Annotated in this window: 46 protein-coding genes and 3 pseudogenes (1 of these 49 running past the window's edge); 35 read left to right on the forward strand and 14 right to left on the reverse strand. The window is 60.1% G+C overall.

Annotated elements, in window-relative coordinates:
* Positions 1–219 precede the first annotated feature (219 nt).
* The 6 genes from JQ558_RS32905 (at position 220) to JQ558_RS32930 (ending at position 7,788) form a co-directional block, all read left to right on the forward strand.
* Positions 220–1,188, forward strand: a complete 969-nt coding sequence (locus tag JQ558_RS32905; RefSeq protein WP_212296351.1) for an ABC transporter substrate-binding protein — start codon at positions 220–222, stop codon at positions 1,186–1,188.
* Between the two features lie 219 nt (positions 1,189–1,407).
* Entirely contained in the window at positions 1,408–2,394 is a 987-nt protein-coding gene (locus tag JQ558_RS32910) for an ABC transporter substrate-binding protein (RefSeq protein ID WP_212275555.1), read from the forward strand.
* 246 nt (positions 2,395–2,640) lie between these two features.
* Positions 2,641–3,624 (forward strand): ABC transporter substrate-binding protein, encoded by a 984-nt coding sequence (locus tag JQ558_RS32915; RefSeq protein WP_212296352.1) that lies wholly within the window; start codon positions 2,641–2,643, stop codon positions 3,622–3,624.
* Positions 3,625–4,499: 875 nt separating this feature from the next.
* Positions 4,500–5,831 (forward strand): adenylate/guanylate cyclase domain-containing protein, encoded by a 1,332-nt coding sequence (locus tag JQ558_RS38215; protein ID WP_212275559.1) that lies wholly within the window; start codon positions 4,500–4,502, stop codon positions 5,829–5,831.
* A 202-nt stretch (positions 5,832–6,033) separates the two neighbouring features.
* The gene (locus tag JQ558_RS32925; RefSeq protein ID WP_212275562.1) at positions 6,034–6,654 is read left to right on the forward strand and encodes a hypothetical protein; all 621 of its coding nucleotides are present in this window, start codon (positions 6,034–6,036) and stop codon (positions 6,652–6,654) included.
* 276 nt (positions 6,655–6,930) lie between these two features.
* On the forward strand, positions 6,931–7,788 hold the full coding sequence (locus tag JQ558_RS32930; RefSeq protein ID WP_212275564.1) for a GNAT family N-acetyltransferase: 858 nt from the start codon (positions 6,931–6,933) through the stop codon (positions 7,786–7,788).
* 233 nt (positions 7,789–8,021) lie between these two features.
* On the opposite strand, the gene nbaC is transcribed toward JQ558_RS32930, so the two are convergent.
* Positions 8,022–8,639, reverse strand: a complete 618-nt coding sequence (gene nbaC, locus JQ558_RS32935) for a 3-hydroxyanthranilate 3,4-dioxygenase (protein ID WP_212275567.1) — start codon at positions 8,637–8,639, stop codon at positions 8,022–8,024.
* A 441-nt stretch (positions 8,640–9,080) separates the two neighbouring features.
* On the opposite strand from nbaC, the gene JQ558_RS32940 reads away from it, so the two are divergent.
* Complete coding sequence (locus JQ558_RS32940) at positions 9,081–10,367, forward strand: (Fe-S)-binding protein (RefSeq protein WP_249142745.1); 1,287 nt, start codon at positions 9,081–9,083, stop codon at positions 10,365–10,367.
* 240 nt (positions 10,368–10,607) lie between these two features.
* On the opposite strand, the gene JQ558_RS32945 is transcribed toward JQ558_RS32940, so the two are convergent.
* Entirely contained in the window at positions 10,608–11,051 is a 444-nt protein-coding gene (locus JQ558_RS32945; RefSeq protein ID WP_212275571.1) for a cupin domain-containing protein, read from the reverse strand.
* Here JQ558_RS32945 and JQ558_RS32950 point away from each other — a divergent pair.
* From JQ558_RS32950 to JQ558_RS32960, 3 genes and pseudogenes are all read left to right on the forward strand, one after another.
* A complete protein-coding gene (locus tag JQ558_RS32950) occupies positions 11,044–12,693 on the forward strand; it encodes a winged helix-turn-helix domain-containing tetratricopeptide repeat protein (RefSeq protein ID WP_212275573.1) in 1,650 nt (549 codons plus the stop codon). The two genes, JQ558_RS32945 and JQ558_RS32950, sit on opposite strands and share 8 nt — an antisense overlap.
* 78 nt (positions 12,694–12,771) lie before the next feature.
* Positions 12,772–13,915: pseudogene (locus JQ558_RS32955) on the forward strand (IS30 family transposase).
* A 1,917-nt stretch (positions 13,916–15,832) separates the two neighbouring features.
* Entirely contained in the window at positions 15,833–18,937 is a 3,105-nt protein-coding gene (locus JQ558_RS32960; protein WP_212296377.1) for a helicase-related protein, read from the forward strand.
* Positions 18,938–18,975: 38 nt separating this feature from the next.
* Here JQ558_RS32960 and JQ558_RS32965 read toward each other — a convergent pair whose 3' ends face one another.
* Both JQ558_RS32965 and JQ558_RS32970 read right to left on the reverse strand, forming a co-directional pair.
* Positions 18,976–19,488 carry a hypothetical protein gene (locus tag JQ558_RS32965; RefSeq protein ID WP_212296354.1) on the reverse strand — a complete coding sequence of 171 codons (513 nt, stop codon included), beginning with the start codon at positions 19,486–19,488 and terminating at the stop codon, positions 18,976–18,978.
* 221 nt (positions 19,489–19,709) lie between these two features.
* A complete protein-coding gene (locus tag JQ558_RS32970; protein ID WP_212296355.1) occupies positions 19,710–20,306 on the reverse strand; it encodes a TetR/AcrR family transcriptional regulator in 597 nt (198 codons plus the stop codon).
* A 169-nt stretch (positions 20,307–20,475) separates the two neighbouring features.
* On the opposite strand from JQ558_RS32970, the gene JQ558_RS32975 reads away from it, so the two are divergent.
* The 3 genes from JQ558_RS32975 to JQ558_RS32985 all read left to right on the forward strand — a co-directional run bounded on the left by JQ558_RS32975 (position 20,476) and on the right by JQ558_RS32985 (position 22,519).
* Positions 20,476–21,309, forward strand: a complete 834-nt coding sequence (locus JQ558_RS32975; RefSeq protein ID WP_212296378.1) for an oxidoreductase — start codon at positions 20,476–20,478, stop codon at positions 21,307–21,309.
* 60 nt (positions 21,310–21,369) lie between these two features.
* On the forward strand, positions 21,370–21,666 hold the full coding sequence (locus JQ558_RS32980) for a YciI family protein (protein WP_212209027.1): 297 nt from the start codon (positions 21,370–21,372) through the stop codon (positions 21,664–21,666).
* 79 nt (positions 21,667–21,745) lie between these two features.
* Positions 21,746–22,519 (forward strand): SDR family oxidoreductase, encoded by a 774-nt coding sequence (locus tag JQ558_RS32985; protein ID WP_212296356.1) that lies wholly within the window; start codon positions 21,746–21,748, stop codon positions 22,517–22,519.
* A 186-nt stretch (positions 22,520–22,705) separates the two neighbouring features.
* Here the strand turns inward: JQ558_RS32985 and fabF are convergent, their stop codons facing one another.
* Genes fabF through JQ558_RS33000 form a run of 3 tightly spaced genes read right to left on the reverse strand, consistent with a single transcriptional unit; the run spans position 22,706 to position 25,789 of the window.
* A complete protein-coding gene (gene fabF / locus JQ558_RS32990; protein WP_212296357.1) occupies positions 22,706–23,968 on the reverse strand; it encodes a beta-ketoacyl-ACP synthase II in 1,263 nt (420 codons plus the stop codon).
* 43 nt (positions 23,969–24,011) lie between these two features.
* Positions 24,012–25,172 carry an iron-containing alcohol dehydrogenase gene (locus JQ558_RS32995; RefSeq protein WP_212296358.1) on the reverse strand — a complete coding sequence of 387 codons (1,161 nt, stop codon included), beginning with the start codon at positions 25,170–25,172 and terminating at the stop codon, positions 24,012–24,014.
* 38 nt (positions 25,173–25,210) lie between these two features.
* Positions 25,211–25,789, reverse strand: coding sequence for a TetR/AcrR family transcriptional regulator (locus tag JQ558_RS33000; protein ID WP_192735085.1), 579 nt, complete (start codon positions 25,787–25,789; stop codon positions 25,211–25,213).
* Positions 25,790–25,873: 84 nt separating this feature from the next.
* Between JQ558_RS33000 and JQ558_RS33005 the strand changes: the two genes are divergently transcribed.
* The 5 genes from JQ558_RS33005 to JQ558_RS33025 all read left to right on the forward strand — a co-directional run bounded on the left by JQ558_RS33005 (position 25,874) and on the right by JQ558_RS33025 (position 34,287).
* Positions 25,874–26,971, forward strand: a complete 1,098-nt coding sequence (locus JQ558_RS33005; protein ID WP_212296359.1) for an efflux RND transporter periplasmic adaptor subunit — start codon at positions 25,874–25,876, stop codon at positions 26,969–26,971.
* Positions 26,972–27,011: 40 nt separating this feature from the next.
* On the forward strand, positions 27,012–27,470 hold the full coding sequence (locus JQ558_RS33010; protein ID WP_212209033.1) for a nuclear transport factor 2 family protein: 459 nt from the start codon (positions 27,012–27,014) through the stop codon (positions 27,468–27,470).
* Between the two features lie 111 nt (positions 27,471–27,581).
* Complete coding sequence (locus tag JQ558_RS33015) at positions 27,582–30,692, forward strand: efflux RND transporter permease subunit (protein WP_212296379.1); 3,111 nt, start codon at positions 27,582–27,584, stop codon at positions 30,690–30,692.
* A gap of 409 nt (positions 30,693–31,101) precedes the next feature.
* Positions 31,102–32,301 (forward strand): ABC transporter substrate-binding protein, encoded by a 1,200-nt coding sequence (locus JQ558_RS33020; protein ID WP_212209034.1) that lies wholly within the window; start codon positions 31,102–31,104, stop codon positions 32,299–32,301.
* A 153-nt stretch (positions 32,302–32,454) separates the two neighbouring features.
* A complete protein-coding gene (locus tag JQ558_RS33025; RefSeq protein ID WP_283814202.1) occupies positions 32,455–34,287 on the forward strand; it encodes an AMP-binding protein in 1,833 nt (610 codons plus the stop codon).
* 22 nt (positions 34,288–34,309) lie between these two features.
* On the opposite strand, the gene JQ558_RS33030 is transcribed toward JQ558_RS33025, so the two are convergent.
* On the reverse strand, positions 34,310–34,825 hold the full coding sequence (locus JQ558_RS33030) for a helix-turn-helix domain-containing protein (RefSeq protein ID WP_212296361.1): 516 nt from the start codon (positions 34,823–34,825) through the stop codon (positions 34,310–34,312).
* 238 nt (positions 34,826–35,063) lie between these two features.
* On the opposite strand from JQ558_RS33030, the gene JQ558_RS33035 reads away from it, so the two are divergent.
* Entirely contained in the window at positions 35,064–35,696 is a 633-nt protein-coding gene (locus tag JQ558_RS33035) for a 2-hydroxychromene-2-carboxylate isomerase (protein ID WP_212209037.1), read from the forward strand.
* Between the two features lie 99 nt (positions 35,697–35,795).
* Positions 35,796–36,995, forward strand: coding sequence for a CaiB/BaiF CoA-transferase family protein (locus JQ558_RS33040; protein WP_212296362.1), 1,200 nt, complete (start codon positions 35,796–35,798; stop codon positions 36,993–36,995).
* A gap of 33 nt (positions 36,996–37,028) precedes the next feature.
* Here the strand turns inward: JQ558_RS33040 and JQ558_RS33045 are convergent, their stop codons facing one another.
* Together JQ558_RS33045 and JQ558_RS33050 are read right to left on the reverse strand one after the other, a co-directional pair.
* Positions 37,029–37,706, reverse strand: a complete 678-nt coding sequence (locus JQ558_RS33045) for a glutathione S-transferase family protein (protein ID WP_212263153.1) — start codon at positions 37,704–37,706, stop codon at positions 37,029–37,031.
* 1 nt (position 37,707) lies between these two features.
* Positions 37,708–38,451, reverse strand: a complete 744-nt coding sequence (locus JQ558_RS33050; RefSeq protein WP_212296363.1) for an SDR family NAD(P)-dependent oxidoreductase — start codon at positions 38,449–38,451, stop codon at positions 37,708–37,710.
* A 236-nt stretch (positions 38,452–38,687) separates the two neighbouring features.
* On the opposite strand from JQ558_RS33050, the gene JQ558_RS33055 reads away from it, so the two are divergent.
* The 7 genes and pseudogenes from JQ558_RS33055 (at position 38,688) to JQ558_RS33085 (ending at position 46,377) form a co-directional block, all read left to right on the forward strand.
* Positions 38,688–40,295, forward strand: a complete 1,608-nt coding sequence (locus tag JQ558_RS33055) for an AMP-binding protein (protein ID WP_312015057.1) — start codon at positions 38,688–38,690, stop codon at positions 40,293–40,295.
* A gap of 19 nt (positions 40,296–40,314) precedes the next feature.
* Complete coding sequence (locus JQ558_RS33060; RefSeq protein ID WP_192735242.1) at positions 40,315–41,052, forward strand: SDR family oxidoreductase; 738 nt, start codon at positions 40,315–40,317, stop codon at positions 41,050–41,052.
* A gap of 15 nt (positions 41,053–41,067) precedes the next feature.
* A complete protein-coding gene (locus JQ558_RS33065) occupies positions 41,068–42,249 on the forward strand; it encodes an acyl-CoA dehydrogenase family protein (protein WP_212296365.1) in 1,182 nt (393 codons plus the stop codon).
* 21 nt (positions 42,250–42,270) lie between these two features.
* Positions 42,271–43,401: an acyl-CoA dehydrogenase family protein gene (locus JQ558_RS33070; RefSeq protein ID WP_212209043.1), complete on the forward strand. Its 1,131-nt coding sequence runs from the start codon at positions 42,271–42,273 to the stop codon at positions 43,399–43,401.
* Between the two features lie 53 nt (positions 43,402–43,454).
* A pseudogene (locus tag JQ558_RS33075) lies at positions 43,455–44,641 on the forward strand (acetyl-CoA C-acyltransferase).
* 33 nt (positions 44,642–44,674) lie between these two features.
* Positions 44,675–45,688 carry a nitronate monooxygenase family protein gene (locus JQ558_RS33080; protein WP_212209045.1) on the forward strand — a complete coding sequence of 338 codons (1,014 nt, stop codon included), beginning with the start codon at positions 44,675–44,677 and terminating at the stop codon, positions 45,686–45,688.
* 36 nt (positions 45,689–45,724) lie between these two features.
* Positions 45,725–46,377: pseudogene (locus JQ558_RS33085) on the forward strand (flavin reductase family protein).
* Here the strand turns inward: JQ558_RS33085 and JQ558_RS33090 are convergent.
* Together JQ558_RS33090 and JQ558_RS33095 are read right to left on the reverse strand one after the other, a co-directional pair.
* On the reverse strand, positions 46,374–47,597 hold the full coding sequence (locus JQ558_RS33090; protein ID WP_212296366.1) for a multidrug effflux MFS transporter: 1,224 nt from the start codon (positions 47,595–47,597) through the stop codon (positions 46,374–46,376). The pseudogene JQ558_RS33085 and the gene JQ558_RS33090 sit on opposite strands and share 4 nt — an antisense overlap.
* Before the next feature lie 96 nt (positions 47,598–47,693).
* Positions 47,694–48,893 (reverse strand): acetyl-CoA C-acyltransferase, encoded by a 1,200-nt coding sequence (locus JQ558_RS33095; RefSeq protein WP_212296367.1) that lies wholly within the window; start codon positions 48,891–48,893, stop codon positions 47,694–47,696.
* A 78-nt stretch (positions 48,894–48,971) separates the two neighbouring features.
* On the opposite strand from JQ558_RS33095, the gene JQ558_RS33100 reads away from it, so the two are divergent.
* The 4 genes from JQ558_RS33100 (at position 48,972) to JQ558_RS33115 (ending at position 53,646) form a co-directional block, all read left to right on the forward strand.
* Positions 48,972–49,688: a TetR/AcrR family transcriptional regulator gene (locus tag JQ558_RS33100; RefSeq protein WP_312014893.1), complete on the forward strand. Its 717-nt coding sequence runs from the start codon at positions 48,972–48,974 to the stop codon at positions 49,686–49,688.
* Between the two features lie 14 nt (positions 49,689–49,702).
* A complete protein-coding gene (locus JQ558_RS33105; protein ID WP_212209049.1) occupies positions 49,703–52,024 on the forward strand; it encodes a molybdopterin-dependent oxidoreductase in 2,322 nt (773 codons plus the stop codon).
* Positions 52,025–52,042: 18 nt separating this feature from the next.
* Complete coding sequence (locus tag JQ558_RS33110) at positions 52,043–52,747, forward strand: SDR family NAD(P)-dependent oxidoreductase (protein WP_212296368.1); 705 nt, start codon at positions 52,043–52,045, stop codon at positions 52,745–52,747.
* Between the two features lie 77 nt (positions 52,748–52,824).
* Positions 52,825–53,646, forward strand: coding sequence for an enoyl-CoA hydratase-related protein (locus tag JQ558_RS33115; RefSeq protein WP_212209051.1), 822 nt, complete (start codon positions 52,825–52,827; stop codon positions 53,644–53,646).
* Between the two features lie 15 nt (positions 53,647–53,661).
* Here the strand turns inward: JQ558_RS33115 and JQ558_RS33120 are convergent, their stop codons facing one another.
* The gene (locus JQ558_RS33120; protein WP_212296369.1) at positions 53,662–54,261 is read right to left on the reverse strand and encodes a TetR/AcrR family transcriptional regulator; all 600 of its coding nucleotides are present in this window, start codon (positions 54,259–54,261) and stop codon (positions 53,662–53,664) included.
* A 182-nt stretch (positions 54,262–54,443) separates the two neighbouring features.
* Here JQ558_RS33120 and JQ558_RS33125 point away from each other — a divergent pair, with 182 nt between their 5' ends.
* The 4 genes from JQ558_RS33125 (at position 54,444) to JQ558_RS33140 (ending at position 57,446) form a co-directional block, all read left to right on the forward strand.
* Positions 54,444–54,590, forward strand: a complete 147-nt coding sequence (locus JQ558_RS33125) for a hypothetical protein (RefSeq protein WP_212209053.1) — start codon at positions 54,444–54,446, stop codon at positions 54,588–54,590.
* 101 nt (positions 54,591–54,691) lie between these two features.
* Complete coding sequence (locus tag JQ558_RS33130) at positions 54,692–55,555, forward strand: alpha/beta fold hydrolase (RefSeq protein ID WP_212296380.1); 864 nt, start codon at positions 54,692–54,694, stop codon at positions 55,553–55,555.
* 33 nt (positions 55,556–55,588) lie between these two features.
* Entirely contained in the window at positions 55,589–56,593 is a 1,005-nt protein-coding gene (locus tag JQ558_RS33135) for an NADP-dependent oxidoreductase (protein WP_212296370.1), read from the forward strand.
* 73 nt (positions 56,594–56,666) lie between these two features.
* On the forward strand, positions 56,667–57,446 hold the full coding sequence (locus tag JQ558_RS33140; RefSeq protein WP_212209055.1) for an SDR family oxidoreductase: 780 nt from the start codon (positions 56,667–56,669) through the stop codon (positions 57,444–57,446).
* A 175-nt stretch (positions 57,447–57,621) separates the two neighbouring features.
* Here the strand turns inward: JQ558_RS33140 and JQ558_RS33145 are convergent, their stop codons facing one another.
* Positions 57,622–57,671, reverse strand: the end of a protein-coding gene (locus JQ558_RS33145) for an MDR family oxidoreductase (RefSeq protein WP_212296371.1). It continues 937 nt past the right edge of the window; the window shows 50 of its 987 coding nt (coding positions 938–987); the start codon falls outside the window, past its right edge — the gene reads right to left on this strand; its stop codon occupies positions 57,622–57,624.

The raw sequence follows: 57,671 nt of genomic DNA on the forward strand, positions 1-57,671 counted from the left end.
CCGCCGAGATGGCACTCTCGGTCCTCGCCTATAACCTGACACGGGTCATGAACATCGTCGGGACCAAGCCGCTGATGACTGCGATCGCGGCCTGAGACCGAACCGGTCCTGGCTTCTCACCGACTTCCTTAGAAGGGCGTTTTTACACGACCAAGACCCTTAGCGGACGTTACGTTTCCTTCCCAGTCTGCTACGTTGGCCCGCAACTTGGGGTTCGGCATGAAGCGACGTGTGCTTATTGCAGCAATTTGCGGCGCAGTACTCTGGTGTTTAGGCGCACGAGCGCAGCCAGCTAAAGTTTGGCGTATTGGGTTTCTACGTGCCGCCCGGCCTCCTCAACGCGAGCTTGATGCTTTCCTGCAGGCGCTCTCCGACAAGGGTTTCATCCAAGCTCGCAACTTCGTTCTCGTCGAGCAGTGGGGCGACGGAAATGTTAGCCGGCTGCCAGAACTCGCCGCCGAGTTGGTGAACAAGAAAGTTGATATCGTCGTTACGGAGGGCACAATTCTTGTGCGGGCTGTTGCCGCCGCCAGCAGCACAGTTCCTATCGTAACAGCTTCGGCGGCGGACCCATTCATGGGGGGCCTCATCAAGAACCTGTCGCGTCCGGGTGGAAACGTAACTGGCTTTGCGAGCATGGAGCGAGATATTTCCGGTAAAGTCTTCGAAATAATCAAAGAGATGGTGCCGGGCCTTCAACGAATTGCCGTCCTTTCGGCCCGCTCGATCTGGGGCCTCTTTGCTCCCGGGCAGGATCAGGCCGCGAAGTCGCTTGGCGTCGAGTATAGCTTTGTTGAGATGCAACGACCGGAGGAAGTGGGTTCTGCAATGCGCGAGGCGCTTGCCCGTGGTGCCCAAGGTATTGTGATCCGTGGCAGTCCATTTTTTTCATCAACCCAGCGGCGCCTCATAATCGATAGTGCGGCGGAACACAGGCTCCCGACGATCTATGAGCGCCGTGATGACGCTGAGCAGGGTGGGTTGGTCAGCTACGCTCCCGATATCCAAGACCAGTATCGTGCCACCGCCGAGTATGTCGTCAGAATATTGGGGGGTGCTAGTCCGGGAGAACTTCCAATCCAACAGCCGACAAAATTCGACCTGATCATCAACCTCAAGACCGCAAGGGCGCTTGGCCTGAATGTATCTCCTGCGCTCCTCGCGAGCGCATCAGAGGTTATTGAATGATGTCGCTTTCTGGCACCTTTGAGACATGCCGATGGACGCTGAAAATGTCTGCTTATCGGGGTAGACCGGAAGTGGTCGGCGCATGGTCAAAACGACGCGATTGACCCAACAGCGACATTGGCTGTGCAATGCGGCAATCGTTTTGATGCCGGTTTCAGCCCCTATCAAAGTACTCGTTTGAACCGATAAGATGCCGTCTCCTGAGCTTAAGGGTCGGACATGCAGCGGCGCGAGTTCATCACGCTCCTAGGCGGTGCGGCGGCGGGTTGGCCGCTTGCTGCGCGTGCGCAGCAGCCGGCGATACCGGTGATCGGATTCCTCAGCGGCAGATCGCCGGACGATTCCGTGGCCAATGTGGCCGCGTTCCGTCGCGGGCTAGGCGAGGTCGGATTTTTCGACGGGCAAAACGTAGAGATCGATTTCCGCTGGGCGCTGGGTCATTACGATCAACTGCCGGCTCTGGCGGCCGACTTGATTCGCCGCAAGGTGACGGTGATCGTTGCGACCGGGGGCGGCATCACGTCGGCTCAAGCGGCTAAGGCCGCGACCGCGGCCATTCCAATTGTCTTCGTGGCCGGTACGGACCCGGTCGCGTCTGGCCTTGTCGCCAGCTTCAACAAGCCTGACGGCAACCTAACGGGCGTGAGCTTCATGATAAGCGCGCTGGCGGCAAAGAAGTTTGAACTGCTGCACGAACTGGTGACCAAGGCAACGGTGATCGGCATGCTCGTGAATCCGAATTTTCCGGATGCCAATATACAGCTGCGAGAGGCGCAGGCGGCGGCGCAGGCGCTCGGGCGGAAACTGGTTGTCGTCAATGCCGGCACAGACGACGAACTAAAGACGGCTTTTGCAACGCTCCTGCAACAGCGAGTCGAAGCGCTCGTTGTTGCCGCTGATCCGTTCCTTATCGCCCACGCGGAACAACTGGCCGCGCTTGCGGCGCACCATGCGATGCCCGCAATGTACGCTGTGCGCGAGCATGCAGTGGCCGGGGGTCTCATGAGCTACGGCACTAGCATCACCGACGCGCATCGTCAGGGCGGCATCTACGCGGGGCGAATTCTCAAAGGTGCCAAGCCCGCCGACCTGCCGGTCTTGCAATCGACCAAGTTTGAGTTCGTTATCAACCTCAAGACCGCCAAGGCGCTCGGCCTCGAAATTCCGCCAAAGGTGCTCGCCATCGCCGACGAGGTGATCGAATAGAGAGGCAATTTGCTGCGGTGCATGAGTCTCCTTGTGGCACTTTTCGGACCTGACGCTCCTGATCGGCGATGTCCGCTGATCGGGGAAGAGCGGAAGTTCGCGGCGCGCTGTCAAAGTGACGCGTTTGACCCAACTCGGACATTGGCCGCACCGTCGACAGTTGATCGGTGCGCCTTTGCACTTGCCGCTTAGTCGAAGAATGTTAGGTTTGCGTATTGCGCAAAGTGCAGCCCCGATGGAGGGCGAATGCAGCGGCGCGAGTTCATCTCACTTCTCGGCGGCGCGGCAGCTGTATGGCCGCTGACCGTATTCGCGCAGCAGCCGGCGTTACCAGTAATCGGCTTTCTCAACGGTGCTTCGCCCAAAGAGTTGGAGTCTCGCGTAGTTGCGTTCCGCGACGGCCTTGCGGAAAAAGGCTATGTCGAAGGCCGCAGCGTCGCCATCGAATACCGATGGGGATTGGGTCAATACGAACGGCTGCCAGAAATGGCGGTTGATTTGGTTCGCCGTCGCGTGGCGGTGATTGCCGCGACGGGTGGGGTGCCATCTGCGCGAGCTGCAAGAGCAGCGACTTCCGAAATTCCGATCATCTTTACGATGGGCGCCGATCCCGTTGCATTCGGGCTCGTCGCCAGTTTGAATAGTCCCGGCAACAACCTTACTGGAATCACACTTCTTTCAGGTGAGATCGTGTCGAAGCGGATTGCTCTGCTGCACGATTTGCTTCCAGGAGCCAAGCTGTTGGGTGTTCTTGTGAACTCAACCACGCCTGCTAGTGAGGCCGAAGGAGCGGCCGCAGAAAGCGCCGCGCGGACGCTTGGATGGGAAGTGAAAGTACTAAGAGTCGGTGAAAGGTGGGATTTCGACGCCGCTTTTCAGCCAGCAGTACAAGAACCCCTGGAGGCCCTTCTTGTAACCACCGATCCAATTTTCGAAAGCCAGCGCGAGCGAATTGTTGCACTGGCGGCGCGCCTCGCAGTACCGACAATCTATGCTTTGCGGGAGTACACCGTGGCTGGTGGTCTTATGAGCTATGGTGCGAGCATCAACGAAATGTACCGACAGGCCGGCGTGTACGCAGGCAGAATCCTCAAAGGTGAAAAGGCCGCTGACCTTCCGGTGATGCAAGCATCCAAGTTTGAGTTGTTCATCAATTTGAAGACGGCAAGGACGTTGGGAATCCGGGTTCCGTCACCGCTGCTCGCGCTTGCCGACGGGGTGATCGAATAAACTGGCCGATGTCCGAGTCTGGCACTTTTCGGACCTGACGGGCTTGGCTGACAATGTCCGTTATTGAGGTGCCGGCTCAACCGGTCGCCGCAACACAGGCGTTAAATCTCTCTGCTCAGACCCGGCAGGGAGCGGCATGAAAGCTCGGGGCCATTCGCAAGTTAACGCTTCTGCGGATATCGTCCTTCATCTAACCAGGCCGGCGCGGCTACTATCGGCAGTATAGGCGCACGAACAGGAACCATCAATGTCGACGGCGCGGGATCGCTCCTCGACGTCGGCGGTTCCCTCTCATTGCTGTCTGCAGGAGCTTGGCAACATGAAGTGTGAGCAATTTAGCACAGTCGGTTAGTTCCCCTGTGCGGCATAGCTGGTGCGGACGACATTGTTTCACATCGGTTTGCGCGGGCCGGCAAGGTTGGAATTTCCGGAACTGCCAAGCGCTGAATCACTGGATCAAACGGACCCATCTCGAAGCTGCGAAAAATGTTCTTCGAGCATGACGCACTTGGGAGACCTTCCATGCTTGCTTGGCGCAGCCGCAATGAGAATTTTCCGTTGCTACGTGTGCGACCATGTCGTCTCGGATGAATGGTAAGATCTGACGAACAGCCTCAGCGCGGCTAGCGCACTGAGACTGTCAAGGTTGGGCATCGAGGTCGGATTGGCACCTCGAGACGTGTCGGCCTATCTGAGAAATTCCGTTTACCGGGGTAGACCGGAAGTCGCCGTGGTCCGGCCAAACCGACGCGAATGACCCACAAGGGACATGATGTTAAGGGTTGACCCGCTCGTCTGATCAGTTTGAGATCGCGCGCGCTCATCTGATCGGCTATGGTGGCGATATGGGTCCTCTAGGATGATGAGGCCATTCAGTGGCACCTGAAATTCGCTACGCGAAGAGCGGCGATGTTCATATCGCCTATCAGGCCTTTGGAACTGGCCCGGTCGACCTCGTCATAATCCCGGGCTTTATTTCCAACATCGAGCACTATTGGGATTGGCCAGAAGCAGCTCACTGGCTGAACCATTTAGCAGGCCGGGCGCGAGTTATCCTGTTCGACAAGCGAGGCACGGGTCTTTCCGATCGCCTGGGCCAGTTGCCTGGTCTCGAACAGCGAAAGGACGATGCTCGGGCTGTGATGGATGCCGCCGGGGTTGAAAGGGCGGCTGTCATGGGCGTTTCGGAGGGTGGATCACTTGCAGTGCTCTTTGCTGCCGCCCATCCTGAACGCTGTTCGGCGCTTGTGTTGTACGGTGCTTTCGCGCGGTTTTCAGACTGGTTTCCGACAAAGCAGAAGCTTGACTCGTTTCTTGACTATGTCGACACAAAATGGGGTACCGGTGAGAGCCTTGCGGCGTTTGCCCCGTCGAAGAAGGGCGATATGGAATTTCAACGTTGGTGGGGCCGGTGGGAAAGACTCGGCGGCAGCCCATCAGCAGTAAAGAGCTTGATGCGATTGAATAGCGGCATCAACATTGATGGTATCCTGCCGTCGGTTCGCGTCCCCACTCTCATATTACACCGAACAGAAGATCCGACAGTCAGCATTCAGGCCGGGCGTTTTCTGGCAAGCCACATTCCGCACGCGAAGCTGATTGAATTAGAAGGGCCCGACCATATGTGCTGGTTTGGTGACAACGCAACACTCATTGCCGATACGATTTTGGATTTTGTTGTGGAGCCAGGCGCCGAAACACGAACCACAACGGCGTCACGGCGAGTGCTGACGACGATCCTATTTACCGACATCGTCGCTTCTACGGAACGAGCTCGGGAACTGGGGGACAAGGGCTGGCGCGAGTTACTGCAAGCACATGATGCGACTGTTCGTCGGGAAATCATGCGCTTTCGTGGGAACGAGATAAAGTCGACGGGAGATGGGTTTCTGGTCGACTTTGATGGCCCAGCACGGGCAATCCGGTGTGCAATGGCGATTATGGAGGCGATGGCACCGATTGGCATTCAAGTTCGCGCGGGGCTGCATACCGGAGAAGTGGAGCGGAGCGACGGGGATGTGCTCGGGATTGCCGTTCATCTTGCGGCACGTATCATGGATACCGCGACAGCAGGTGAAGTAGTCGTTTCAAGGACGGTTAAGGACCTTGTCGCTGGCTCAGGCATCGAACTCGATGACGCGGGTGAGCATTTTTTGAGGGGCCTTGAAGAGAAGTGGCAGCTATTCAGGGTCAGGACGGCGGCGTAACTTTTGACGGATATTCGAAGCCGTGCCTTCAAGGGAGATGGCAATGTGGCAGCCGGATGGATGGGGGTGGCGAGCGCGAATAGGATTGCTAACTCCCCACGCAGACATCGGGCCAGAGGCGGAATTCGGAGCCATGGCCCCGGACGGGGTTTCGATCCACGCAACCCGCGTCCCTCTTGGCGTCTATGCTCCAGGTGGGAAGATGGATCAGAAAATTGCTGACGATCCCGTGCGCGCCTTTGCCGAGCCGCCGCTCGTGGACGATGCCGCCGATCTGTTGGCAGCAGCCCCGCTCCATGCGATCGTATATGGCTTCACCAGTAGCAGCTATGTGCGAGGTGCAGCCGACGATGCGGCGCTCAAGAAGCGCCTGGAAGCGCGCACCCGAGGTATCCCTGTGGTCATTCCGTGCGCGGCGGCCGTCCTCGCCTTCGCCTCACTCGGCGTAACAAAGCTCGCACTGATCAACCCTCCTTGGTTCTCTGCCGAGCTCAGTCAACAGGGTGCCGGATACTTTCAAGGAGAGGGACTCGAAGTGGTCCACAACGGCTCGGCCGGCCTGCCCTCAGACCAGCGCGCCATACATCCCGGCCAGCTTTATGAGTGGGTCCGCGCCAACACACCCAGGAGCGCCGAAGCGGTCTTCATTGGCGGCAATGGCTTTCGGGCCGTCGGAACCATCAAGGCTCTGGAAGAGGACCTCGCACGGCCGGTGTTGACAGCGAACCAGGTTGCGTTTTGGCATGCCCTGCGCATCTCAGGCACGCGCGCATCGATTGTTGATTACGGTCAGATATTCGACCGCGAACTGCCAGCTTCATAGGGTCTGCACGCGCGACCTGTCTACTTCCGTTCATGGCACTTTTCGGACCTGACGCTCCTGATCGGCGAGCTGATCGGGGAAGAGCGGAAGTTCGCGGCGCGCTGTCAAAGTGACGCGTTTGACCCAACCCGGACCTCGACGAGCAGACCACAATTGGCGGGAACTCCTGCTTCCGTACTCTGAAAAAGGCCGAGGCGCATAGCAGTGAAGCTCTGGATTATTTATGATGAGAGCAGTAAGCTGCAGCTTGAAACCCCTGGATCAGGGGAAAGACGAATGAGCATCGTGCTGCGACCCGGCGCGCCGTCGGATGCCACCATTTGCGGCAAAATCTGCTTCGAGGCGTTCAGGGCGATTGACGACGAGCACAATTTCCCATGGGATTTTCCATCGGCAGAGGTGGCGACGCAGGTCTTGATGATGCTGCTGTCAAACCCGGGGTTCTACTCGGTGGTCGCCGAAAAGGACGGAAATGTTGTCGGCAGCAACTTTCTCGACGAACGCGGCTCGATTGCTGGCCTCGGGCCGATCACAGTTGATCCGACGTCACAGAACGCGACGATCGGGCGCCGGTTGATGCAGGCTGCGCTCGACCGCGCGAGCGAGCGGCGTGCGGCCGGGGTGAGGCTGCTGCAATCCACATTTCACAATCGTTCTTTGTGTTTGTACGCCAAGCTCGGCTTTGACACCCGCGAGACGATCTCGAAAATGAACGGCGCGCCGTTGGGCGTCAGATTGCCGGGGTACGACGTGCGTCCGGCCCGTGCTGCCGATCTCGCGGCCTGCAACTTGTTATGCCAGCGGGTTCACGGTCACGATCGTTGCGGCGAACTCGACGACGCGATTAATGCAGGGACAGCGCGGGTCGTCGAGTATCTTGGCCAGATCACCGCCTACGCGACGGATGTCGGGTTCTTTGCCCATGCCGTCGCCGAGACTAACGAAGGTCTGAAGGCCCTGATCGGATCTGCTCCGGGCTTTCCCGGCGGCGGCTTTTTGGTCCCGACCCGCAATAGTGAACTATTCCGCTGGTGCCTGCAAAATCGTCTCCGACTCGTGCACCAGATGACCCTAATGACGATCGGCCTCTACAACGAGCCCAAGGGCGCTTATCTGCCGTCGGTACTCTATTGAGCAAGGAGCCTCGGCGCAGCGCCGTCAGCGGCCAGATCTCTGCCATGGCCGCAGTCCGACAAGCGAGACGTCGCTGTAAACGTCTGCTCGCGAGCTTGTGTCTGCTTGGAATTTCACATCATAAGCCAAAGCCAACCAGGGCATTGGGCGATGTTGGCATTTCAGTCCTCAGCGACGATCTTGCACGAGCCATCTCCGATCCGCATAGGATCGGATGTCGATCTTCATCAGCATTACGGCTCGCGCTCGATCCTCACGACCGGCTCGAACGTGATCCGCTTGATCGGCTTGGGTTTCGTCACCCGCGTCCCACAACTCTTACACATGCTGCGATCCGGGTCGGCCCAGAAGTCTTCCATCGCCCGCCTGAAATGGACAACGATGTCCTTGCAGTCGAACTCTATATCCTCGACTAGCGCATGGCAGTTGTCGCAGTAGAACTGAAGGTGCTCGGTTTCGCCCGGCGGACGCCTTCGTTCCACCACGAGGCCCAGCGTGTTCGGCGGGCGCGTCGGGCTGTGCGGGACGTTGCTCGGGATGAAGAACGTCTCGCCCTCGCGCACGGGAGTGTCCTTGATCCGCCCGTCCTCGACGATGCGCACGATAATGTCGCCCTGGAGCTGATGGAAGAATTCCTCGCTGTTGCTCTGGTGAAAGTCATTGCGCGCGTTGGGACCGTTGATGAGCATCACGAAGAAGTCCTCGCCGTCGTAGAGATATTTGTTGCTGACGGGCGGGACCATCTCGTGGCGGTGCTGCTCGACCCATTTCTTCAAATTGATCGACGGCAGCGTACGCGCTGGGGCGGATGTGGTGGTCTTGTCGTCTTTCGGAGAATAGGCGATCGCCATGTTCAGTTCTCCTCAGTTCTAACCGATGCTATCACGAGACCGGATGGGAATCGAACCCACCTGGGGCCCGCTGACGACGGCTCTCAACTAAGTCAAAGGCGCTGTCTCATTGCAGGCCATCTAGCTCCACTAACCGAAGCTGGTTGAAATTGCCTCGCGACGGCAAAAGCAGCGCCCGTTAGTTCACAGACACTAGGCATGCTATGCACTTCTGCTTCTGGCACTTTTCGGACCTGACGGGCTTGGCTGACAATGTCCGTTATTGAGGGCACAGCGGACCTCCCGATTGAGCATCCGGACTTCTCGGCTTGACCCAGGCCGGACAATTACGGTTTGAACGCCAAGTGTCGGCCCGCGTTGCTACTGGGCGCCATGTGAGGTATGTATTCGGACATGCAGAGCACCAGTTTCGAGGACGCGCTGTCCGCGCGCGTCGACGATATGCTCGACGCCTGCACCAGGTGCGGCGCTTGCTTTGCTGCGTGCCCGATCACTGAACCGGCAGGCCTCGCGGCGTCGGACCCGTCCGCAACGGTGACGGGCGTGCTCGACATTCTGAGGCTCGGTGCGGGAACGGCCGAGGCCGAGAAATGGGCCAAGGCCTGCACGCTGAGTGGCGAGTGCATCAAGGTGTGCGATTATGGTGTCAACCCGCGCTTCCTTCTCGCGATGGCGCGGCTCGCGCTCACGCGCAAGGGCAGCGAGCCGCCCGCGCGGCGCAAGCGCGGCGTCGACGCCTTCAGGAAGATGAGCCAGGACGTGAGCGTGCTTTCGCAGCTTCAGCTCTCGGAGGAGGCCTTGATCCGGCTCGGTCAACGACCGTCCAGGCAGCCGCCGCGCGTCGAATTGCCGGACCTCGTATTCTATACTGGCTGCAACGTGCTGAGGACCCCGCACCTGGCGCTGCTTTGCCTCGATATCATGGATGTTCTTGGCATCGACTATCAGGTCATGGGTGGACCGTCCCACTGCTGTGGCATCCTGCAGCTACGCGCCGGCGATACCGACACCTCGTCACGTTTTGCCTGCAACACCATTTCCAAACTTGCACAGTCGAAGACCGGCGAAGTGCTGTCGTGGTGCCCAAGCTGCTTCGTGCAATTCTCCGAGAACATGCTGCCGACCTTCGAACGTACAACCGGAGAAAAGCCATTTGACATGACGCCGTTCATGCGATTTCTGCATCGCAATCTCGATACGTTGCGGCCGTTTCTGAAGAACCGGGTCGAGCTTGACGTCGCGCTGCATCGGCATCCAGGGGTGGCTGGCGTTGCCGAGGCGGCAGAAGAGTTGTTACGGGCAGTCCCCGGCGTCACTATCGTCAAGCTCGACGTTCCGGCGGTCGGTCTGCAAAGCAACAGCCTTGCATCGTTGCCCACGTACCAGAGAGAGCTGCACCTGAAAGAGCTGGAGCTGGCCGCGAAAGCCGGCGTCGACGCCCTGATATCGGTTTACCATACCGACCATCGCGAGCTGTGCGCGCATGAACGCGATTGGCCGTTCAGGATTCTCAATGTCCTCGACATTGTCGGTACCTGCATGGGGCTGCACCAAGACGACCACTACAAAACGATGAAGATCAAGCAGGACGTCGACGCGATCATTGGTGACGCCTCGGATCTCATCAAGCGGCACGGCGTCAATCTCGACACCGCACGCGCTGTGATTGTTAATGGCATGCTTGGAGATCAGCCGCTGCCCCTGCGCGATACCCGACAGCGACCTTGAGCTACTTCGTGGTTGGTGCGCAGATTAACCGAGCAATCCAAGAGTAACGCAGTAAACGAAGCCTGCATGACGTGCTCACTGCGCGTTGGGCAGATGTCGGCTAATGGGGCACCTTTGAGACATACTCACCTATCCAGCGAATGTCCGTTCACCGGGGTAGATCGGAAGATGCGGTGGTCCGGCCGAACCGACGCGATTGACTCTTAGCTGACCTAGTGGGCCACGAGGTCGCTTGCGGAATTATGGCACCCGTGCGTCCATCTCAGGGTGCAACACCATGCTCTCGCGCGCGGTCGCTTCATTCCGCGAACCGACGAAGATAGCAGGCGTTGCGCCGCGATTGATCGCGACGTGCAGCACGTTCGCCGGAATGTAGACGAAGTCCCCCGGCTGGACCGTATCGCAGTGCTCAAGCTCATCTCCGGTCCAAAGCTCCAGAATGTCTCCGCTCATCATGTACAGCGCGGTTTCGTGGTGCTCGTGCACATGCGCTCTCGTGCGGCCGCCGGACGGCAGCGCCATCAGGCCGAGCCAGACTACCTCTGATCCGGTGGTTTCGGCGCTGACGCCAGCCCGGTAATCCGAACCCTGCGGGACACGGTGCTCCGGCCCGGCCTTCACAACAATCCCGCGACGGCTGGTTGTGGCGGCTGATTTCACCTTAGTTGCGCTCGAATTGCTCATCGTTCTCTCCAAGGGTGTGTCGATGACGGGAGAATGTGGTCCGGCTGCGCAAATGTCTCAAAATGCGCTCCGAAAAGTTCCGAATTTTTGCGAATGGTGGCTACTCAGCGTACTTTCGTGGGGCTACGCTCGTCTGATGCAGCGGCTTGCCTTCGGCCCGTTTGTCTTCGATCCCGCGCGCGGCGTACTGCTGCGTGACGGACGACCGATGGCGGTCAACCAGAAGGGCGTTCGCCTGCTTGCCGCGCTGCTGCGAGCGCCCGGCGAGGCCGTCTCAAAGGCCGCTTTGATGGATACGGCGTGGCCCGGGACCACCGTCGAGGAAAGCAACTTGTCAGTTCAGATCGCTGCGCTGCGCAAGCTTCTCGGCGCGGCCCACGATGGCGGCGAATGGATCGCGACGGTCCCGCGAGTTGGTTACCGCTTCGCTGGCGCGATGTTGGGCGCGGAAATGCCGACTGAGAGCGCCGATGTCTTAGATGTGCGGCCGCTGATCGCGGTGCTGCCGTTCGGCATCGTCAGCGAGGAACCAGGCAAAGAATACCTCGCCGACGGCATCACTGATGACATAATCACCGCGCTCGCGCGTTATCGCTGGTTTCGCGTTGTTGTCCGCAGCTCGGCCTTCGCTCTCCGAGACAAGGCCGTAGATCAGCTCGGCGCGCGCTATGCTTTGCACGGCAACGTGCGCTATTCCGGCGAGCGACTGCGGATCTCGGCGCAACTGATCGATACGAGCGATGGCGCGCATCTGTGGGCCGAACGCTATAATCTCGTGATGGCCGATGTGTTCGCCATTCAAGACGAAATTGCCGAGCGCGTGGTCGCGGCAATCGAGCCTGAGCTTCTCAAGAGCGAGTCGCGGCTGGCGATCGTGCGTCATACCGGCAATATGACGGCGTGGGACTTGGTAAGACAGGGTATGTGGCATTTTCACAAGGTGACCTGTGAAGGGCATCGCGCCGCGCGCGACCTGTTCCGTCGCGCCTGTACAGCCGATCCGGACCTCTCGGAGGCGCATTCCTGGCTCGGCCGGGTCAGCGCCGGCATCATCGCGTACGGGTGGAGCGATGATGTTGCCGCCGACGGGCGGGAGGGGATGCAGGCCGCTACCCGCGCGGTCGCGCTCGACCCGCGCGATCCTTATGCGCACTACTCTTTCGCCATCGTTAGCTGCTACGCCGGCTCCGCCAACACCGGCGCGCTCGCGGCGCAGAGCGCGATTGAACTCAATCCGAGCTTCGCGCTCGGCCATCTCGTGCTTGGAATGGCACGGCTATTCGATGGCGATGCAGGTCGCGCGATGGCTTCTTTTCGGCACGGGCTCACGCTCAATCCTAATGACCCGCAGAACGTGGCGTGGCACATCTTGCTGGCCTACGCCGAACTTCTCAGCGATATGCCGGATAAGGCGCTGGAAAGCGCGAACCGGGCGCTGGCCTTGCGTCCCGTGTTTGGTCCGACATTCGAATTGCTGTGCTGCTGCACAATGGCGCTTGGGCGGCGCGATGACGCCCGCCGATGGGCCGAACGCGCGGAAGAGGTTCATGGCCCAGAAGGTCGCTTCGTTGCGCCAATTAGAGCCAGTCAACTTGGGTACGACAAACGCATCGCTGATCTACTACGGATTGCAACCGCGTGAACCAATATGCCCGACTTTGGCAGCGAGTTCAATTGGTCAGCGCAACACTCTAATCTTTATCAAAGATGGAGTGTGGACATGAACCAGCGACGTCGCATTTATTACTCGGCCGCTCAGCGGTCCGAGATCTGGGATCGCTGGCAAGCCGGCGAGCCCATGAGTTCGATCGGGCGCGGGTTGACCAGGAGTCCTCGCCAGTCTTCTCTGTGATCTCGCCAACGGGTGGTATCCGCCCTCCAGATCGGTGCCGAGCCAAAGATAAGCTCAGCCTTTCTGAACGAGAGGAGATATCTCGATGGCTCAGCATGCGCTGCTCGTTGCGGTCGATCGCGCGCCATTTGGGACGATCTGCGTCAACCATCAGCCGTGAAGTCCAGCGCAATGGCGGAACGGATCGCTATCGGGCTGCCGGGTCCGATCAGGCCGCCTGGGATCGGGCGCGGCGTCCAAAGCTTTGTAAGCTGGCTTGCCGTCCGTTCCTGAGGCGGACAGTATCGACCCTGCTGCGGCGGCAATGGTCACCGGAGCAGATTGCCGGCTGGCTAAAACGCATATATCCGGTGGAGCCTCAAAAGCAGGTGTCGCACGAGACGATCTATCGCAGCCTGTTCATCAGGCGCGCGGCGTGCTGAAGAAGGAGATTCTTGAGCACCTGAGGGCGAGGCGCACGGTCCGCCGATCCAGGCACGCAAGCATCAAAGCGGAACGGGCTCGGCCAGATTAAGAACGCCGTATCCATCAGCGAACGACCGCCGTCGGTCGAAGATCGTGCGGTCCCCGGTCATTGGGAAGGCGATCTGATCGGTGGGTCGAGGAATAGCTATATTGCAACGCTTGTCGAGCGCCATTCGCGCTACGTGATGCTGGTCAAAGTTGCCAAAGCGTCGTCTCGGCACTGATCAAGCAATCGCAGCGATTGCCCGGCGAGCTTTACCGGTCGCTGACCTGGGACAGGGGCAGGGAGCTTGCCGACCATCGCCTGACATTGGCCACCGAGGTAGAGGTCTATTTTTGTGACCCTCGGTCTCCCTGGCAGCGCGGCTCAAACGAAAATACCAACAGATTGTTGCGCCAGTATCTTCCGAGGGGCACCGATCTGTCCTTGCACAGCCAGGCCCAGCTCAGTGCCATCGCGAGGCAGCTCAACGAAAGGCCGAGAAAGACCTTGCTCTGTCAGACGCCGGCTGAGAAGTTCGCAGAATGTGTTGCAGCGATCGGTTGAACTCGCCGCACTTAGCGGACGTCGCGTCGGCGCTGGTCGATGTCCGCTATCGGGGGGCAAAGGGGACATCTGCGTCCTCCAGCCAAGCATAGGAACGCCGCCCATGCGATATGCCACTAAGGGCTTCTCTCGCCGGTCTGGCCGGTGCAGGCGGTTCAGATGGTCACTAGATACAGGTTAGCGGCAGCCAGTTCATTCGAGCCCGCAATGTTCGGTCGCCGCGCGGGCGTCCTACGGTTTCCCTGTTATGTTCGCGACGATACCTGTTCGCCAAATAAAATTCCCTGTTAGTTGCGCAGGGAATTGGCCCGAAAGACGCTGTGCTGCAGCGTTTTCTGGCCAGCGGCTGGGTCTCCGAGCCGCCAGAATCGCCAAATTCCCTGTAAAATTCCCTGTTTGCAGGGAATTTGCCCGGAGACGGGTGCGATCAACACTGCGTCGCCAGCCACGCATTCCGGCCCCTTAAGAGACTTCCCTAAAGACCCGAGAATGGGCCGGAAATCCCGACTTTTCCGGCATTCGACTTTGTCTCCGGACTCCGGATATCTGAGTTTCGGGGGCGGAGTCGCGAAAGTCTCCGGCCTCTCCCGCGAAAATTCCCGTCTTACGGAGACTATCGGCAGAGACGGGTTCGATCAGGACTGCCGCCCGACCTTGGCAGTCCGTGTCGGCTCGATCTCCGATCGCGGCGCGACGGAATCGGCAATCCTTCACCCAGACTGCTGCGCGATCCTGATACTTTGTTTCGGCCAGATCATCGGCTTAAACTATTCACAATCAGGAATCTCTGGCTCTCGGACTGCCGCGCGACGATCTGGAGGATTCGATCCCTCTCGTTCCGCCTGCCGACCAAAGTCAGCCTACTTACGGCCGCCGTCCTACATTTTTCTCCCCAGAGAGGTCTCATCGCGTCGACAAGCCTCAGAGATCAAACTATGGGACTGACAGGTCACCTACCTTAGCTTACGGCAGTGGCACTCGGGCCGAGGAGTCGAGATATGCGTCACCTGTAAGTATTAGCGATGAGATTACGGGCAAGCATGTTCTGACCTGAAGCCTCGTACCTCTTTGGCTCAGCGTAGGGGATTGCTACACTAGACCGATGCTGCGCGGATTCGACCTTCATCTCAAAGCAAGCGATGGGACTTAATCACTCCTCGTGAAAGCACGTCGATGGAGTGCTTGCTTCGCGCAATCGTACTAGTCTCCAATCCGGCTTGCTTGAAAGCGTCAACTATTACGAACCACATACTTTCAGTGTTCACGCCAGCCTCAAATCGGATGCTGATTTGGGAGGGTGGAGTCGCCTTTATTACCGCGATAGGTACGCCGTATGATTGAAGATTGGTAATTATTCTTTTTGCGTGAATTAGGAACTCACTTAACCGCGCGGTTTGCGGAGGCAGTTCGCCGAGCTTGCCAATCCATCCGCCGTTGTAAAGTCCAAGTCGAATCTTCGGCCAATGTGATTGGTCGGAGACTTTTGTCAGATGATCAGCCATCGAACCGCCTCGGCCGGAGGCTACGCCGACGACCACGCCCCCTCTAGAAGCCGTATTAGATTTTCTACGATTTTCGGTGAGGGTAGCCGATCGTTGTCATTTGAGCTGCTCAGAGTTCCGTCATAGTCAAAAACAAATGGAACGAAACTTTTGTGTCTCGAATGCCAATTCAGTATCTTCTAGCGCTCGTCTTATTTTCCCGCTGCTGCGCGATGAGCGTCGCCGTCCAGGGAAGCGTACAAAGTGGATAACTTGTATTTTCCGGCGATTTGCGGCACCTGAGTTGTCGAATGACGATGGAAGCTTCGTGAAGAAAAGCAGGAAGGTCAGCTCCCGCGGCGTGACCAGGAAAAGCGCGGCCAGGACTGGCGGACAATCCGCGGGTTCCGCCATCGCGACGTCCTCGCCCCTCGGCATGTTGGCGCTCCATCTTCGCGAGCAGTGGAAAAAGTCCGGTCGTGATGGGTTGGTGTTTCTCGCTGAAGACGAGAACAGGGCCGAGCGGCTCGGCGGCATCGTCCATGCACTCGATCCATCGCTCGATGTTCTCGTATTCCCCAGATTGAATACGTTGCCCTTCGATGGGCTGGAGCCATCGCGCGAGATCGCTGGCAGGCGGTGTTCGGTCTTGCGCCGTCTTGCCAGAAGAAAGAAGCCGATTCTGCTCGTCTCGACGGCAGAGGCGATCATGGAGCGGCTGCCTTTGCCGGCGAGCTGGTCGCGCATCAGCCTAAGCCTTAAGGTGCTAGCGTCATATGCCGAGCAGGACCTCGAGGCACGCATTGAGAAATTGGGCTACGATCTCGACGAAGAGGCTGAATATCCGGGCGCCGCGCTCTTTCACGGCGCGACATTCGAGATCTTCCCGGCCGGTGCTCTCGGGCCGTACCGGATCGAGCATTCCGGCGGTTCGATCCGCAGAATTGTTGCCGTCGACCCGAATGAGCATGACGTCATATCCGATCTCAAGGAACTGATTGTCGATCCGATGTCGGAACGCCTCGCGCTGGGCGGCAACCGGGCGCAGCGGGCTACCTTCCTGGACTATTGCGATCGGGCACGATGGTTCGCGGATGCAAAAGTTCCGGCCCACGCTGACAGCTGGCTGAGTACGATCGAGGAGGCGGCCGGCCGCAGGGATTCGGAACGCGAATATCTGGGGCGAGGGGACTGGAAGAAGCTGAAGAAGCGCACGAGTGTGCTTCCTGCCAAGGCGGCGTTTGTGGCCACGCCCGACTTCTCAAAGGTCGCGGCACCGAGGAAAGCGCTTCGCGCGTTCGTGGCCCGTGCGGAACGCGCCGGATCTCGTTTGCTCTTCGTCGCCGCGGTCGAAGACGATCTGCGCGCGATGGAGCGCATGAGTGGGGTCAGGGCGGAGCGTTTCGCCAACTGGGACGAGGCGGTGGAGGCAAGAAGACGCGAGGGCGCGCTGTTGGCCGACTTCGACGCGGGCTTTTTCGCTCCCGGGAAAAAGCAGACCTTGGTTGTGACCGCGTCTGACGTGCTCGGTAGCCGTGCCCATCATCCGCAACCGATGGCCAAAGCCTGGACAGTTGCCTTCAATCACCCGGATATTCCCGAGCGCGGCGCGGCCGTCGTTCATCTCCAGCGTGGCCTGGCTTTGCTTGATCGTTTGCAGACCATCGACATGGGGAACGGTACAAACCGCGAGATGATCAGGCTCGAATTCGCCGGGGATGATGCTGCGCTTGTTCCGCCTGCCGATCTCGCCTTGATTTGGCCCTACGCTGTAGAGCCCGGTAAGCTCACGTTAGACAAGGCCGATGGCAGCACGTGGTGGAACAGGCGTGGCGAGGCCGAGCAGGAAATCGAAGCAGCGGCCAAGCAGCTTGCGAAACATATCGCCCAACGACGGCGCCGGCGTGCTCCCAAGCTGGTCGCTCCAGGGGCGGCCTATGAAAGATTCGTCGCGCGCTTTCCCTGGTTCACGACACCTGATCAGGCCAAGGCGATCCGGGACGTGCTGGACGATCTGGCGGCCGGTCACCCGATGGACCGGGTGGTCTGCGGTGACGTCGGCTTTGGCAAGACCGAGGTCGCCTTGCGGGCGGCGGCGGCTGTGTCGCTCTCGGGAAAACAGGTCGCTGTCGCGGTTCCGACCACGGTCCTCGCCAGACAGCATGTCGAGACGTTTCGCAAGCGGTTCGGTCCGCTCGGGATAGAAGTGGCAAATTTGTCGCGGGCAGCAACGGCAGCGGAGATACGAGATACGAAGGAAAAACTCCGCCGCGGCAAACTGAAAGTCGTTGTCGGCACACAGGCTCTCGCCTCGACCGACGTGAAATTTGCCGACCTCGGCCTCGTCATCATCGACGAGGAGCAGCATTTTGGTGCGGCGGAGAAGGCGAAACTTTCAGGCCTTGCGAAGGGCGTTCATGCCCTTTGGATGAGCGCCACGCCGATACCGCGTACGCTGGCGGCGGGTCTTGCAGGATTCCGGGACCTGAGCATTATTGCGACGCCGCCGGTTCACCGGCTGCCTATCGTCACCAGGGTTGCTCCGCTGTCGGACGCCGCGATCGCCGCGGCTTTGCTGCGTGAGCAGAGACGCCACGGGCAGAGTTTTCTGATTTGCCCCCGTATCCAGGATCTGGAGCCGATGCTGGCAAGGGTGAAGTTGACGGCTCCAGACCTTCGCGTCGTATGTCTCCATGGCCGCTTGCCTGCCGAGGATATCGACGATCGAATGATGAGCTTCGTCGAAGGTGAAGCGGACGTGCTCCTCGCGACCAATATCGTGGAGAGCGGTCTCGACATCCCCCGGGCGAACACCATCGTCATCTGCTGGCCGGAGAAGTTTGGTCTGTCGCAGCTTCATCAGCTAAGAGGCCGCGTCGGACGGGGCGGCACGCGTGCTTTCGCGTATTTGTTAAACGAGTCGAACTCCGAACAATCCGAGAAGCGTTTGGCCGTACTGGAGCAGTTCAGCAAGCCCGGCGCCGGCTTTGCCATTAGCGAGCGTGATCTGGATCTGCGGGGCGCCGGAGACCTCTTCTCCGAACAGCAGTCTGGCCATCTGCAGGTATTCGGGCCAATGCTCTATAGCCATCTTCTCAAGCGGGCGTCGGAGAAGGGCGCCGACGGTGGCGCCGAACTGTGGGTGCCTGATCTGAACCTGCCGATCGCCGATATGCTGCCCACGGGCTACGTACAGTCGGACGCTGTTCGCCTGGAAATCTACGGCCGTATTGCCAGATGCCGCACCGAGGATGATCTCGACGATTTGGAGGACGAAACCGCACGTCGTTTCGGCAGGCTGCCGCCGGCCGCGCGCGAGTTTTTCGCGGCGGCGAGGCTCAGGCTCGATTGCAAGCGGCGCGGCATTATGAGGCTCGACGTCGGCCCCGAGGCTGTTGCGGCGACGTTTCTCCCCGGTCGGCTTCGCAAGTCGAGAGCGAAGTCGCTGCAGCGCGAAGGCGATCGCGTGGTCTATATCGGTAATCGCAATGCGAAGCCATTCGAACGAATAAGCGACTTCCTTGAGTTGCTGGACGAGTAGTTGGCTAGAGCCGTTTCCATAGCATTCGATCGACGAATTCAGCCGATCACCTCCCGCTGTACGGCCCAAGGTAACGGCAGCGTTTTGGGAATGTCCTTTAGAGCCATTGTGGCCTCGCCATTCAGGACGCTCATGGTCAATTCTGGCGGCAGGAACGCTAATCGCAGGCCTTGCCGAACCACTTTTGGATTGATGTTGGCCGCCGCAGCAAGGTCTTCAACGCAGGCGTACCGACCCGCGGTTAGGTCTGCCAGCCACGCGTGAGCCCGGGCGACGGACTTCACAAGTTTTTCGTCGGTATGGCCCGGCGCGCGCGTGATGGTGGCAACGCCTTTTGGCTTAGGTGACCAAGGAATGTCGATGGTTCGCTGCTTTCGCTTGATATTTCCCGCATCCACACGGATGCAAGCTGCTGATACCATCACTTTTACGATTTGATCGATCGCTATCCCGCGCTCTTCGGCTGCCGCTTTTCGGACGCCCTGAGTTTGGCACTTTCGGACATGGCTAATCTGGCGGGCGATGGCCGCTTCTGAGTGAAAAGGAGACATCGTTATTATTCGATTTGCGACTGGCCGCTCATGGCGCAAAGCGGCCGCTCGCAACGAGGCCTGGCCTAATCTACTAGTCTAATTAGTTGCTTCGCAACGGTTCCCAGGGCCAAGCGCAGAGGGGAAGTGATTTCAAAGGGGGCGGTGGATATCAAGCGAGCGCAATTTCACCGGGTGGCTCGAGTAGGTGCGTCGGCGGGTCGGAGGCGGCGCCGATCGGCTCATCGAGCAGTTCGAGAAGATTTCGCATGGCGTTTCACCAGATCATTCGAGACCGTGTCGATGATCTCATCCGATAGTGCGGGATCTGACACCACGCGGGAGAGGACAACCGATCCGATCATCTCGGCGAGCGCCGCTATCGCCGCGCTCCGCTTCGCTTTTGCACTTCTTCCTGGCACGAGCTTGGTGAGAAGCCCGATATAGTTACTGACGATGCTGCCGAAGCATTCCCGCAGCGCCGGATCGTCGTGACGTGCCGCGTCGGCAGCCATTGCTGCAAGGCCGCACCCTTGCCCCGGATCATCGCGGTGGTAGTCCGACACGTAATGACGCACGAGGGTCTCCAGCGGATCATCGCTCGCTGCGATACGGCCCGCGATATCCTCGCTCATATCCTCGTAGGCCCGCGTGACCGCCTGAACGATGAGGTCGTCCTTTGACTTGAACTGCCGGTAGAAGCCTCCGGGAGTGAGCCCGGCAGCCCTCGTCAAGTCGACAAGCCCGATACCGTCGATCCCACGTTCCCGGAACAGCCTTGCGGCGGTCGCGATCACCCGCTCGCGATTCTGCTCGACCGTTTCCTTGCTGACTTTCACGAGCCCTTTCCTTCCGATGGCGACGGCCGAGGCATAACGCCGGCATGACCTCTTTCAGCGGGGCCCGGACTGGTCGTCCAAGAGGCCCTTGACAATGATTATATACATAATCATAAATAAGCGATGATTACGAACATAATCATTGGCGGCGCTGACAAGGGAATTCGAAATGGCACATGCACAATCGCGCGCAGCGGGAGAAAAGGTCGCCCTGATCACGGGCGCTTCGGGGGGCATCGGGCTTGCGGCCGGACTTGCCCTGATCCGCGCGGGATATCGGGTGTTCGGCACCAGCCGTCAGGCCGCGCCCGACGAGGTGCGACAGGGCATTCATATGCTTCGCTGCGATGTCACTGATGATGAGTCCGTCAAACAACTGATCAAGGACGTCGTTGGGCTTGCAGGCCGGATCGACGTGCTCGTGAACAATGCCGGCCGCAGCTTGATCGGCGCCGCCGAGGAATCGTCTCTCAATCAAGCCCAGAGCCTGTTCGACATCAACGTCTTCGGCATCCTTCGCACCACCGCTGAAGTGCTGCCCATCATGCGCAAGCAGGGCCAGGGTCGGATCATCAACATCAGTTCGGTGGCCGGCTTCCTGCCCGGACCATATACAGCGCTCTACAACGCCACCAAGCACGCCGTCGAAGGCTATTCCGAATCGCTCGATCACGAACTGCGAACATTCGGCATTCGTGTCTCGCTGGTCGAGCCAGTCTTCACCCGCACCGCGCTGGAAGAGAACGGCGACAAGCCCGATCGGATCATAAATGTCTACGACAAAGGACGCACGGCCATGAACGCGACCTGGCGCAACGGCATCGCGGCCGGCGATCCCGTGGAAGCCGTGGCGGACAAGGTAGTGCAGGCTGCCACCGAAAAAGAGCCGAGCATTCGGTACACGCCCGGAAAAGTGGCGGGCCGTCTCCGCCTGATGCGGCGCTTTGTTCCCGAAAAGACTTTCGAGAAGAGTTTTCGCAAGCAGATGGGCGTGGCTGATTGATCCCTGAAATCGAGAGATCTCCAAGCAAGCAGACATGTCTCTTTCACCGAGGAGCGACCCATGAAGTACTATTTGTGCAAGTACATTCCGCCGCGCGCTGATTTTCTCGCGACCATGACCGCCGACGAGAAAGCATGGATGAAGCAGCACGGCGCGTTCCTGGATGACCTGCTCGAAAAGGGACAGATCGTCGCGCATGGCCCTGTCATGGACCCGAGTGGCGGATACGGCGTGTCGCTCTATCAGATCGCCGATGACCAAGACATCAAGGCGATCACCTCGGAAGACCCCATCGTGAAGAACGGCGCCGGTCACTATGAGCATCACCCGATGCTTCATCTGAAGGCGCGCGGCTAACCGTGCCGCTCCGACGATTTGTCACCACCGATCCCCGGCAGGGCATCCCGATGCTCGAAATTCATTCAGGACAACATCCATGACCATCGCACTCGTTACCGGCGCTTCGAGCGGCATCGGCGCAGTTTACGCACGCCGCCTGGCCGTACGCGGCCACGATCTCGTGCTCGTCGCTCGCGCGACCGACAGGCTCAACGCCCTCGCCACCGAACTGCGCAATGCGCATGGCGTTGCGGTCGAAGTCATCACGGCCGACCTGATCGACGGCTCCCAACTCGAACCGGTTCTCCGGCGCCTCCGCTCCGACCCGCCCATCGACATCCTTGTCAACAATGCAGGCGCGGCGTTGATCGGAGATTTCGCGACCGCCGATCCAGTCAAGATGGACGATCTGCTACGGCTGAACGTGGTCGCGCCGACGTTGCTCGCGTCCGCCGTCGTCGGCCGCATGGTTGAACGCGGCAAGGGCGCGATCATCAACATCGCGTCGGTGCTGGCTCTGCTCCCCGAATATTCCCGGGGCATCTACCCGGCGACCAAGTCATACCTGATGACGCTGTCGCAAGGCCTTGCCGCCGAAGTCGCGTCGAAGGGCGTCTATGTGCAGGCCGTGCTGCCTGCGGCCACGCGCACCGAGATTTACGAACGAGCTGGTGGCGACGCCAGCAAGGTGCCCAATGTCATGGAGGTTGAAGATCTCGTGGATGCGGCCCTGGTCGGCTTCGATCGCAAGGAATTGGTGACAATTCCGCCGGTGCCCGATGTGGCGGCGTGGGACGCCTTTGAGAAGGCGCGCGGCGTTTTGGCGGCAGGCTTCGGCAACTCCAAGCCCGCCGCGCGTTATCGGGCCTGACGGCGAAGTTGGTCGTCGTCGCCCACTGATTGGCGCGAGCAAATCGGACATTTGCGCGATAAGAGTGGCCATTTCGGAGCGCGCCGCTGGAACACGAGTACTTCCCCCGCTATCCCGGGCCGATTTTGCACGACAACCAGCCTGGACGTGTTATGCGGCATCGGGTTCGGAGCTATCGGTTCTCTTTCATTGCCAACGTCGAAAGATGACGCTGGCGTTGACGCCTCCGAAGCCGAATCCATTCGAAATCGCATGCTCTATCGTCATGCGCCTGGCCTCACGAGAGACGAGGTCGACGCCTTCCGCGGCCGTGTCACCATTTTCGAGATTGAGAGTGGGCGGCGCGACCTGGTCGCGTAACGCGAGGATCGTGAAGATCGCTTCCGCTCCCCCGGCTGCGCCGAGCAGATGACCAGTTGCCGATTTGGTAGCGCTCACGGCAATTTTACCGTCGCGGCCGAACACGGATTTGATCGCTTCAAGTTCGGAAACGTCGCCAACCGGCGTCGAAGTGGAATGGGCGTTGAGATGCTGGATGTCACCGGGCTTGAGGCCGGCCTGCCTCAAGGCGCCTTCCATCGCGCGACGCGCGCCGTCCCCGTCCTCGGGTCCTGACGTGATGTGGTAGGCATCAGCAGTCGTGCCATAGCCGGCGATTTCGGCGATCGGTTGGGCTCCCCGGCGGAGTGCGTGTTCCAGCTCTTCGATAACGAGGATACCGGCACCTTCACCCATGACGAAGCCGTCACGGTCGCGGTCGAAGGGCCGGGACGCACGCGCTGGCGATTCGTTGAAGCCGGTCGAAAGGGCCCGGGCGGCGGCGAAGCCGCCGAGGCTCACAAGATCGATGCAGGCTTCCGTGCCACCGCAAATCGCGATGTCCGCTTCGCCGGTTCGAATGAGGCGTGCGGCATCGCCGATCGCCTGCACGCTCGCGGCGCAAGCAGTAACGGGCGTACCGATGGGACCCTTGAAGCCGTAGCGGATGGAAATATGACCGGCCGCGAGATTTGCGAGAAAGGACGGCACGGTGAAGGGCGAGAGACGCTTGATCCCGCGCTGATCGGTGGTGCGAACTGCCTCGACGATTGCCGGAAAGCCTCCGATACCCGACGCGATGATGGTCGCCGTGCGCTCGAGCGAGTGTGCGTCGGAGGGCGTCCATGCCGCTTGTGCAATGGCCTCGGCCGTGGCGACCAGTGCGAACAGGATGAAGCGATCCATCCTCCGCTGATCCTTGGGAGCAACGACCAGATCCGGATCGAAGCCGCCACCCGGATCGTCGGCTTTTATCGGCACGATTCCAGCGACCCGCGCGGGAAGGGTAGCCGCCCATTCGGGAAGGGCGGCCAGCCCTGAGCGGCCCGCAAGCAGGCGGGACCAACCCAACTCACTGCCGCAACCCAGCGGTGATACCAGTCCCAACCCCGTAACGACGACACGACGCATAATCAGTTACCTTCCAATCTTGGCCCATCGTCGCTGATGGCAGCTAAGCTGCCATTCGCAGCAGATCGATGATCTCGGCTTCGTTTTTGAAGGGCCGCGGATTGGCCTGTACGAAGCGATGATTGATTGCAATCTTGCTAATCTGATCGAACTTGCCTTCGCCTATGCCGACATCAGCGAGGCGGCCAGGTAGTCCAAGTGCTCTTGTGAATGCTGCAAAGGCGTCTGCGGCGTCGCCACCCGGGGCGCCAAGTGCCGTCGCCAAACGCTTCTGCGCCTCCTCGGTGAAGGGTTTGTTGTAGCGCAGAAGGCTCGGCATGATGACAGGTGTGCAGTAGTAGTGGGGAACCTCGAAGGTGCCGCCAAGCACATGGCCAATGCCGTGGCTTGCTCCCATCGGAACGCGTGCCTGGAGGCCATAAGACGCCAGCCATGAGCCGTATTGAGATTGTCGACGCGCCTCCAGATCATCAGGTTGCTGCAAGGTCCGGAGCATTCCCTCGCGCAGAATGCGGATACCTGCCAAGACGACTTCGTCAGCTAACGGGGTGCCGGCCGGTGAGCACAGCGCTTCGATACCGTGATCCATCGAGCGAGTTCCCGATCCCATCCAAAGGTTCGATGGCGTTTGAAGGGTGAGGGCAGGGTCGAGGATAATCGCCAGTGGCATCATTTGGGGATGGAAGAATATCTGCTTCAACTTATGGCGCTCGTCCGTGACGAGTGCTGCTGCATTGCATTCGCCGCCATTCAGCGTGGACGGTATTGCGATCTGTCGGACTGTGGGCGAAAGGAACGGAGAGATGTTTACGCCCGGGCCCATGGGAAATGGATCGAAACCCGCTTCATCGCGGATATCATGTTCCATCGCCATGATGACTATCTTGGCGAGATCGATAGCAGAACCTCCCCCGACAGCCACGATTAGATCAGCTTCTGCGTCATTAGCTTGACGGGCCACCTCGGCAGCTTGCTTGCGCGTCGTATGCTGCGCAATTCCATCAAAGGTCGCCACATGTTTGTCGCCAAGAGCACGACGAATCTTCTCGATCTCATCGGTCTTGGTGTTCAAGGTTCGACTGACGATGAGGAAGATGCGCTTGGCATCCAGTCGCACCGCCTCGTCGTTCAAAGCGTCCGCCGCAGCTTTGCCATAAACGACACGATCGATTGCTGGAAAGGTGTGGATCCCGGATTTGCGCATTTCGTGTCCTCCATGAAATTTACAGGATTAACTAGCTCTCAAGCGGCCGCGGTTTCGCGAACCTGTTTGGCCGCCGCCTTCAGAAGGGCCTGAGCCAGATCGGGGTCGTTGACGACGCGCGATAGCATCAGCGCACCGACCATCGTCGAGAGAATGGCCATCGCTTTGCCCTTGGGCTTCTCGCCGCTGGTTTCGGCAATCATTCGGCTGAGGATTTCGAGATGGTCTTTGATCCCGGTTTCGAATGACGCTTTCACGTCGCTGCCCTGTCTGGCGGCATCTGAGCCGAGCGCCACGATCGGGCAGCCGTCCATCTTTTCATCGCGATGGTCGGCGCTGAGGTAGAACGCAACCACTGCGCCGAGTGGATCCTTGGGTTTCGCCGCGGTCGCGGCCGACCATCGGAGAGTGGCGCTCTCCAACGCCCGCTTGGACGCCTGAGCCGCCAAGTCCTCCTTTGACGCGAACTGCTTGTAAAAGGCGCCTTGGGTCAGCCCGGCACCCTTCATCAGATCCTTGAGGCCGATGCCGTCAAAGCCGCACTCCCGAAAAAGGCGACTTGCGACATTGATTACAGTTTCGCGGTTTTCCGCGGCCTGGATGCGACTCACGCGCATTGCAAATCTCCAATTTTTAGATTGCGTTCGAAATCTATATCAGATATAGAGTTCGAGTGCAATCTATTTTGGTGAGGCTGTGCCATGAAAAAAGGACCCATTATCGTGCTGGGAAGCATCCTGATCGCGGTGTTCGGGGTCGCCGGATTCGTTACGCTTTCCATCCGTACGCACGCAGCCTCTGCCGTGAGCGACCCGAGGCAGGACCCACCGATCGTCAGATTGGTGACGGCAGCACGGGTGACCGGATCCGAACGCGGCTTCACGGGCATCATAGCGGCGAGGGTGCAGAGCAACCTCGGTTTTCGCGTTGCCGGCAAGATCGTGGAACGGCTCGTGAATGCCGGTGAGCAAGTTAAGGCCGGTCAACCGCTGATGCGGATCGACGAAACCGACCTCCGCCTTGCGGTCACGGCGAAGCGCAACGCCGTTGCCGCAGCGCGCGCATCTTTCGTTCAGACCGAAGCGGATGAACAGCGATACGCCGGGTTGGTGAGCAGCGGATGGGCTTCCCGACAGCGCTACGAGCAAGCGAAGGCCGCGTTGGATACCGCCGCGGCCCAACTGGCCACCGCTGAAGCTGATGCGCGCGTCTCCGAGAATGAGGCGACCTACTCGATCCTGGTAGCGGACGCGGACGGAACGGTGGTCGATACGCTTGGCGAGCCCGGGCAGGTCGTCTCCGCCGGCCAGACAGTCGTTCGGATCGCGAAGGCCGGCCCCCGCGAAGCGGTGGTTGCGCTTCCCGAAACAATCCGGCCAGCGATCGGCTCCGTGGCGGAGGCCAGCGTGTATGGGGCCGACGGGCGGCGCAATATGGCGCATCTGCGGCAGTTGTCGGATGCCGCCGATGCTCAGACCCGCACCTATGAGGCCCGGTATGTGCTCGACGGTGAGGCTGCGGCAGCGCCTCTTGGCGCGACGGTGACCATTCGACTGGCAAGCCAGGCCAGCCAGCCGGAAGTTCAGGTGCCGCTGGGAGCCGTGCTCGACGACGGCCGGAAGACGGGTGTTTGGGTCCTGGACAGCGCCACATCAACCGTCCGCTTTCAGACCATCAAACTTGTTCGGCTGAGCGGCGAAAGCGCGGTGGTCTCTGGATTGAGTTTTGGTGATCCGATTGTTTCTCTCGGCGCTCACCTCCTGCAGGAGGGCGCACGCGTTAGGACTGCGTCCAACTGATGAGCTTCAATCTTTCCGCGATCACCGTCGGAGACCAACAATGCTATACGGTTACATTGTCAAGAACGAAATCCGAAAGACCTTCGACCACGTCAACAACCACCGCTGGGATGAAGCGGTGAAAGCAGTCGCGCCGGATGTCCATCACCGCGTTTCCGGCGCCCACGCGCTTGGTGGTGAGCGCAACGACAAGAAAGCCATGCGCCGCTGGTTTGAGCGCCTCGGACGCGTCCTTCCCAATCTCCATCTCACAGTCAACAACATCTGGGTGAAGGGCTGGCCGTGGAATACCACCGTGTTTGTCCAGTGGGACGGCACCGCAACGCTGCCACACGGCAACGCGTCGTATGTCAACCGTGGTCTCCACGTGTTCACCCTGCGGTGGGGTAGGGTCCATGCACTCGAGGAATTTCAGGATTCACAGGAAGCGGCCCGTGGGCTTGCTGCCCAAGCGGCAGCTGGTCTCAAAGAAGCTGTCGCCGAACCCATTGTAAGTTAGCAGAAGCGCAGTCAGAGGCCCGCGCTCTTTGGGTTAGCGCGGTTCACTCGGCGCCCCACCTGCCGCAAGACGGCGAACGTCAGGACGTCGAGGAATAGGAGTCGGCAAATGCTGAATTTCAATCTTTCCGCGATCGCCGTTCGAGAACGGGCCGTAACCCTGTTTTTCATCCTCCTGATGGCGGCCGCAGGCGTCTATGCCTTCTTCATGCTCGGGCGGGCGGAGGACCCCTCCTTCACCATCAAGACGTTGACGGTCACGACGGTATGGCCAGGCGCGACGGCGCGCGAGATGCAGGACCAGGTCGCCGAACCCTTGGAAAAGCGGCTTCAGGAGCTGACGTGGTACGACCGGGTGGAGACAACCACACGGCCAGGCTACGCGTACATGACGGTTACGCTGAAGGACAGCACACCGCCATCCAGCGTGCAGGAGGAGTTCTACCAGGCCCGCAAGAAGCTTGGAGATGAAGCGCGCAAGCTGCCGCCTGGTGTGCTCGGCCCCTTCGTCAACGACGAATATTCGGACGTGAGCTTCGCCCTTTATGCCCTCAAGGCGAAGGGCATGCCGATGCGGGAACTCGCCAGGCAAGCCGAAACCATTCGCCAGGACCTCCTGCACGTCTCCGGCGTCAAGAAGATCAACATCCTCGGCGAACGTCCCCAACAGATATTCATCGAGTTCTCCTACGCCAAACTGGCAACCCTCGGCGTATCGGCACAGGATATCGTTGCCGCCTTGCAGCGGCAGAACGTCGTCACACCCGCAGGCTCAATCGACACCAAGGGGCCGCAGGTCTTCATCCGGGTCGACGGCGCTTATGACAGCGTCCAGGCGATCGCCGACACGCCCATCGTCGCTGCGGGGCGGACGCTGAAGCTCGCCGACATCGCCGATGTCCGCCGCGGCTACGAGGACCCTCCCACCTACCTTATTCGACACCAGGGTGAGCCCTCCATCATGCTCGCGGCGGTTATGCAGGAAGGCTGGGATGGCCTCGCGCTCGGCAAGGCGCTGGAGCAGAGGTCCGCAGCTATCGCTCGGACGCTGCCACTCGGGATGAATCTAGCCAAAGTCAGCGACCAGGCCGTCAACATCACCTCGGCGGTTGACGAATTCATGATGAAATTCGCGATGGCGCTCGGCGTGGTGCTGCTGGTGTGCCTGCTCAGCCTCGGCTGGCGCGTCGGCATCGTCGTGGCGGCTGCCGTCCCTCTGACGCTTGCCGTCGTGTTTCTCATCATGCTGGAAACCGGCCGGTTCTTCGACCGCATCACGCTCGGCGCCCTGATCCTGGCGCTTGGTCTTCTCGTGGACGACGCCATCATCGCCATCGAGGTGATGGTGGTGAAAATGGAAGAGGGCATGGACCGCATCAAGGCGGCGGCCTATGCGTGGAGCCACACTGCGGCGCCGATGCTGTCCGGTACACTCGTGACGGTCGCCGGATTCCTCCCGGTCGGCTTCGCGCGCTCGACGGCAGGCGAATACGCCGGCAACATCTTTTGGGTCGTGGGGTTCGCCCTCATTGTCTCCTGGATCGTCGCGGTGGTCTTCACGCCCTATCTTGGCGTCAAGATGCTTCCGACGATCAAACCGATCGAAGGCGGTCACCACGCGATCTACGGCACACCGAACTATCGACGCCTGCGAGGGATCATCACCTTCGCCGTGCGCCACAAGTTCGTTACCTGCAGCATCGTCGCTATCGCTTTCGCGCTTTCCGGCGTCGGCATGGGCGCCATCAAACAGCAGTTCTTCCCGACGTCCGACCGCCCCGAGGTGCTGGTGGAGGTTCGTTTACCAGAAGGCACCAGCATTGAGACGACGACCGCCGCAGTCGAAAAACTCGAGCACTGGCTGGACCACCAGTCGGAGGCTAAGATCGTCACGAGCTATGTCGGTCAGGGCGCTCCCCGGTTCTTCTTCGCAATGGCGCCTGAGCTGCCTGATCCGGCCTTCGCCAAGATCGTCGTGCTTACACCGGACGCGGACGCGCGCGAGGCTTTGAAGCATCGGCTCCGACAGGCGGTGTCAGATGGGCTTGCGCCTGAGGCTCGCGTGCGCGTCACTCAGCTTGTGTTCGGACCCTACACGCCGTTCCCGGTCGAGTTTCGCGTCATGGGGCCTGACCCCGCGCAATTATACGCCATCTCTGACAAAGCTCTCGATGTCATGCGTGGCGTTCCCGATGTGCGGCAAGCGAACCGCGATTGGGGTAATCGCACACCTGTGCTCCGCTTCATCCCGGATCAGGATCGACTGAACCTCATCGGCCTCTCCTCGGCGGAGGTAGGCCGGCAGCTGCAGCTCCTCCTCACTGGCATCGCTGTTACGCAGGTCCGCGAGGACATTCGCAATGTCCCCATCGTGGCACGCAGCGCGGGTGGCGAACGGCTGGATCCAACGCATCTGGCGGATTTCTCACTGATGAGCCGGGACGGCCGCCCGATTCCGCTCGACCAGATCGGCCATGCTCAGGTCCGTCTCGAAGAGCCGATTATGAAACGCCGCGATCGCACACCCGTCGTCACGATTCGCTCGGACATCAACGAGGCGACCCAGCCTCCAGAGGTCTCTAAGGAGATCAAGACGGCCCTTGAGCCGCTGATCGCATCCCTTCCGGCCGGATATCGCATCGAATTGGGCGGATCTATCGAAGAGGCGACCAAGGCCAATGACGCGTTGGCGACGGTCTTTCCCGCCATGATCGCCGCCATGTTGATCGTCACCATGCTTCAGGTGCGATCCTTCTCGACGATGGCGATGGTCATGCTGACGGCACCGCTTGGCCTCGTCGGCGTCGTACCGATGCTCCTCGCCTTTAATCAGCCGTTCGGATTCAACGCCATTCTGGGCTTGATAGGACTGGCGGGCATCCTGATGCGCAATACTCTCATCCTGACCGAACAAATCAAAGAGAACCGCGCTGCCGGCCTTGATGACTATCACGCCGTCATAGAGGCCACAGTGCAACGCACGAGGCCCGTGATCCTGACCGCACTTGCCGCCGTGCTGGCCTTCATTCCCCTCACGCATTCCGTCTTCTGGGGGTCGATGGCCTATACGCTGATCGGCGGCACGGCGGTCGGCACGGTTCTGATCCTGCTGTTCCTTCCTGCGCTTTATGCCGCGTGGTTTCGGATCAAGCCGACTGCAAATGAGATCCATGAGGGTTCGACGGAGGAACCGGAATTGCGAACCGCAATGGCTGCCGAGTAGGGCGCTCTTGTCGGAGGAGATACCTTCAAGCTCTCACCCGCGGGGTCGCTTTGATCATATGCAAGCCAGCTGCGCCATCTTACTGCTCACAGGCGATCCTCTAGATCGAGCTGCTTCTTGTCTCCAAACACATCAACATTAGTTTTATTATGGAATTGATAAGCTGGCGCTGGAACAAGCAAACGCGCGCCTTGTATTCAGCGCGCGAGCGCGCGTGGCCCCCACGACCTAATCGCCTTCTAGGGCCGAATTGCTGTGACGGTTGAACTCGTTTCCGCTCGCGCCCGAGGCTCGTCGCTGGCTGGCTGACCGGCGGGCGACAACGGAGATGCTTGACGAGTTCTAAAATAGAACTATAAGATGGCGCGAGCGACTTACCCCGAAGGGTGCGCGCTTGGGAGGATGATCAATGTTGACGAAATGGAAGGCTGTGGCGGCTCTGGCTTTACTGCTGAGCGGGCCTGCATTCGCGGCGGACGAGCCGGGAATCTCTGCTACCGAGATCAAGATCGGCGGCGTCTTCCCCTTCAGCGGACCGGCATCATCGATCGGTCTCGTGGGCAAGGGGGTTATCGCCTATATTCAGTCGGTCAACGATCGCGGCGGCATCAACGGACGCAAGATCAATTACATCGCGTATGACGATGCTTACAGCCCTCCCAAAGCCGTGGAGCATGTCCGCAAACTCGTTGAGAGCGACGAAGTGTCGTTCATGTTCGGCCAACTCGGCACTCCCGGTATCTCGGCTACGGCCAAATACCTGCGGTCGAAAGGAGTGCCCAGTGTCGCAATTATCAGCGGGTCCTCCAAGTTCACGGATGTCGCCAGTCATCCCCTGACCACGACAGGTCTTGTCAGCTATGACACCGAAGGAAAGATCTACGCCAAATATCTGACGAAGACATTGCCAAACGCCAAGTATGCCATCCTCTATCAGAACGACGATCTCGGCAAAGACTATGTCAGCGCCTTCAAGGCGTTTCTCGGAAAGGATTTCGACCGAAAGGTCGTGACCGCTTCCTATGAGGTCACCGAACCGACGGTTGATTCACAGGTGGTCAATCTGAAGAGCTCCGGCGCGGATGCCCTCGTGATCGCCGGCACACCGAAGTTCGCCGCTCAGGCCATCCGGCAGGCGTCGGTGATCGGCTGGAAGGCGACCGTCATCATCAATTTCCCATCCGGCTCGGTCGGAGGCACGCTCGCTCCCGCCGGTCTCGACAAATCGGTCGGCGTGATCGTCGGCACGACCAACAAGGATATCCTGGATCCGACATGGAAGGATGACCCTGGCATGCAGACCTACCGGGCATTTCTGGACAAGTATTTGCCGGGCGTCGATATCACCAATGGCAGTTACCTGACCGGCTACCAGCAAGGCGTCCTGCTCGAGCAGATTCTAAAGCAATGCGGCAATGATCTGTCCCGCAAGAATATTCTCGCGCAGGCCAAGAACCTCAGGGATTTCGTGGTGCCGACTGTGCTGCCTGGCGTCAAGGTCAACACCACCGACACGGTGAACATGATCTGGACACAGATGCGACTGCAGCGATGGACCGGTACTAGTTGGGAAGGCTTCGGGGAAGTGCTGGATGCCAAGTCCGAGTGAATTCACTGGGCGAGGCGACGGGGGCGGCAGTTGGCGGGCTGGTTGCCAACCGCCGGCTGGTCTGGCCCGAAAGCTCGATTGATCGTTCGCGCGATCCAGGCAGGTAGGTCCAGCGGACATGGCATCAGAAGCGACGAATCGTGCCCCGCGCGCTTGTCGACCATCACAGCGGTTCAGGAGATTGTTTCGATGTCGACGAAGCCACTGACGTTCGCGCCAAGGGAGCTTTCCATAGAGCGTCGAACCGACGGCACGCTCATATTGAGCTCGCCACTTGAGTTAGGAAAGTGCGACTGGCGTATCACGGATTTTCTTCCGGACTGGGCAAATTCTGTTCCCGATAGAATTTTTCTTGCGCAACGCAATGCGGAAGGGGGATGGGACGAGATCACCTATCGCGAGGCATGGTCGCAGGTTCAGGCGGTTGGCCAAAGCTTGATCGACATGGGCGCAAAGCCGGCCGACAAGCTGGCGATACTTTCAGGAAACTCGATCGAGAACGCGGTGATCTCGTTTGCCGCGATGTCGATAGGGGTAGTTCTGGCGCCGATATCCCCAAACTACACGCTGATGCCCGGCGGCCTGGCTCGGCTCAAGGATATAGCGGAAGCGCTGCGTCCGAAATTTGTTTTTGTTCAGAGCGCGCGCGACTTTTCCGCGGGACGTTCTATTCCCGAACTGGCAGCATCGACCTGGATCAGTGTCGATGGGGCGCCGGATACCGTGCCTTTCGGTGCGCTGAAATCCCGAACGGGGAGCAAAGGATTCGCGGATGCATCACAGGCGGTTTCTTGCGACGCTGTCGCAAAGATTCTCTTCACATCCGGATCGACAGGTTTTCCCAAAGGCGTGCTCAACACTCACCGCATGATGGCGAGCTCCTTGCAAATGGGGAGTCGGCTGGTGTCTCCTCCGGACGCGCCGGTGCAGGTCGAGTGGCTGCCATGGCACCATACGATGGGCAGCAACGTCATCCTTCACGGCATTCTCAAGAATGGCGGTACGCTCTACATCGACGATGGCCGGCCGCTGCCTCAGCTCTTCCACAAGACGGTCGCGAATCTCAGGGAGATTTCGCCCACCGCCATGTTCAACGTACCTGCGGGCTACAATCTCCTATGTGATGCTATCGAGAACGACCTCGAACTTGGCGCCAGCGTATTCAAGCGGATCGATAGATTGAGCTATGCCGGGGCTGCCATCTCGCAGGCCACGCTTGAGAAACTCTATCGGCTGACATCGTCGATCACTGGCCGGCGAATTCCGGTCATGTCGGGCTACGGCACCACCGAAACGGCCCCGACAATCAGTACGACCCATTGGGCGACCGACCAGCCGGGAGAGATCGGTCTTCCCGCGCCGGGTCTGCAGCTAAAACTGATCCCTGCTTCCGATACGTACGAGGCGAGGGTCAAGGGACCCAACGTTACGTCAGGTTATCTCGGAAGGCCGGATTTGACGGAACTGGCCTTCGATGAGGAAGGATTCTATCGCATCGGCGATACTGTCTCGTTTCTGGATCCTCAGAAGCCGGAGCTTGGGTTGCGCTTTACAGGCAGAATTTCCGAGAACTTCAAACTCGCGAACGGTACGTGGGTCTCGGTCGGGAATATGCGAGCGGCAATTCTGGCTGCAACCCGGGGCGTATTGCTGGACCTTGTCGTCGCGGGAGAAAATCGTGAATCGTGCGCGCTGCTCTGCTGGTTGAATCCGGCCGAGGCAGCGCGAATCTCGAAGACGTCCGATTTGACCTGCGACCCTCTCGTAGTTCAATTCCTGAAAGACCGTTTTCGGGAATACAATGAAACCGTCGGAAGCAGCGAAAGAATTTGTTCGTTCTCCCTGCTCAAGGATCCGCCGTCGATGGCGTCAGGCGAGATCACCGACAAGGCCTACGTCAATCAGCGGGCCGTGTTGAGTCACCGATCGTGGTGCGTCGAAAGGCTGTATGCAGAGCCGCCAAGCGAAGACGTGATAGTGATTTGAGCGTGAGCGCCCTGACGGGCAATCACGCCGCTTGTTTGCGGGTCTTTGGCTTTGCGGGCTTGTCGCGAGAATTCCGTTCTGAAGGGGCGCGGGCCCCGGGGCCGGGGTGGGTGTGTACCTCCTTGGCCAAAAGCGGCTCTCCGCATTCGGAGCACACCATGACCGGATCGAAGTTCTTGCCGCATTTGCGGTGCTGATGCAGCAACGGCCGCCCGCGTTCGTCGACCATGTGGGTGTCGCCCCAATGGACGAGCGCCATCATGATCGGATAGAGGTCGAGACCCTTCTGCGTCAGGATATACTCATGGCGCTTAGGTGACTCCTGGTATGGAATGCGGCGCAGCACGCCCTGCCGAACCAACTTTTTCAGCCGCTCTGCGAGCAAATGGCGCGTGATTCCAAGCGCTGACTGAAAACCCTCGAAGCGGCGCGTACGCAGAAAGCATTCGCGGAGGATCAGAAGCGTCCAACGGTCACCGATCACACCGATGGTTCGAGCCATCGAACATGGCTCTTGCTCAAGTTCATCCCATTTCATTCCTGCTCTCCGGTCGGCAGGCGCTGTTCCCCTCGAATCAATCCCGGGAACCGCAGCCGCCTCTTCCATTCTAGATAGGTACTAAATGCCAAACAATACCCCGCGACCAGTTAAAATCAGCAGAATTCAGCGCAGATTTGACAGTTCGATTTTAGAACTGTATGACCGAATGGTAGCCGGAGTTCGGCTGGACGATCACCAAACCTGACCATCACTGCGCTCTGCGGGAGGAACCGACATGCCCCTGAAAGTTGAATTCCTGTTCGATTTCGGCAGCCCGAACGCTTACCTCGCGGAACTGGTCCTGCCGGGAATTGAATGGCGCACCGGCGTGAAATTCGAATATGTCCCGGTTCTGCTCGGCGGCATCTTCAAGGGGACCGGCAACATGTCGCCGTTCGACTCGCTTCGCGGAATCAAGAACAAACCGGAATACCAGGCGCTTGAGACCCAGCGCTTTATCCGCCGCCATAACATCACGAAGTTTCGCCAGAATCCCTTCTTTCCGGTCAACACGCTGATGCTGATGCGCGGCGCCGTCGCGGCTCAGTTTGAAGGCGTGTTTGAGCCCTATTTTCGTGCGGCCTATCATCATATGTGGGAAGAGCCCAAGAAGATGGATGACCTCGAAACCTTCCGGAACGCCTTCATCTCCTCAGGCATCGATATCGACCGATTGATTGCGCGTGCGCAGCAGGATGACGTCAAGAAGGGGTTGATCGATCGGACGACCGACGCGGTTGGCCGTGGAGCATTCGGCTCACCGACTTTCTTCGTCGGAAAGGAAATGTTCTTCGGCAAGGACCAGCTCCGTGACGTCGAGGAGTCGATCGTCGAACAAACCAGTCAGCTGGTTTCGAAAACGGCCTAAGGTTGCGAATTGAGGCCTGCAGAGCCAGGCCGATGTTCCGGGCTTGCATGGGGAAAATTCAGTCGGCCCCACAACGAAGTAAACTCAGGGAGAATGCCCATGCCTGGCCCACTTAGCGGTGTTCGAGTCCTCGATTTGACAGGCGTGGTGTCCGGTCCCTACGCGACCATGTTTCTGGCGGATCAGGGCGCTGACGTCCTGAAGATCGAGCCGATTGGCGGCGATATCACGCGGCGCAGCCGCGCCACCATCGATAAGGATGGCGAGTTCTCCGCACTTTTTATCTCTTCGAACCGCGGCAAGCGCTCACTGTCGATCGACGTCAAGAGCGCGGCCGGCCGAGAGGTTCTCGCCAAGCTGGTCGCGCAGGCGGATGTCTTGGTGCAGAATTTCCGCCCCGGCACCATGGAGCGCCTCGGTCTCGGCGTCGATGAGTTGCGCCAACGCCATCCGCGCTTGATCTATGTCTCGATCAGCGGCGTCGGCGAGACCGGCCCGTATGTGAAGAAGCGCGTCTATGATCCGATCATTCAAGCGCTGTCGGGGTTTGCCGATATCCAGTCGCAGCCGGTAACCAACCGTCCGCAGATGATCCGCACGATCGTATGCGACAAGACTACCGCTGTGTTCACCGCGCAGGCGGTGGCAGCGGCGCTCTACGCCCGCGAGAAGACTGGGCAGGGCGATCATATTCAGGTCGCAATGCTGGATGCGATGATTTCATACCTGTGGCCTGAGGGCATGATGCAATACACGGTGGTAGGAGCCGAGGCGACCGCCGCAGATCCCAACGACCGGCCGGATCTCGTGTTCAAGACCAGCGATGGCTACATCACGGCCGGTACCATTTCGGATTCCGAATGGCAGGGCTTTTGCCGGGCCTCCGGCGATCCCGAGCTTGCCAAGGATCCCCGCTTTGCGACTCCGGGCGCGCGCTCGGTCAATGCCACGGCCCGCATCAACAAGATGGCGGAGTATATCGGCCAGCACACCACTGCCGAATGGCTGGAGCGCCTGGACGCTGCCGACGTGCCTTGTGCGCCGATCCTGCGGCGAGGCGAAATCATTCACAATGAACAGGTAATCGCGCGCGGCATCATCGCGGAGTTCGATCAACCGAAGGTCGGACGGGTGCGGCAGCCGAAGCCGGCGGCCCGCTTTGAGATCAATGAGGCCGCGATTGGCGGGCCAGCTCCCCGCGTCGGCGAGCACTCCCGCGACGTGTTGCGCGAGCTGGGTTACGACGACGGCGCCATCGACAAGATGGTCGCCGAGCGTAGCGTGCGTGTGGCGATCTAACCTCGAACCCCTGCGCGAGGTGGTGGTCGGTCTTTAAACCTTCGCCGGCACCGGCGTGATCGGTGCCATCGGGACATTCGCCGCGACGGCTCGCTGGAAGGCCTCCCGTTTCTTGATGCGTTCGAGATAGGGCTGCGCATTGTCGCAAATGCCAACGCCATAGGCGACGGCCCACTCAAGGCAGGTCGTGAGCAGGATGTCGGCGCTGGTAAACCGGTCGCCCATCAGGAATTGCCGGCCGTCTGCAAGTGCTACTTCGACATGGCGCAACTGCTGGCGGAAATACTCGCCGGCCTGGGCAACGACCTCGGGCGCAATACCGTAGATTGGACCGAGCGCGTCGGCCCGATGGCGGCGCATCACGTAAAGGCTGGTTGAATCCAGCTCCGCGACGATAAAGAAACACCATTCCAGCCACGCGGCATACTCACGGGTGGTTTCAGGAATCAGCGAGCGCTCCGTCGTGGAGTACATTCGCGACAAGTAGGCAACGATCGCGGCGCTCTCGCCGATGGAGAAGTCGCCGTCCTGAAGCAGCGGAATTTTCTGGCGCGGATTGAGCTTGGTATATTCCGCGGTCTTGGTCTCGCCGGTTCGCGGCCCGATCGGCTTTGTCTCGTAAGCCAAGCCCAACTCGTGCATGGCCCAATGCGGACGGATGGTGCGGCTTGTCCCAACGCCCCACAGGGTCAGGTTTGGTGTCGCGCTCATGTTACCACTTCTCCACGGACGGACGGAGATCGAGCTCGTGGGTCCAGCCATCCCTGCTTTGCTGGTGGGTGAACCAATAGGCCTCGGCAATGGAAGATGTCTTGGTCAGGCTATCCGGGGGAATTTCGCTTGCCTCGATCCCCTTCGCCGCTTTCATGCGCTGGTGAATCGCCTCGCTGTCGACGCCGGCGTCGATCAGGAGATGCACGACATGAATGTTCTTCGGCCCCAACTCGCGCGCCATCGCCTGGGCCACGGCACGAAGTCCGAACTTCGCTGATGAAAATGCCGCAAACCCCTGGCCGCCGCGCACGCTGGCCGTCGCACCCGTAAAGAAGATGGTGCCGTGTCCGCGCGGAAGCATGACGCGTGCAGCCTCACGTCCGACCAGGAAGCCGCCGTAGCAGGCCAGTTCCCAGGCCTTGAAGAACAGCTTCTCTGTGGTGTCCAGCAGAGGCTTGTTGACGTTCGAACCGGCGTTGTAGAGACAGACCTCGATCGGTCCGAGCTCTTTTTCGATCCGCGCGAATATGCCCTGGACCTCTGCTTCCTGACGGGCGTCGACGCTGAACGCGTGAATGTTATGTCCAGCATCCCTCAGCTCGGCCACAAGTCCCTGCGATTTGGACGCATCACGCCTGCAGATGCAAACCGTATAGCCGCCCTTGGCAAAACGCCTCGCGACCGCCGCCCCGATCGCATCGCCTGCGCCCACAAGTATCGCTACGCCGCGGTTCGCCGTCATTCCGCTCCTCCCACAGAGTTCCTATTTGATACTTTTATCGTAACGATCGGATGGCGCTCTGTAAACGACGGCGTTCAACAATGATCCAATCATAATAGGGCAGCCTAGTTGCCCCTTCGGACCTCGTAAAGCCCGGACGATGATTTAATCATTGACGAGTTCTAAAAAAGAACGGTAGGTTCGGCCAAGCATCCGCGCGTTGCGCGAGCGGGCAATCGTTGATGGGGAGGTCAGTCGTGGCGGAGCTTTCAGAGACGATCGATCTCGACGAGATTGCTGTCGGCTTGCCGCGTCGTATCCATGAAGTAACGGCAAGACAGGTTGCCAAAGCCCCCGACCGGATCGCGCTGGTCGAAGACGGGGCATCCTGGAGCTACCGCGATCTGGATCAGCGTGTCAGCGAGATCGCCACCGTCCTGTCGTCGCTGGGAATCAGAGCGGGCGACCGGATGATTATTGTCAGCGAAAACTGTATTGCGCTCGCCGCATTGCTGCTGGCGGTGAGCCGGCTCGACGCCTGGGCGATCGTCGCCAACCCGCGACTGTCCGCACGCGAACTAGATCAGATCCGCGACCGTAGCGGCGCCCGCCGGATGTTTTTCACATCGGGTATTTCGAAGGAGGCCACGGCTCACGCTTCGCGCTATGGCGCCGAGAACGAGCGAATAGGCCCACTGCCGGAAGTTGGTGTTGGTCCGCTCAACGAAAGCGCCACCGTCGAGCCGGTGGAGGCCGATCCCGTAAAACAAGTCGCGGTGCTGATCTACACCTCGGGAACGACGGGGACCCCAAAAGGCGTGATGCTCTCGCATGACAACTTGCTGATCAGCGCAAAGACCACGGCGCATATTCGCAAAATGAACGAAGACGACAAGATCTATCTCGTCTTGCCGATCTCCCATATCGTCGGCATCTCGCTCCTGATCATGACATTGATGACCGGCGGCACGGTGCGGATGGTCAGCAAGTACGATCCTGCCGCGACCGCCAGGGCGATTGCGGAGGAGGGCGTTACCATCCTCAATGGGGTGCCGGCTACCTATCAACGGCTGCTGGAGTACAAGAGCGTGTCGGGTGTGGAGCAACTCGCCCGAGGCTCATTACGCCTCATCGGCGTCGCTGGCGCGCCCCTCGATTTGAATCTGAAGTTGCGTGTGGAAAAGGAGTTCGGCCTTCCGCTGCTTAACGGCTACGGGATCACCGAATGTTCGCCGGGGATATCGGGCGTGCGCTTCGATGCGCCACGCGCCGACCAGGCGGTAGGCACAGTACTGCCGGGAGTAGAGGCGAGGGTCAGAACGCTGGACGGAATTCCGACCGCAAGAGGTGAAGTCGGAGAGCTGCATGTCCGCGGGCGCAACGTGATGCTTGGCTACTATCGTGCCCCCGAGTTGACCGCCAAGGCAATCGACAGCGAGGGCTGGTTCAACACCGGCGATCTGGCGCGTTTCGACGGCGATTGTCTGTACATTGTCGGCCGCACCAAGGAAATGATCATCCGTTCGGGCTTCAACGTCTATCCCGCCGAGGTCGAAGCGGTCCTCAGTTCACACAAGGACGTCGTGCAATGCGCCGTGGTCGGCCGTGCTGTCGACGGCAATGAAGAGATTGTCGGGTTCGTGCAACTGCTGCCAGGGTCGCGGGCGACGCCGGAGGATCTGATGGGCTTTATCCGATTTCAGCTCACCTCATACAAGCGGCCGTCCAAGATCATCATCCTCGATGCTTTGCCGGCCACCTCAACCGGCAAGATACTCAAGCACAAGCTCGCGGAGTCCTTGCGTGGCCAAGGTGGCGAGACCCCTCCGGCGCAGACCGCCGAACCTCGCAGACAACATGTCTAACCTGACCGGGAGAATACCCTTGCAAAAGAGAAACGCGACCGTGGCCGTGATCGGTGCTGGCGACTTTATCGGCAGTGAAATTGCAAAGAAGTTCGCCTCGGAGGGCTTTACGGTGTTCGCCGGGCGCCGCAACGGCGCCAAGCTCGAACCGCTGGTCAAGGAGATCGAGAAGGCCGGCGGCGAAATTCACGCGCGCTCGCTCGACGCACGCAAGGAGGAGGAAATCATTTCCTTCCTCGGCGACGCAGACAAGCACGCACCGCTCGAGGTTTGCATCTTCAACATTGGTGCCAACGTCAACTATCCGATTCTGGACACGACCGAACGCGTATTCCGCAAGGTCTGGGAAATGGCCTGCTATTCCGGCTTTCTCGCCGGCCGCGAGGCAGCCCGCCTGATGCTTCCCCGCGGCAAAGGCAATATCTTCTTCACCGGTGCGACAGCGAGCCTCCGCGGCGGGACGGGATATGCGGCCTTTGCCAGCGCGAAGTTCGGCCTGCGGGCCGTTGCACAGGCGACTGCGCGTGAGTTGGGCCCAAAGAACATCCACGTGGCGCATCTCATTATCGACTCGGGTGTCGACACCGAATGGGTGCGGCAGCGGCGGATCGAGGCACTTGGACCGAACGCGCTGGATGATCCCGATCTGCTAATGCCACCATCGTCGGTCGCGGAGTCCTACTGGCTGCTCTATCAGCAGCCAAAAAGCGCCTGGACTTTTGAACTGGAGATTCGCCCGTTCGGCGAGAAGTGGTAGCGGGAGCCTCTCACAATGGAACTCAATCTTTCCAGTGAGGAGGCTGCGTTTCGTGACGAGGTGTGCGCTTTCATCGCGGAGAACTATCCCGCGGAGATGCGCGTTCCCAATCCGGAAACCGACCTTTCCAAGGAGCAGATGCTGCTCTGGCATCGTATCCTCCACCGGAAGGGATGGATCGCGCCGCTCTGGCCCAAGGAGCATGGCGGGCCGGGCTGGTCGATCACGCAGCGCTTTATCTTCGAGCAGGAAACGTCACGTGCCGGGACGCTGCCGCCACTCGCGTTCAGCGTGACCATGGTCGGGCCGGTCATCTACACGTTCGGCAACGACGCGCAGAAACAGAAGTATCTGCCGCGCATCCTGTCCGGTGAAGATTGGTGGTGCCAAGGTTATTCGGAGCCGGGATCCGGCTCCGACCTCGCGTCGGTCCGCACCAAGGCCGTGCGCGACGGCGATCACTACATCGTCAACGGGCACAAGACCTGGACGACACTGGCCCAGCACGCCGACTGGATATTCTGCCTGGTGCGGACCGATCCTTCGGCAAAACCGCAGGCCGGCATCTCCTTCCTGCTGATCGACATGAAATCGCCCGGGGTCACCGTGCGGCCGATCATCACCATCGACGGGTCGCATGAAGTGAATGACGTTTTCCTCGAGGACGTGCGCGTCCCCGTCGAGAATTTGATCGGCGAGGAAAACAAGGGCTGGACCTACGCGAAGTTTCTGCTCGGCAACGAGCGTACCAGCATGGCCGGGATCGGCCGGTCGACGCGGTATCTTGCGCGCCTCAAACATATTGTGAAGACCGAGATCGGCGACGACGATCCGACTTTCGGGGAGTTCGTCAAGGACATCGCGCGCGTCGAGCTCGATGTGCTCGCGTTGGAGGCAACCGAACTGCGAATCGTGGCGCAGATGTCGCGTGGCATCGATCCGGGACCCGCCGCGTCGCTGTTCAAGATCAGGGGCACCGAAATATTTCAGCGCATTACGGATCTAACGCATCAGGCCATCGGTAACTATGGCCTGGCGATCCGCGAGCACCCGGTGAGCTCCAACCACTTCATGCCAGGGCCGGATTACGGGCACACCGCGACTGAGAAATATCTGAACTCCCGAAAACTCAGTATCTACGGGGGATCGAATGAAATCCAGCGCAACATCATCGCGAAAGCAGTTCTCGGTCTCTGACCACATCGCACGAGGCATCGGATGGATATCCAGTTGACGGAAGAACAGGAATTGCTCCGTTCCAGCATTCAACGCTTCCTGCGGGAGCAGTATGATTTCGACGAGCGTCGAAAAATTGTTGCGACGGATGAAGGCTGGAGCCGCAAGCACTGGAGCGCCTTTGCCGAGCTTGGGTTGTGCGCCGCACCGTTTCGGGAAAGCTCAGGTGGTCTCGGTGGCGGATCGCTTGCGACCATGATCGTGATGCAAGAGTTCGGACGTAGCCTGGTCGTCGAACCGTACCTTGAGACCGTTGTTCTCGCAGGCGGCCTGATCGAAGACGCCGGCTCGCCGGAGCAGCGCGAGGCGTTCTTGCCGAAGATCATGGATGGCAGCGCCATATGGACACTGGCCTGGGCGGAAGGGCGATCACGCTACGATTTTGACAACGTCACGACAACGGCGCGACGTCAGGGGGACAACTTTGTCCTGAGCGGAACAAAGGCAGCGGTGATTGGTGCGCCGTGGGCCGACAAGCTAATCGTCTCGGCGCGAACGTCCGGTGGGCCCCGCGACCGTGCCGGCGTAAGCCTGTTCGTCGTTGATCGCCATTCTGCCAATCTCCACTTACAAAGCTTCAAAACCGTCGATGGTCGGCGCGCCGCCGAACTGACGCTGATGGACGTCCACGTTCCGGGCAGCCAGTTGCTTGGTGCCGAAGGCGAGGGCGTCGCCGCCCTCGAAGTGTGCCGTGACCGCGCTATCGCAGCACTCTGCGCGGAAGCCGTCGGGGCGATGTCGGTGCTGAATTCGGCGTCGCTTGAGTACAGCAAAGCGCGCAAGCAATTCGGGGCAGCAATTGGGACGTTTCAGGTGTTGCAGCACCGCATGGTCGACATGTTCATCGCGCTCGAAGAGTCGATTTCGCTCACACAGCATTTGAATCTCAGCCTTGCAGCCCGGGAGCCAAATGGATCGAAGCTGGCATCGGGCGCGAAGTCGAAGGTTGGCAACGCCGCCCGCTTCGTCGCAGAGCAGGCCGTGCAGCTACATGGCGGCATGGGCATGAGCGACGAATTGAACGTCGGGCATTACTTCAAGCGAATAAATTCCATCAACATCCAGTTTGGCGATCCCACCTACCATCTGATGCGGTACGCGCAGCAGAACTAATTGCCCCTTCCAACGCAGCAAATCGACTGCCGCACCCCGATCAGAGGTAAAGAATGACCGAAGCCGTAATCGTATCGACTGCTCGCACCCCCATTGGAAAGGCCTACAAGGGCGCCCTCAATAATACCGAAGGCGCGACGTTGCTGGGTCATGCTATTTCCGCTGCATTGTCACGGGCCAACGTCGAGGGTGCCGAAGTGGAGGACGTCGTGATGGGTTGCGCCATGCAACAGGGCACTACTGGCACCAATATCGCTCGAAAGGCGCTATTACGGGCCGGACTTCCAGTGAGCGTGGCCGGGACAACCATCGATCGCCAATGCGCGTCCGGCCTGCAGGCGATTGTCCTGGCTGCGCGGTCGGTGATTTTCGACGGCGTGGAAGTCGCTATCGGCGGCGGTGGTGAGTCGATTAGCCTGGTGCAAAACAACCAGATAAACACGTTTCATGCTGTCGACCCGGAACTGCTCGCTATGAAGGGAGACGCTTACATGGCGATGCTGGATACGGCCGAGATCGTGGCAAAGCGTTACGGCATCTCGCGCGAACGCCAGGATGAATATAGCTTGGAGAGCCAGCGCCGGACCGCGGCAGCGCAGCAGGGCGGCCGCTTCAACGACGAACTCGCACCGATCAAGACAACAATGGCAGTCGCCGACAAGGCGACCAGTGCGGGTCATATCGGGAAGTGACTCTGTCGGCTGACGAGGGGCCGCGTCCTGATACCACCGCTGAGGCTCTCGCAGGCGTCAAGCCGGCCAAGGGACCGGGCTTCACCATCACCGGCGGCAATGCGAGCCAGCTCTCCGACGGCGCTAGTGCTGCCGTCATCATGAGCGACAAGCTGGCGGCGCAGAAGGGATTGAAGCCGCTCGGCATTTTCCGCGGGTTTGTCGCGGCAGGCTGCGAGCCGGACGAGATGGGAGTAGGGCCGGTCTACGCTGTGCCCCGGCTACTCAAGCGTCACGGCCTCAAAATCGACGATATCGATCTCTGGGAATTGAACGAGGCATTCGCGGTACAAGTAATCTATTGCCGCGACAAGCTCGGGATCGATCCGGAGAAGCTCAATGTCAATGGCGGCTCGATCGCGGTTGGCCACCCCTACGGCATGACCGGAGCCCGGCTGACCGGCCACGCCTTGATCGAGGGTCGCCGACGCAAGGCCAAATACGCCGTCGTTACGATGTGCGTGGGCGGCGGCATGGGCGCTGCGGGACTTCTCGAAATCATTCATTGAGCAAAAAGCGCGATAGATAAACAGGAGCTCCTTGTGAAGACAGCAATTACTGAATTGTTCGGCATCGAACACCCCATCATCCAGGGCGGAATGCATTTTGTGGGCTTTGCTGAAATGGCAGCGGCCGTGTCCAATGCTGGCGGCCTCGGTCTCATCACTGGATTGACGCAAAGAACGCCTGAACTTCTCGCAAAGGAGATCGCTCGCTGTCACGAAATGACCGATAAGCCATTCGGGGTGAATCTGACCTTTCTGCCAACGTTCAGCGCACCTCCCTATCCGGAATACATTGCAGCCATCAGGGAAGGCGGCATCAGGATCGTCGAAACCGCAGGGCGTAGCCCCGAGCAGTACATGCCTGCCTTGAAGGCGGCAGGCATCAAGGTCATCCACAAATGCACTTCGGTTCGCCACTCGCTGAAAGCCGAGCAGATCGGCTGCGACGCCGTTAGCGTCGACGGGTTCGAATGTGGCGGCCATCCCGGCGAAGACGACATGCCCAACATGATCCTGCTGCCGCGTGCAGCCGAGGAACTGAAGATACCGTTCGTTGCCTCCGGCGGTATGGCGGACGCGCGCAGCCTGGTCGCGGCGCTGGCGATGGGCGCCGCCGGCATGAACATGGGAACGCGTTTTATCGCTACCAAGGAAGCGCCGGTACACCAGAACGTCAAGGATGCGCTGGTGAAGGCAACGGAACTCGACACCCGTCTGGTGATGCGCGGGCTCCGGAATACCGAGCGCGTTCTGAACAACAAGGGCGTTGAGCAGTTGCTCGAAATCGAACGAGCCAAGGGCAAGCAACTCAAGATCGAGGATATCCACGATCAGGTGGCGGGTGTTTATCCCAAGGTGATGATCGACGGCGACATGGACGCTGGCGCCTGGAGTTGCGGCATGGTCGCGGGCCTCATTCACGACATTCCCACGGTCAAAGAACTGATCGACCGCATCATGGTGGATGCCGAACGTATCATCCGTCAGCGTCTGACTGGCTTCCTCGATGATGCCGGGCAGAGGCCGGTTGCCGCTCGGGCGATCGCGTGAGCTTTCCGGGCAAAATATCACTGCCGGGGGGAATTCATGCATCTGGCCGACTTCCACTACTACGAGCCTTCGAAGGGCCACGGGCTCCGACATAATCCATTCAACGCGATTGTCGCGCCGCGTCCGATTGGTTGGATTTCGTCACGCAATGCGGCTGGTCAACTGAACCTCGCTCCATACAGCTTCTTCAACGCGTTCCTCTACGACCCTCCGATAATCGGGTTCTCGTCAATTTCGTGGAAGGACACCGTCAAGAACATCAGCGAGACCCGCGAATTTGTTTGGAATCTAGTTACGATGGATCTGGGCGAGCGCATGAACGTGACGGCGACGCCGCTCGATCACGCGTGAGCGAGTTCGAAACAGCAGGGCTGACGCCAATCCCCGGGCGCCACGTAGCGGTGCCGCGGGTAGGCGAGAGCAGGGCCGCGATGGAATGCAAGGTCGTCGAGGTCTCTCAGTTGGCGAATGCGCGCGGTGAGAAGGTCGAAGGATGGTTCGTACTCGGCGAGGTCGTCGCAGTATACATCGACAAGTCTTTGATCGAGGACGGCGTCTACAACACTGCACTTGCGCGTCCCATACTGCGCGCCGGCCGTGGTGGTGATTACCTCGAGGTCAAGACGGAGAACATGTTTGAGATGCCGCGCCCGCCAGGCAGCAGCAAACCGGAGTTCCATGGCTCCTAATGGGGAGCAGGTGACCGCAGACCCCGCGCGTACAGACCAAGCGCCAGCAGTGAAAACCCGCTCAGCACGACGCCCAGCGCCAACATTGCTTCATGCGACACCGTGGCAGCAAGCCATACGCCGATTGCGGCGTTCATCATCTGCCAGAAGCCCAGCAGTGCCGAGGCCGCGCCGGCTTTCTCCCCGAATGGAGAGAGCGCGCGGGCGGTAGCCAGTGGACTGACAACGCCCATGCCGAGGAGGAAGACGCACATCGCGCCCAGAAACGGCAAGAAAGTCGGGCTGATCTTCGAGATGAGCAGGATCGCAACGCTGCTCGCGGCCGTCGCCCACAGTCCCGCCCGGATTGGGCGATCGAGCCCGTAGCGTGGCGCCAATTTCGTCGCCAGCATGCCCGCGGCGAATACGATAAAGACGGTGCCGGCGAAGAAGAGGCCGAGCTGGATAGGCGTGAAGTGCATCGCTTCAATGAACAGGCGCGGCGCAGCCGAAAACATGGAGAACAAGCCGCCTAGGATCAGGCTCGAGGTTGCAGCCGGGATCGCGAAACGACGATCGCCAATCAGGCCAGCATAGGTCCTGGCGATTGCGACCAGGTTGAGCGGAGTGCGGATCGACCTGTGGGTTTCGCCGAGGACAATGCCGTAGGCAATCGCGCCAACTGCGGCAAAGGCAGCGACGAGAGCGAATTCGGAGCGCCAGCCAAAACTGTGATCGAGTGCGCCGCCAAGCAGAGGCGAGAATCCGGGGGCTGCGGACATCACGATCATGATCAGCGCCATCGCGCGCGCCAATGCCGGCCCACTGAACATGTCGCGGGCGATGGCGCGAGACAACACTGACGTCGCGCAAGCGCCAGCAGCCTGCACGACGCGGCCGATCAAAAGATTAGGTAGATCATTTGCCAGACCGCACCAGACGCTGCCCCCGAAGAACACAACAAATCCGATCAGGACTGGCCAGCGTCTTCCGTAGCGATCCGAAAGCGGTCCGACCAGGAGCTGGCCTATCCCGAACACCGCAAGAAAGACGGTGATGGCGGATGTAACCGCTGCGCTGGTCACATTCAATGAGATCGCAATTTGTGGCAGCGACGGCAGCAAGATGTTGGTCGCGAGCGTTCCCATGGCGGCCAGGACGGAAAGAACCGCGATCGCCAGGCCGCTGGAGACGGGAACGTCCCTCGGCACGCTTTTGGTCGTTTGGCACTGGCCAGCCATGGGAACTTTCGCGCTGATAGGGATAGGCAGGTCACAAGGCGGCGAGTGACGCGGTTCGCGCCGCTCGCCGAGCCCCTTCTGGTCGGTTCGGCCGCGCTACCTGCGGACGACGCGCTCGATCGCGATGGCGGTGGCTTCACCGCCACCGATGCAAAGGGCTGCAACGCCGCGTTTGAGGTTCTGCGCCTCCAGCGCATGCAGCAGCGTCACGATCAGGCGCGCGCCGGTGGCACCGATCGGATGACCGAGCGCGCAGGCGCCGCCATTGACGTTCAGCTTCTCGCGGGGGATGCCGAGGTCCTTCTGCGCGGCCATCGCTACCACGGCGAAGGCTTCGTTGATCTCGAACAGATCGACATCGCCGACGCTCCACCCGACCTTGTCCAGCAGCTTGCGAATGGCCGGGATCGGCGCGGTGGTGAACCATTGCGGCTCCTGGCTGTGGGTGGCATGGCCCTTGATCTCGGCCAGTACGGGGAGGCCGTCGCGATCCGCGAGCGAGCGCTTTGCGAGAATGAGCGCCGCGGCGCCGTCGGCATTCGCCGAGGAGGCGGCCGGCGTGATGGTGCCGTTGGCGCGGAACGCGGCTTTCAGCCCGGGGATCTTGGCGGGATCGACCTTGAGCGGGTGCTCGTCATTGGCGATGATCCGCGGCCCGGTCTTTTCGGTCAGTGTGATCGGCGCGATCTCGGCTTTGAATGCGCCACCCTCGACCGCCTTGCGGGCGCGGGTCAAAGTCTCCATCGAGTAGGTGTCCTGATCCTTCCGGGTGAATTGATAGGCTTCCGCGGTGGCCTCACCGAAATCGCCCATCGAGCGGCCGGTCTCATAGGCGTCCTCCAGCCCGTCCATCATCATGTGATCGATGATCCGGTCATGGCCGGCGCGGTAACCGCCGCGTGCCTTGGCCAGCAGATAGGGCGCATTGCTCATGCTCTCCATGCCGCCCGACAGTACGATCGAGGCCGAGCCCGCATTGATGATGTCGTGAGCCAGCATGGTCGCCTTCATGCCGGAGCCGCAGACCTTGTTGACGGTGGTGGCGCCGGTGGCATCCGGCAGTTTGGCGCCGCGGGCGGCCTGGCGTGCCGGCGCCTGGCCTTGTCCGGCCGGCAAGACGTTGCCCATGAAAACCTCATCGATCCGCTCGGGCGCCAGCTTGGCCCGTTCCAGCGCCGCGCCGATCACGTGGGAGCCGAGCTTGTGGGCGCTGAGAGGCGACAACTCGCCCATGAAGCGGCCGAGCGGCGTGCGGGCGGCAGAAAGGATGACGACGGGGTCGGAAGCGGTGGCCATGGCGAACTCTCCTGTTGATAGGTGTTGTTATATGATGATAGTCATATAAGATAGCCAGCATTGCAATGAAATGTTGCCGTGAACTTCAAGGAAGCGCGGTTCCAGAATTGCTTCGAGGGGATGGGGACGGGTTGTGCAGCCGATCACCTTAGGACCTTGCACGGAGTGGCGATGCGATACGTAGAAGACCACAGGCGTCAAACCCACGATCGAATCGTTGAAAATGCTTCCTACGGTTTGCGCCAAAAAGGCGCGGAAGGGCTCAGTGTTGTCGACTTGATGAAGCTCGCGGGTCTGACCCACGGCGGCTTCTATAACCATTTCGAGTCGCGTGCCGCGCTTGTCAGCGAGGCGATCGCCTTTGCGATGGACCAAACGACTGGACGATGGAGAAAACTGGCGAACGGGAAGGCCGACGGGGAACGTTTCGAGGCGTTGATCGCCGATTATCTTAGTCCCCGGCATCGCGACAATCCCAAACACGGTTGCGCGCTTCCAACCCTGGCCGTCGATGTCGCGCGATCGAGCCCGAGCGAGCAGCAGGCCCTGGCTTCCAAACTGGAGAGGATGATCGACGCCCTTGTCGAGTTGCTTCCCGGTGAGCCACCTGGACAGGCCCGCCAAATCGCGACAGGCGCTATCGCAACCATGGTGGGATCGATCGTGCTGTCGCGTGCCGTCGGCGCGGGGAAACTTTCCGACCGCATCCTCGATGCCGGACGCAAGACCGCAGGCGGCCGGACTCGGAAGCCGCAACGAAGAACAACAAAGGCGACGCGCTGCGAAAAATCATAACAAGGGAGGTCAAAATGACGGCCGGCAAATGGCTCAAGACGGCCTGCAACCTGTGTTACATCAATTGCGGGATCGAAGTCCTGGTCAACGAGGGGCGCCTCGAGAAAGTACGGGGCGACCGTTCGAGCCCGAAATCACAGGGCTACCTGTGCAACAAGGCGACCCGGATTCCATATTATGCGAATGACAAGGATCGGCTTACGACTCCGCTGCGTCGTCGCGCCGACGGCGGTTTCGATGCAATCGAGTGGGACGTGGCGATCGCAGAAATCGCAGATCGGCTGCGAGACATCGTCGACAGATATGGCGGCAAGACTATTGCCCTTTACGGCGGTGGCGGGCAGGGCAACCACGCCGGCGGCGCCTATGCCAGCGGATTGTTGCGCGCACTGGGTTCGCGCAGCGTCTTCAATGCCCTTTCGCAGGAAAAAACCGGCGACTTCTGGGTCAATGGCCACATGTTCGGCAGCCAGACGTGCCACACCGCCGAGGACGTCCATCATTGCGATCTCTTGCTTGTCATCGGTGCAAATCCCTGGATTGCGCACGGCTTCCCCAATGCGCGCGATCATCTCAATCAAATCCGCAAGGATCCCGCACGCAAGCTGATCGTCATTGATCCCAGGCGAACCGAAACCGCCGAAATGGCGGATCTGCATCTCGCGGTTCGTCCCGGCGCGGACTCGTTTCTCCTAGGCGCGCTGCTGGCCACGCTTGTCCGGTCCGACGGGATCGATCATGCCTTCATTGAGGAGCACACGATCGGATTCGCGGAAGTGAGGCAGGCGCTATTAGATATCCCCGTTGAAGAATGGGCTGCCGCTGCCGATATCTCGATCGCGGATCTGGAGCGCTGCGCCGCGATGATCGCAGCGGCGAGGGCCATGGTGGTGCGGGTCGAGCTCGGCATCCAGCAAGGCATCAACTCGACGCTCAACTCCTATCTCGAAAAGCTTCTGATCATGCTTTCCGGCAATTTCGGCCGTAAAGGTACTAACCAATTGCATAGCTGGCTTCAACCGCTATGGGGCAATTCTCCGAACCAGACATTCGCACCGACCGGCGACGCGATTATTGGGGGCCTGTTGCCGCCCAACATTTTCCCCGAAGCGGTGCTCACGGACCATCCCGACCGGTTGCGATGCGCCTGGATCGACAGTTCCAATCCCGCCAACACGGCCGCAAACACCCAGGCCGTGGAACGCGCGCTGCGCTCGCTGGACCTATGCGTTGTGGTCGACGTTGCGATGACCGAAACCGCACAGCTCGCGCATTACGTTCTCCCGGCGTCCTCACAGTTCGAGAAAACTGAATTCACCCTGTTCAACTTCGAATTTCCGACGAACTATTTTCATGTTCGTGCCGGTGTGTTGCCGCCGCTTGCAGGCACCCTGCCGGAGCCTGAGATCTACACGCGGCTTGCCATCGCCCTTGGGCTTCTACCAGGGGACAATGTGCTCGCGCCCCTGCGGGAGACGGCGCGGCGTTCGCGAGCAGAGTTCGCCGTCGCCTTTCGTGCTTTCATCGCGGAAAACCCCGGCGCAGTTCCTGCCCTGGTGCTCTACCATACGCTGGGACAGACGCTTCCGGACGGCACGGCGGCAGCGGCACCCTTGTGGGGGGCGGCGCTGGCTTGCGCGAAGCGATCGCCGCAAGCGGTGCGGCGGGCGATCGGCGCGTCGGACGAGGAGGCGGATCACCAGCTCGGCGATCTCCTGTTCGACACGATCGTTGCCACCCGGCAAGGCACGGCCGTTACCCGGCACGACTATGACGAGGTCTGGTCATTGATCAGCCATTCGGACCGCAAGGTTCGGCTGGTGGTCCCGCAGATGCTGGAATGGCTGGCGCGGCTCGATCCGCAAGCAGCGGGCGCGCCAAAGGAGTTTCCGTTCATGTTGGCGGCAGGTGGCCGCCGCATGTTCAATGCCAACCAGATCTTTCGCGATCCCGCGTGGCGGCGCGAGGATCCGGACGGCGCCATGTTGATCAATTCGAGCGACCTGAGCGAGTTGGGCGCAGAGGATGGTGACTGGATCGCCGTCGAGTCGGTGGTCGGACGGCTCGTTGTCCGCTGCAAGGTCGACGATGCCATGCGGAATGGCCAGCTGGCGCTGCCGCACGGTTACGGTCAGGCATACCCGACGTTGGACGGAGAGCGCCTGATCAACGGGCCACGCATCAATCTGCTCACGGAAAGCGGTAACCGCGATCCCATTGCGGGCACGCCCTACCACAAGAACGTAGCGGTCCGTCTGGCCCTGGTGTCCGCGCACGAGGCTGCCACCTATCAATCGCAATCCGAGCGAATTCACATGAGAGCGGCCGGACAATAGCTCGAAGGGAGCGCTAAAATGACCGATAAACCAGTCGCGATCGTGACCGGAGTAGGGCCGGGCACGGGAGCGGCCATCGTCAAGCGGTTCTCTGCAGGCGGATTTCGTATCATTGCGCTTGCCCGTTCAGCGGAACTCATCAACCGCCTTGCGCAAGAGCTTCCCGATGTGCACGCGGTAACCTGCGACGTGTCCGACGAGAGCCAGGTGCGGACCGTCGTTAATGACGTAAAGCGCCGTTTTGGAGCCGCCGAGGTTCTCATCCACAACGCGGTCGGAGGAGGCTGGGGAAGCTTTCGCGAGATCGATCCGAAGATGCTGAAGGGCAATTTCGAGGTCAACGTAATGGGCTTGTTGTACCTGGCCCGCGAAGTGGCTCCTGACATGATCGATCGCGGCAAGGGCGCGATCCTGGTGACCGGCAACACGTCTTCGATCCGGGGGAAGGCCAATTTCGCCGGCTTCGCTCCGACAAAGGCGGCGCAGCGTATATTGGCCGAGTCGATCGCACGTGACATGGGACCTCTCGGCGTCCACGTCGCCTATGTCCTCGTCGACGCCGTGATCGATACGCCCCGGATGCGAGCGCGGATGAGCGACAAACCGGATGAATTCTTCATCAAGCCTGTCGCCATCGCCGACGAACTGTATCATCTCTACAGTCAGGACCGATCGGCCTGGTCATTCCTCGCGGAATTGCGGCCATTCCGCGAAAACTGGTGACAGAACGCGGTTACAGTCGAGTAACGCGCTTACTCATCTAAGAGCGCCGCAGACGCTGGACCTGAAAGGTCAGAACCATGACGGATGAGTCAATCTCGATTGATACAGGGACGGACGAACTGCTGTGCGCGATTCGGGATCGCGTTGCCGTAATCACCTTGAATCGGCCCGAGGCGCGAAATTCGCTGTCCGACCAGCTCACGCCGGCGTTGCGCCGAATGATCAAGCAGAATGGGGACGATCCGGACGTCGGCGCACTGCTGATTACTGGTGCAGGCACTGCTTTCTGTTCGGGTGGCGACGTCAAGGGGATGGGCGGTAGTTCGGCCGCACCGGCGATGTCAATCAGCGACAAGGTTGCGCGACTGAAGGAGCGTCAGCGGACATTGACCGGCGTGCTTGTCTCGGTGCGTAAACCCACCATCGCGGCCCTGCCGGGACCGGCGGCTGGCGCTGGGCTTGCGATCGCGCTCGCCTGCGACATTCGTATTGCAGCCGAATCCACCATCATGACGACTGGTTATGCCAGGATTGCGCTCACCGGTGATTACGGAATTTCGTGGCTATTGACCCGGGCGGCCGGGACGGCGCGTGCCCGCGAACTGATGTTTTTGTCCGAACGGATCGACGCACGCCGCTGCGAAGCGCTGGGGCTGGTAAATCGCGTGGTGCCTGATGTCAACCTGCAGAGCGAAGCATTTGAGATCGCGAGGACGTTGGCGAACGGTCCGGGGAGTGCGTTTGCCTCCATCAAGGATAATCTCGACCTTGCTTTGTCGGCTGACTTCCTGACGTCATTGGACCACGAGGCCGAGAAGATGATCCTCGCAGCGAGCACCGCGCAGCATGCCGAAGCCGTGCGGGCCTTCATCGAGAAACGCGCTCCTAATTTCAGGTGAGACCAAACGCTGAAGTCACCCCTCGGCCGATTTGTTTTCCGGGGATGGTCCGGCAATATCCGTCACCACGGCGGCCATCAGCGATTCCGCTAGAGGGGCATCCGCAATCACCCGAGACAATATGACAGCGCCGATCATTTCCGAGAGGATAGCCGCGGGATGTCTGCTGCCGGTGGCCCTCGGGTTCGCGGACGACAGTTTCCCAATCTGTTCGAGATAGTTTTGAATCGCCGTGATGAAGACAGCGCGGAGCGCAGGGTCGTCGCTCCGCGCGGCGTCCACGGCCAATGCCGGCAGAATGCACCCGGACCCTGGATCGTCGCGATGGGCCGATGACACATAGCGTTCGATGAGTTCGCGAAACGGATCTTTGGGCTGTTGGGCCAGTCCATCCTTCAGCAACGCTGTCGTGTCCGCGATCGCACGTTCGCTGGCCTTGACCGCCAGATCATCCTTTGAAGCGAAGTTGCGATAGAAGCCGCCATGGGTCAGGCCGGCAGCTTTCATGATGTCGGCAACGCCGATCCCCTCGAAACCATGCTCGCGCAGCAGGCGCGCCGCAGTCCCGATGATGTGCTCGCGGTTCTCGAGCGCCTTCTCTCGCGACACCCTCATCGTTTTCTCACTCCGTTGGTCGCAGGACCTGCGCCTGTTGGTCCTGACCACGGCCGAGCGATCTCAGATTCGTAAAAACTCCGCTTGACTTTTTTCATGACGATCATCATCTAACACATAAGATGACGATCGTCATAAAAAAATGAGGAAAGTGGGCTGTTTTATAGCTGAGAGGTAAAATAATGCCGGGTTTGAGTGCGCCGGAGCGCAAGAAGACAACGGTCTTCGCCGGCTCGTCGTGTGGCAAGGCCGCGCGGCAGGTCGCCTACGCCGGGTGTCCTCGGGCCCTGTTCGACAAGATTCTGCGGTCGCAGTTCGGGCTGGCGTAATTCAGCACATGTACTGGCGCGCAAAGAGGGAGTTGTGCCATCCGGCCGAATATCCCGTCCATCTTGGAATTTTCGGTCCGAGCCGGACACGGGAGAAAGCCATGGCTAGTTCTGTTACTAACATCGGACGGGGGACGCGCTACATAGATGCACCCACGCTCTCGATAAATGTCGGGGGGACATCTTTCGTCTACCGCGACATCGGCCCTCGGAGCGGCGTGCCGCTCATCCTTCTTAATCATTGGGGCGCTGTTCTGGACAATTTCGATCCGCGGATTGTCGATGGTCTCGCCAGCAAGCATCGCGTGATCGCGACCAATTACCGGGGAATCGGTGCATCGGGCGGAACAGCGCCTGTGACCATCGATGAAATGGCGCGGGATGCGATTGCCCTGATCCGCGCGCTGAGCTTCGAAAAAGTCGATCTGGTCGGCTTTTCCCTCGGCGGATTTGTGGCGCAGGATATCACGCTGAAGGCACCGGAGCTGGTGCGAAAGCTCATTCTGGCTGGCACGGGCCCGGCGGGCGGCACAGGTATCGACAAGGTGTGGCCGGTATCCTGGCCTTTGATGATCAAAGGATTTCTGACGCTGCGGGATCCAAAATTCTATCTGTTCTTCACGTCCACGATCAACGGCCGGCAAGCGGCGGCAGCCTTCCTGGAACGGCTGAAAGAGCGCAAGGCAGGCCGGGACAAAGGACCTACGCCCAGCGCTTTCTGGCGGCAGGTGAAGGCGATCACCGCTTGGGGCCGACAGGCGCCTCAGGATCTCGGCAGCATCCGCGTTCCGGTGCTGATCGCGAATGGCGAGAACGATATCATGGTGCCGACCGAAAACAGCATCGATATGGCGCGCCGTATCCCGGGCGCAGAACTGGTCATCTACGAAGATGCCGGGCATGGCGGGATTTTTCAGAACCACGCCGTTTTTGTGCCGAAGGCCCTGTCCTTCCTCGGCGCCTGACGCCGCGACATATTTCAGATTGGAGAAGACGCCATGAAGGCATTCGTTGTCGACAAGTACAAAAAGAAGGGCGCTCTGCGCTTGGCCAAAGTGCAAGAGCCGGAGGTGCGCGACGATGATGTCATGGTTCGAGTTCACGCAACCGGTGTGAACGTTCTGGACTCCAAGATCAGGGACGGAGAATTCAAAAGCTTCCTGTCGTATCGTCCGCCTTTCGTTCTCGGTCACGATGTGGCGGGGATCGTCACCAGGGTTGGTCCCAAGGTCAGGCGATTCAAGGCGGGCGACGAGGTCTATTCACGGCCGCGCGATCATCGGGTCGGAACATTCGCGGAATTCATTGCCATCAATGAAGCCGACGTGGCGCTGAAGCCCAAAAACATCAGCATGGAAGAAGCCGCGTCCATTCCGCTCGTGGGGCTGACCGCCTGGCAGGCTCTGGTAGAGGTGGCCAAGCTGAAGCCCGGGCAGAAGGTCTTCATTCAGGCCGGCTCCGGTGGTGTGGGGACTTTTGCCATCCAGCTTGCCAAGCATCTCGGCGCGATAGTTGCGACGACGACGAGCACGAAAAATGTCGAGCTGGTCAAGAGTCTCGGCGCGGACATTGTCATCGACTACAAGACGCAGGATTTCGAGAAGGTTTTGTCGGGCTACGATCTGGTCTTGCACAGCCAGGACGCCAAGACGCTCGAAAAATCCCTGCGCGTGCTCAAGCCGGGTGGCCTCCTCATTTCGATTTCGGGGCCGCCGGATCCCGAATTCGCCAAGGAGCTTGGGATGAACCTGTTCCTGAAGCTGGTGATACGCCTCCTGAGCCGTGGTGTGCGGAAGCAAGCCAAAAGCCTGGGTGTGCGCTTCTCGTTCCTGCTCATGCGTGCGCAGGGACAGCAGCTGAGCGAAATCACGTCGCTGATCGAAGCCGGCGTGATCCGTCCGGTCGTGGATAAGGTCTTTCCGTTTGAGAAGACTGGAGATGCGCTGACCTACGTCGAGACCGGGCGCGCAAAGGGCAAGGTCGTCATTGCAGTGAAACAGTAGGTCCCCTAATGACGCGGCCTGAGTTGCGATGCCACGACGCTGGCCGTTCGCAAAACGCATCCGAGGAAGCATCATGACTGAATCCAAGCGCGACACCCAACCTTCCATACAGGACGTCGCACTCATTGTCGGCGGTGGCCCCGGCATCAGCTCGAGTTGCGCCCGGCTATTCGCGGAAAACGGCATGCGTGTCTGCGTCGCTGCCCGGAATCCGGACAAGGCGGTCCTTGAGACCCTTGAGAAGACGCATGGCGTGCGACGATATGCCAGCGATGCCAGTGAGCCGGCAGCCGTGGCGCAGCTGTTCGGAAATGTTGTTCGAGACGTCGGGACCCCAAGGCTAGTCGTGCACAACATCGATGGCCGGGTTCCCGGCATTTTTCGCAAGAGCGTTATCGAAGCCGACCCGGCCATGGCGCTCGAAACCCTTCGAAACTCGGCGTTTTCTGCGTTTCTGGTCGGTCAACAGGCAGCTCGGCTCATGCTCGGAAACGAACCCGACGCCAACGGCGCGAGAGGAACGATCGTCTTCACGAACGCCAGCGCGGCGCTCAAGGGCTTCCCGTCAAGTGGCGCCTTTGCAATGGCGTGTCACGCCAAGTCCGGACTCGCGCAAAGCATGGCAAGAGAACTGATGCCGCAGGGTATCCACGTCGCGAATGTGCCGATCGACGCCGCGATCGGCTGGACCCAGGAGGACGGGACCCGCGCTCACCGGCTGGCGGGAACAACGGTCGACGACAACATGGCCGACCCCGTCCATATCGCGAAAACCTATCTTCAGCTTCACCGGCAGCATCGGTCGACCTGGGCGTTCGAAGTCGTGCTCCGGCCGTGGGTCGAGAAATGGTGAACCGCACTTGCTTTGGTCCGGACCCTCGACGCGCGATTGACCATTGCCTTTCGAGTCGACGTGCTCTCGCCGACATCGACCGCAAAACAATGGTCTCCAGGAGGGTTTGCTGTCTTGTTGCCGCGCGGTCCGATTTTCGTCGATGCGTCGCCGAGCAAGTCCGGCCGCGACATAGCTAGGCATTGACGTCGACGACCGTGCGGCCCTGCACCTTCCCGGCGAACA

It is taken from the genome of Bradyrhizobium sp. AUGA SZCCT0160 (assembly GCF_018130105.1).
In the GTDB taxonomy this organism is placed as follows: domain Bacteria; phylum Pseudomonadota; class Alphaproteobacteria; order Rhizobiales; family Xanthobacteraceae; genus Bradyrhizobium.

Coding starts and splice junctions, on each gene's coding strand:
- JQ558_RS33095 (WP_212296367.1), bottom strand. CDS start 48,893: ATGGCCACCGCTTCCGACCCCGTCGTCATCCTTTCTGCCGCCCGCACG.
- JQ558_RS33090 (WP_212296366.1), bottom strand. CDS start 47,597: ATGGCTGGCCAGTGCCAAACGACCAAAAGCGTGCCGAGGGACGTTCCC.
- JQ558_RS33125 (WP_212209053.1), top strand. CDS start 54,444: ATGCCGGGTTTGAGTGCGCCGGAGCGCAAGAAGACAACGGTCTTCGCC.
- JQ558_RS33050 (WP_212296363.1), bottom strand. CDS start 38,451: ATGACGGCGAACCGCGGCGTAGCGATACTTGTGGGCGCAGGCGATGCG.
- JQ558_RS33070 (WP_212209043.1), top strand. CDS start 42,271: ATGGATATCCAGTTGACGGAAGAACAGGAATTGCTCCGTTCCAGCATT.
- JQ558_RS32910 (WP_212275555.1), top strand. CDS start 1,408: ATGCAGCGGCGCGAGTTCATCACGCTCCTAGGCGGTGCGGCGGCGGGT.
- fabF (WP_212296357.1), bottom strand. CDS start 23,968: ATGCGTCGTGTCGTCGTTACGGGGTTGGGACTGGTATCACCGCTGGGT.
- JQ558_RS33040 (WP_212296362.1), top strand. CDS start 35,796: ATGCCTGGCCCACTTAGCGGTGTTCGAGTCCTCGATTTGACAGGCGTG.
- JQ558_RS33005 (WP_212296359.1), top strand. CDS start 25,874: ATGAAAAAAGGACCCATTATCGTGCTGGGAAGCATCCTGATCGCGGTG.
- JQ558_RS33045 (WP_212263153.1), bottom strand. CDS start 37,706: ATGAGCGCGACACCAAACCTGACCCTGTGGGGCGTTGGGACAAGCCGC.
- JQ558_RS33130 (WP_212296380.1), top strand. CDS start 54,692: ATGGCTAGTTCTGTTACTAACATCGGACGGGGGACGCGCTACATAGAT.
- JQ558_RS32995 (WP_212296358.1), bottom strand. CDS start 25,172: ATGCGCAAATCCGGGATCCACACCTTTCCAGCAATCGATCGTGTCGTT.
- JQ558_RS32905 (WP_212296351.1), top strand. CDS start 220: ATGAAGCGACGTGTGCTTATTGCAGCAATTTGCGGCGCAGTACTCTGG.
- JQ558_RS32945 (WP_212275571.1), bottom strand. CDS start 11,051: ATGAGCAATTCGAGCGCAACTAAGGTGAAATCAGCCGCCACAACCAGC.
- JQ558_RS33140 (WP_212209055.1), top strand. CDS start 56,667: ATGACTGAATCCAAGCGCGACACCCAACCTTCCATACAGGACGTCGCA.
- JQ558_RS32960 (WP_212296377.1), top strand. CDS start 15,833: ATGTTGGCGCTCCATCTTCGCGAGCAGTGGAAAAAGTCCGGTCGTGAT.
- JQ558_RS32915 (WP_212296352.1), top strand. CDS start 2,641: ATGCAGCGGCGCGAGTTCATCTCACTTCTCGGCGGCGCGGCAGCTGTA.
- JQ558_RS33065 (WP_212296365.1), top strand. CDS start 41,068: ATGGAACTCAATCTTTCCAGTGAGGAGGCTGCGTTTCGTGACGAGGTG.
- JQ558_RS33010 (WP_212209033.1), top strand. CDS start 27,012: ATGCTATACGGTTACATTGTCAAGAACGAAATCCGAAAGACCTTCGAC.
- JQ558_RS32925 (WP_212275562.1), top strand. CDS start 6,034: ATGGATCAGAAAATTGCTGACGATCCCGTGCGCGCCTTTGCCGAGCCG.
- JQ558_RS32975 (WP_212296378.1), top strand. CDS start 20,476: ATGGCACATGCACAATCGCGCGCAGCGGGAGAAAAGGTCGCCCTGATC.
- JQ558_RS32985 (WP_212296356.1), top strand. CDS start 21,746: ATGACCATCGCACTCGTTACCGGCGCTTCGAGCGGCATCGGCGCAGTT.
- JQ558_RS33135 (WP_212296370.1), top strand. CDS start 55,589: ATGAAGGCATTCGTTGTCGACAAGTACAAAAAGAAGGGCGCTCTGCGC.
- JQ558_RS32940 (WP_249142745.1), top strand. CDS start 9,081: ATGCTCGACGCCTGCACCAGGTGCGGCGCTTGCTTTGCTGCGTGCCCG.
- JQ558_RS33120 (WP_212296369.1), bottom strand. CDS start 54,261: ATGAGGGTGTCGCGAGAGAAGGCGCTCGAGAACCGCGAGCACATCATC.
- JQ558_RS33105 (WP_212209049.1), top strand. CDS start 49,703: ATGACGGCCGGCAAATGGCTCAAGACGGCCTGCAACCTGTGTTACATC.
- JQ558_RS32930 (WP_212275564.1), top strand. CDS start 6,931: ATGAGCATCGTGCTGCGACCCGGCGCGCCGTCGGATGCCACCATTTGC.
- JQ558_RS33115 (WP_212209051.1), top strand. CDS start 52,825: ATGACGGATGAGTCAATCTCGATTGATACAGGGACGGACGAACTGCTG.
- JQ558_RS32980 (WP_212209027.1), top strand. CDS start 21,370: ATGAAGTACTATTTGTGCAAGTACATTCCGCCGCGCGCTGATTTTCTC.
- JQ558_RS33020 (WP_212209034.1), top strand. CDS start 31,102: ATGTTGACGAAATGGAAGGCTGTGGCGGCTCTGGCTTTACTGCTGAGC.
- JQ558_RS32965 (WP_212296354.1), bottom strand. CDS start 19,488: ATGTCTCCTTTTCACTCAGAAGCGGCCATCGCCCGCCAGATTAGCCAT.
- JQ558_RS33030 (WP_212296361.1), bottom strand. CDS start 34,825: ATGAAATGGGATGAACTTGAGCAAGAGCCATGTTCGATGGCTCGAACC.
- nbaC (WP_212275567.1), bottom strand. CDS start 8,639: ATGGCGATCGCCTATTCTCCGAAAGACGACAAGACCACCACATCCGCC.
- JQ558_RS33110 (WP_212296368.1), top strand. CDS start 52,043: ATGACCGATAAACCAGTCGCGATCGTGACCGGAGTAGGGCCGGGCACG.
- JQ558_RS33035 (WP_212209037.1), top strand. CDS start 35,064: ATGCCCCTGAAAGTTGAATTCCTGTTCGATTTCGGCAGCCCGAACGCT.
- JQ558_RS33000 (WP_192735085.1), bottom strand. CDS start 25,789: ATGCGCGTGAGTCGCATCCAGGCCGCGGAAAACCGCGAAACTGTAATC.